Below are 57,671 nucleotides of genomic sequence, written 5' to 3'. Positions count from 1 at the left end.
TGGAAGTCGACGACGAGGAGGAAGTCGAAGAAGAGTATGAGTATTCCGACGAGGAATACGAAGACGACGACGAAGAAGAAGGCGAAGAAGAATACGAGTACGAAGACGAAGAAGATTGATCGCTTCGCCTCTAAAGATAACGCAAGAAACCCCGAGCCCACCCGCTCGGGGTTTTTTGTTGGACCGTGCAACCGCAAACCCGAAGCAGAGCGGCTCTCAGGGTGGCTGGGGACGAGTGCCGCGAGCCCCCAGTTCGGAGGTGCCCGCGAATGACGCAGATGTTCGCGAATAGAAGAAAGAATAAGCGAACAGGAGGGAACGGAGAGAACAAAGTGAGGAAGAAAGACCAGGACAGGGTTTCGGAAGTTTAAGAGAGACAGGAGGGTAACTATTGGGCATCCTATCTTCCTTTGTTCCCTTCGTTCCCCTCTGTTAGTAGTTCTTCCGTCTCTGTTCCCTCCGTTTCCTCCTGTTCAATGGCCTTACTTTTCTCTTCGCTGCGTTTCTTCGTTCTCTTCGTTCCCTTCTGTTCATTTACTTATTCAACTCCCTCGAATTCTTGCGAATCTGACCGCGAGCGTTATCGGTGTTCATCCGTGGCTTAAGCCTTCACTCCACTAGCTAGAAACTATGAGCACCGAGAATCGCTCCGCAACGCCGCTTGGTTTTTATTCGGCTACGGCGCTTGTCGTGGCGAGCATGATCGGGGCGGCGGTGTTCACGAGCGCTGGGTTCTCGCTCGCGGCGCTGCAGTCGCGAGAGTGGGTGCTCGTGGCGTGGGTCGTCGGCGGAGCGATTGCCGTGTGCGGGGCGATCAGCTACGGAGCGCTCGCCAAATCGCTCCGCGAATCGGGCGGCGAGTACGTTTACCTCGCCCGCCGGATCCATCCGCTCGCCGGTTTCCTCGCTGGATGGGTGTCGTTGCTCGCGGGGTTCACCGGACCCTTGGCGTACGCCGCGACGACCTTCGAACTCTACGCGGCGCCCATGTTGCCGTGGAAGTTGCCCTACGGCACCATCGCCATCGCGATCATCGCGCTCTGTTTCGTGCAGCACTCCCTTGGCGTTGCCGGCGGGGCGTGGCTGCAGAACGCCATCGTCGGGGTGAAGATCGTTGGTCTCTCGGCGCTGCTAGTTGCTGGTTGGTACTGGCTCGGCCAGCACGAACCGCTCGCCGCGCTCCCCGCTCCGACGTTCGCGTGGGGTGACTTCGCCCAGCAGCTTACCTACGTTTACCTCGCCTACTCGGGCTTCAACGCCGCGGTGTACGTGACCGAAGAGGTTCGCGACCCGCAAACTACCTTGCCCCGCTCCATGCTCGGTGGCACGCTGTTGGTGCTGGTGCTGTACATGGCCCTCAACGCGGTGTTCGTCTACTCAGGACCGCTCGAGGCACTCGCAGGCCAAGCGGATATCGCCGCGGTCGCGATGAAACTACTGGGCGGACCAACTGCCGAACTCTGCACGCGTCTGCTGATTCTCACGGCCCTCGCCTCGAGCGTGAGCGCGCTCACCATGAGTGGCCCGCGTGTCTACGCGAAGATGGCGGCCGATCGGCTGTTCCCGCTGCCGGTCCCCGCTGCGGGCAAGGCACCGTGGGCAGCGATGCTATTGCAAGCGGTGCTCGCCGTCGCGGTGGTCCTCACTGCGGGGCTGGAAGAACAACTCGGCTACCTTGGCATCGTGCTGATGCTGTGCGCCGCTGGCGCGGTCGCCACACTGTTTTGGGTCCGCACGAGCGATCCTACCAAGCGCCCCGCATGGTGGCAGTTGGTAGCCGCCGCGCTGTTTGTCATTGCGGCGTTGGTGCTCGCAGTACTGACGTTCCTTCGCAACCCGGCCGACAAAGTCATGATCGCTGCGGGCGTTACGCTGGTGTCGGGCGTCGCTGCGTACTACGCGATGCGATGGTGGCACGGGGCGCGAGCGTGAACATCACCTTTTTGTAGGAGGGGTCTCCGAGTCCGATGATCGCTGCGCAAGTCTCTCCACACTCAGAGACTTCTCCCCCAATAGCCGACGAGCTACGCCTCGTCGGATCAACTTCTCCAGTTCGCAACGCGTCGCAAGTAGAGCGACTTCCCCACTCCCTCGGGCTCAGAGATCCCTCCCACAGGTTGTTGAGGGGATGCCGCCATTCTACTTGTGGGAGGGGTCTCCGACCCCGATGATCGACAGCAAAGCTCTCTAATAAATTTGCTTTATGAAACAGAGACATCTGTCCGACGAGGCGTAGCTCGTCGGCTATTCTCCGCGCGCTAGCGGTGTTTTCCCTGAGTTTGCTGCTTGCGAAATCCAGATTGCAGCTCCAACGAACGCGCGGGAGAATACCCTCGCTGGTTCTCCTGCAAACCTTGGATAACGCGTCGTGCGAGTACTCGCCCTCCCCCGCCGAATCTGGAAGTGCCTCCACCCTTTCACGTGGTTGGTGATGCTGGCGGTGTTCGCGGCGCTGGTGATTATTGTGGTGCCGGGGGTTTTCATGGGAAGCTGGCGCGAAAGTACCAGGTTCTACTCGCACGCGTTGACCCTCAGTGACCAGCTACCGCACCCGCCAACTGGCAAGCTGCCCTTTACGTTCGCCCATGGCTGGCCGATGCCGTGGTGCGTTCGGAGCGTTCACGTCCCTGTTCCGACGGTGAGCTGGCCGATCACAACAATCCCCGCACCTCCCCCGCCATCATTCCCTCCTCCGAATTGGAGTAGGTCGCTGTTCTGGCCCTTCTCCGGATCTGCCTGGTGTTTTAATTGGACGAACCTCTTCTTCGATAGTCTCGTCGCTGCGATTTTCCTCTTCACACTTGCTGGAGCTACGGAGTGGTGGCTTCGTCGACGAGGTGGTTCTTTTCGCTTTCGAATCGTCGATATGCTAACACTAGTGACATTAGTTGCCATTACCATAGGCTGGTACCAGTTCCACTCCCGCCTTCAGCAACGGGAGGTGGCGGAATTGGCGCAGCACGTTAACAGCCTCGATGGCGAAACGAGGAGGTTCGGTTGGGATATAGTGGGACCTGGAATGAATTCGCCAGAACTCGAATACTGCGGTCCTGACTGGCTAGTTCGCTTGGTGGGCAACGAACAGTATCTGCCAGGACTGTGGCACTTTCGAAAAGTGAACTTAACAACATTGCTTCCCGACTTAGTGAAAGCAGATGTCGATCAGCTCGTCCGCTGGCCGTATCTAAACCACGTCGTAATTCGGCCTGGATGTCCACTGTACGCTATCGAGAACTTAGCTGAGCTATCCCATCTCCACTCACTCACGATTGAAGGACTCGCCGATGCAGGCAACGACACTCGAGCCGAACAATCTAGAGATCCGAAATCCTTCCTTCGCGTTGACCAGCTCGATCAGCTTGCAGAACTTCCGATAGACCACCTTACCCTGTGGGACTCGAAGATCCTTGCGGAGGATGTCACTCGCTTACTGTCCGCGCAACCGACTATGCGGAAGCTGACGTTACGTGAGACAGCAATCAGCGCGGACGAGCTGGAAGCTCTACGCGCGGAGTTTCCCCAAATATCAATTGCCGCGGAGTGGTTTAGCGTAGAAGAATCAGAATTTCGACCAGTTCCGTCCGAGTGGCATCAACGTCACATTAACCAAGTGAGGCAAGAGCGCGCCGAGCCGGAGCCACCTCGCGTAAAGTTCAAGTACGACGAGCCCTAGCTCGTCAGCTTACCCTCGCGCAGCAAGACAACCCGTCGAAGGCTATTCCAAGCACCCATCGGGCTCGGAGAGCCCTCCTACAGGTTTTCGATTTCGCAGAGCGTTGCCGCTGCTATTCCTGCAGCCAGGCCCAGGCCTTGTCGGTGTCGCCGGCGTCGAAGTACTCGATCTTTGCCATCGTGAAGGGCTTGCAGACCATTGCCATGTACTTTTCCCACGTCGTTTCACCGACCAGGGCGACCTTTTCGATCTTCGTGCAGTGCGTGGTGGCGAACTTCGTGTCGTGCCACACGGCGTGCATGTCCCAGCCGTGGAAGTCGTGGAATTCGGCCAGCATGCGGACCTTGCCTTCCTTGGCGATCGCCTCGTCCACGCGCGGGACGAACGTCTTGTAGTCCTCGTCGTGCAACTTGCCCGACAGGCGGAAGGCTAGGATCTTTTCCGACGGCGAAGGGAGTTCCTCGATCATGGCGACCTCGTCCTGAACTGGGTGGGATGGCGTGCGGTTACGCTACGGGTGCGATTGCCACGGTTGCTGCCCCGCATTGTTACTGCTGAGCATCGATATCCGCGGGAGCATCCAGTCGCACCAGCAGCCAGTAGTCTACCTTATCCGGGCCGAAATGCACCATCACCGGTGCCTCGTCCTGAGTGAGGTTAAACAGGCCCGTCTCCACGACCACGTCGTCGCTTTCACCGATGCGGAAAGCCACGCGCTGCGTGTCCTTGTCCACTTGGCCAAGGATCGTTTGCGCTTCGTTGGTCGCCGTGTTGAACGCGGTACCACTGACAATGCCTTCGCGGTTCACGGCGATTTGCAGCACACGCGTTGGCTCCACTTCCTTCTCGCTGGTCGAGACAGCCCACGTGCCCAGCGGCATCCAGTCCGACTCTTCGGCGGCCTCCTCGTCGGTGGGTGGCGGGACCGTAGCAAGGTTCGCAGCGCTCGCGGCGAAGTCCTCGGCGGTGCCAACCTCTTGGCCATCGACGTACACCATGTTGTCCTGGTAGTAGACGTTACCACCTTGGCCATAGTCGTAGTACACGGGCTGCTGCCACGCGTAGGCGGGAGCTTGCCACGTGAACCAGTTGTTCAGCGTGGCGTAGGTCGGCACCGTCCACCAGTACGAGTACGGGTGGCGGTTAAAGCAATTGCCGTAATGCCAGCCACCGACGTTGTGGTAGTGGACGTTCCACCAATTGGTGGTGAACCAATTGTTGTTGTAGTGTCGCCAGTTGTGGCGAACGTTGTTGCCCCAGTAGTCCCACCGCGCACGGCGATTGGGATGATTGCCATACCAGTTGTTCCAACCCGGCCGATCGGGACGTGGCCAACGATCGTGGATGTCACCCGCTCCGGGTCGATTCGACCAACCAGGACGATTGTGAATGTGGTCGTTGTCCCACCATCCATTGCCAGGACGATCGGGGCGTCCGGGTCGGTTGCCATCGCCAGGGCGATTGGGGCGATTGCCACCCGCTCCAGGATCCCATGGACGGTTGGGACCGATCCAATCGGGGCGCTCGCCGGGTCGTCCGGGTCGGTCACCGCCGCCTGGGCGATCTCCACCACCGGGGCGACCGGGCCTATCTCCGTCCTGCCCACCGCCTCCGGGTCTGCCGGGCCGATCACCGTCTTGCCCACCGCCTCCGGGTCTGCCGGGGCGGTCTCCGTCTTGACCACCGCCCCCGGGGCGACCAGGGCGATCTCCGTCTTGGCCACCGCCGCCGGGTCTGCCAGGTCGATCTCCATCTTGGCCACCACCGCCGGGTCTGCCGGGGCGATTACCACCATCAATCACTCCAGGGAGTGTGGTTGGTCGGTCTGGGCGATTGATGCCCCCTTCGCCGCCGGGTCGTCCGGGCCGGTCACCATTTTGGCCGCCGCCACCGATGTTGCCGGGGCGAGTCGAGGGGCGTTGGATGCCGAGGAAGTCGTTAATGTCGCCGGTACTGGGACGTCCGCCGGGGCGATTTCCGGCTCCTGGACGATTGCCCGCTCCTGGGATGGCACCAGGCTGCCCAGGACGCGTCGAGGGAAGCGTGTTCCCCGCGCCGGGGCGGGTGCCAGGACGATTGCCACCCGCTCCAGGTAGGGAGCCGGGGCCTTGGTTGCCAATGTCCGGCCGCGTGCCACCAGCGCCCGGGCGAGTCGTGGGGCGATTGCCGCCGCCGATGTTGCCCGGAATTGTAGTGGGTCGGTCGGGTCGCGAGATGCCTTCGCCACCCGGACGTGTGCCAGCATCCGGACGCGTGTTACCACCGCCGGGGCGATTAATACTGCCAGGGAGCGTGGTCGGTCGCTGGCCGTAATTGGGACGGCTGCCGAGGTTTGGTGTGCTGCCGGGACGTCCCGTGTTGGGGCGACTCCCCGCTCCCATGTCGGGGCGCGTCGAGGGTCGGTCGATGCTGGGGCGCATGCTGCCACCGGCGTTACCACCGGGACGGCCCATCTCGGGACGCGAGTTTGGCATGCTGGGACGGTTCGCCATTTGTGGGGGGCGACCACCCGTTTGCGGCCGCGACACCTGCGGACGAGATTGAGGCATACCGCCGCGATTGCCACCGCCAAGGTTCGGGGCACTGGAGGGTCGACCTCCACCACCACGATTCATGGACGCGCCACCACCGCCTCCGCCGCCACGGTGCATAGCGGCGCCACCGCCACCTCCTCCACCACGACCACCGCCTCCTCCACCATGTCCACCGCCGCCATGCCCCCCGCCACCACCACGGATGGCTAGGGCATCGCCGACGACGAGGCTCCACGCAACCAGAGCAATGAATAAAGTTGTGCGTTTCATGTTAGCCTTCCTCGCCAGCAGCAGGCTGATCGGCAGTAACGCGAGTCATGCGGACCGGCGGCAGCGACGGCAGCGGTTCGCCCGCCACTTCGCGGCCAACGGTCTCGACTTCGAGTGTGTTGCTGTCAACCATTCGCACCACCTGCGTCGCCGAAGCGGTGCTGCCATCGGCCAGGGTCTGCGACAAACGCCCGGTCCACTCGCCAGCGGAGTGCGACCAAGTTCCTTCGCCAAACGAACCATCGGAGTTGAACGTCCACGAGCGAACGGTGCCCGCGCGGGGATCCCAGCCGATGACCTGCGTGCCTTGGGTCGAACCCTCTTCGTCGTCTACGGTGAACGCGCGGATCAAGAACGATTTGTTCGCGCCCCAGCGGAACGTCGTGTGGACGACGGGCCCTTCGCCCTGGTCTCGCCACTCGCCCACCAGCGGTTCGAGCGATGCGAGTTTCGTGTAAGTGTTCTCAAGCACCGGGGCGGCCGACTCGACGACTTTGCACAGCCGCCACTTTCCGCCATCCGACTTCAGCACGGCGTGGTAGGTCCCAATGATCGGCTCGACTCCGGGAAGCATCAACGTTGTCTGGCCATCGAGACACACGACGCCATCGACCACTTGCTGCATGGAGTCGACGGTGCCGGTGAGTTTCGCTCCGGTGTTCTGAGCAAAGTAGTCGGCGAAGTCGGCGAGAATCGCCTCGCGACCCTCGGCCCGCTCGCCGGTAACGTCGCTTTCCCAAGTAGCGTCTTCGCACCACAGCTCGGCAAGCTGCCCGGAGTCGCCTGAATTGAAGGCGAGCGTGTAGCTCTTGAAGAAGTCTGCGACGCCATCAGCATTAGACCCTCCAGCTTGCGGCGCGGCATCTTGAGCCAACACCAAAACGGGAACTGCTAGCAGAGCGGCGGCCGTAGCCATCACGCAAAGACGACGAGCGAGCATCGTAAGAGTCTCCTTAGATTCGAGCGCGTTCCTGCAAACCTACATGACGCGCGTAGTGCACCTCAGCGGCGCTTGCCCAAGTACGTCCGTGAGAAGCTACGTTCCGGTGAAAAGGTGGGGGCAAGACGCCCACGTGCCGAATTTTAGCACACGTCACCCGCGTGGCGAGAGAATTTCGGGTGAAGGAGGAAAAACCCTAAAAAACAAGGCGTCGCAAGCGGAAGTGCTTGCAACGCCTCGTGTAAGGTTCTTGTCTTGCGACAAATGGCACTCAGCGTCTAGCCGAATGCTATCGAAGAGCTTACTTGCCCTTCTTGCCCTTCGCGGGGGCCTTGGCCGGAGTCTTGCCGGCAGGCTGGGCTTTGGTGCTCTTGGCTGGCTTAGCTTGACCCTTGGTGCTCGATTGAGCCATGGTAGTGATCTCCCACTAACCTTTTTCCCGGCAGTACGGCGACCGACCACGGCCGCTTCTAGTCCTGTCCTGCACGGTTGGGGCGGATGTTAGTGAGGGGGCGATATTGGGGCAAGAGCGATTTCCCAGCGAATGACCAATGACGAATTTCCAATGACCAATGGAGGACGAGCATTGGTCATTGGGTACTTCGTGATTGGTCATTTCCTACCAATCTGACTCAGAATCGTTGGGTCCGTAATCTTCGTGTCCTCGGCGAGCATCATGGCCTTCGACAGGATCACGGCAAGACGCTGGTCGCCCTCGAAGGGGAGGAACACCTTGTCGCCGCCCCCTTCGCCACGGCCGGGGACGATGCATAGGTACTGGTCGTTGGGCTCCATCAAGATGTTCGACGAGCCGAGATGGATTTTGTAAGTGCGACGCTCGCCGCGAACGACCAAGAACTTGTCGTCGAACGCGCAGCGGTCGGCGATCTTGAGCCGAGGCACGAGTCGCTGGAGAATCTCGCGCCGCGTCTGAGCCGTGGCGGTGAGGTCGCCGAAGGATACCTCGTTCCAGTAGTTACGATATCGCCCCTCAGGTCCGCCGTCGTTCCAGTTAGGATCGTTGCCTACGCTAGCAACTCCGACGAACAAATCGACGTCGCGGAGGATTTCGGAGAGGACGAGGGGTGGGATTTGGTCGAGGGGGATGGGATCGTTGACGTTGTTCGTCCCAGGGCCTGCTGCCCTTGAACCATAGCCGCCACCACCCGCGTGAGCTGAGTTAGCCGCCGCGTCGAGTGTGTAGAAACGGACTTGGTCGGTGGATAGATAAAGGTACGTTCCCGACTCGTTGGTATCGGTGCCGAATCCATCGCCCACACCCTCGACCCAGAACTCGGCCCGCAAGTTCCACTCCTGCAGTTCGATACTGGTCGGTGGATAGTCGGCGTCGACCATCAATCGTAGCTGGTTCGACCAGCCCCGCACGCCGCACAGCGCGTTGTACTGGTGCTGCTTGATGACGTGCGACGCGTAGCGGTTCGAGTAGACGCGTGTGTTCCGCTCGGCGTCGGTGAGCAAGTAGATTTCACGGTGGGCTTGTTTAAACGGCTGTTTGATCTGGCGATCTTCAAAGTACCGCCGCCACGCCAATAGGTCAGCTTCGTCGTGTCCGATCGGATGCCAGAGCGAAACGATCGCTGAATCAGGATCAATCTCCACTTCGTTACCCGCGGCGTCCACCAGTTTGCCGTCGAGCCAAGTGGCCGCAACTTTTTGCTTATGTTCGCCTTGATCGAACTGCCAGATGAGCCGCCGTGCGAGCGTACCGACCAGTGGATGGTCGAGGTACCGCTCGCGCCAAGTGTCGTACGCCCAGGTCTTTTGCTTAAGATGCAGCAGGTCGATCCGATCGCGCAGAGCGGGGAGCATCTTCTCGATGTCCTTGGCGGCCGCCTTGAGCTCCTTCAGGTCGTCGGCGAAATGGTCTTTGACCGACTTGGGCACCGACTTTTGCGGCTTGCCATCGGGTTTGAGCCAACGCAGTTCGGTGCTCGAGGTACCCGTCACTACTAGCTCGGCAATGAAGTCGCCTAGTGGCTCGACTCGCTTCCCTACTTCGTCCAGTCCATAAGTGGGGACGGCCATTTCCTCGATTTCGTCGCGAGGTAGGCCGGACTCAGCGGCCGCCTTGTCCAAGGCTTTCTCGATCGCCTTCAGAGTAGTCTTGAAGGTTACCCGTGCTTTGAGGCGTGCCAGTTGGCCAAGGGCGTTAATCCTAATCTCTTCGTCCTTCGACGAAGCCAATTCACCTAACGCCCAAACGCACGCGTTGGCGACTTTCACGGCCCGCGGGCCCACGCCAGGTACCTTTTTGATGCAGGTGGCAAGCAGTTCGGAAACGACGCGTGGTGTATTGGCGTCCGCCACGGCGACCATCGCCCAAACCAAACCGCGTAGCACCGTGGCGTTTCCGTCATTGAACGTGTCAGCGGCGCCGCGCGAATCGCCGACGTAGCCACCCAGTACCTTAAAAGACCTACCTGCCGGTACCTTCGCAAACCAGCTAGCTAGCCGATCTCGCAACTCCTCGGAACCGATTGCGTCGACCAGCGGCTTCAACTCCTTCAGCCATTTACCGGACGGTTTTGAAGCGGTAGCCGAGAAAGCCAATCGATACAACTGGAGCCACAGCGCGCAAGCCGCTTCGTCCATCGTCGACAAGTCGCGGTGAACGCGGTCGGCCCAGTGCTCGCCGGGAACCAACACCAGAGTCGCGTCGCCATCGATCAGTTGGCTGAGTCGCTTGGCAACTTCGGGAAGCGCGCCCACGGGCGGTGTATCGATCGCTTGGCTTCGAAGGCGATGGATAACCCATCGTTCGCCGTCTGATGGCGGCTCGGCACCAACATAAGACTCGGCGCCTTGGGCTACAGAGCTATCGACTCGGCTGCGGTAGCCAACAATTGTGCTTCGGTAGAGCAGCCAATCGAATGCCTGCTCTCGGCTGAACGAAGTCTCTAGCTCGTCCAGATGATCAACGATGTTCTGTAACGGGAGTCGATACGCAAAGTACTCGGCATTCGCGCCATCACCCATCAGGTAGAGATCCACCACCCGCTCGTAGACAGCTAAACGCAAGTTTGCCAAATCCAAGCCTAGAGATACGAGAGCCTCAATCGCCTGTCTCTCTCGGGCTTTGCAAAGCTCTTCAGCACGCTTTCGTGCTTGTGGATCTCGTTCAAGATAGGAAGCCTGACGCTCGGCGAACGCGTGCTGAAACGCGTGTATCGTATTGACCAGCTCGATGTGCTCGGCCGCCAGCGGCGAATCGATATAACGGGCGAAAGGATCGTCTTCGGCTACAACCTTTTCATTGTTTCGCTCTGCCAGTACACCTAGGCGAATCTTGAGGTCGACCAGGATGTCCGGTGATCCGACAAAGGCCGGAGACGGGATTTCACCGAGTATTCGAATACTGCTTTTGCCGGGCTCTTGAAGTAGCGAATCGAGCTTCGCGGCCACGTCTGATGACCGCGCATGCGGATTGCGGCAATACTCGGAAAGTGTTTGAAGCCAGTCACGAAGCTCACCTTCGATCTTGTGGTTCTTCGCGTAGAACTCGACCTGCTTTTGAACGCCAGCGGGTGGTACGCCCATGTAATCCGAACATTCTCGCTCTACGCAGACTCGCGTCAGATAGGTCAAGTCCTCTGCAGTTAGAGGTAACTTCCGTCGCAACAGCGACGACAGTGCTTCTCGGATGCCAACCAGCATCGCTGATGGAGCGATTCTTTCGCCAGTCGCGCTCAAATGGTAATAGCCGCCTTGGTCCCCGTCCGCCTTTCGCAGGGCATCCTCTTCCGACTGCCAGTGCTCGACTTGTTCGGCGAGTGCAAGCACGCAGCGACGATTCCAGGCAGCGTCCTTCTCCAAAAGCCGTGGGCCATCCGCAAGAGTCGGAATCTCGGGTACCGGCCAGCGTCCCCTTCCACGGGCGTACTCGTCCACCACCGAGCAGCAGACTTTTTGGGCTTCTACATCGCTGGCTTTCGAATAGTCGAATGCGACCACTTGATAGGACGTCTCTTTGCTAGCCATGAATCGTCTACCCTCCCACCAACGGCACCAGCTTCAGAAAACTCACCGTCGTCCCCGGCGCTATGGTGACACGCTCTTCCAGCGTCTCGGCTTGCCGGTCGTTCACTAGCACGAGGATGCGGCTTTGTTCGAAGGCCTGGATGGCCATGTCGAACTGCCGTTGCCAGTCAATCGCTCGCGCGGTCTTTAGCTTGTAGCCGTTCAAGGTCTGCTCGGCGTCCGTTGGCTGGACCAGTCCGCGAAACACCGGCTGCTGGGCCATCTTCAGATTGAAGTCCTGCACCTCTTGGTACACCCGCTCGCGAATCAGTTCGCGGATGGTGATCTCCTCGGTCAGAAACTCCAGCACGATCGGCTCGCCCCGATCGCCGGTCGTCGATTCGTCGTACACTTCGAGCGCAACGGGCATGGTGGATACCTCCGTGGAAAAGTGGATGCCCCCGATTATCTCGCCGGTCGAGCGCCGGATCAATCACCGGAAAACCAGGAAGAGAAGAGCCCCGCGAATGACGGGGATGTTCGCGAATAGAAGAGGGAAGAGAGAACAGGAGCAAACGGAGGGAACGGAGGAAGATAGACGGAGAAGAAAAAAGAGATTGGGAACAGAAGGGAACGAAGAGAACGAAGAAAATAAAAGGATAAGGACTTCGGAGATATAAGAGAGGTACGGGATGAAGGAAGGCGTCTATCTGTTCTTTCTTTGTTTCCTTCGTTCCCTTCTGTTCAATGAACCCCCGTCCTATCTCTGTTCTCTCCGTTTCCTCCTGTTCCATCTTTTCTCCAACGGCTCCCGAATTCTTGCGAATCCGGCTACATTCCATCCATTCGCGAACATCGGCGTCATTCACGGGCCGTCCTGCACTGGGGGCTCGCGGGGCTCGTCCCCAGCCACCCGGAGGCTACTCCTTTAGCTGAAACAACCGTCGCAGCGCGTTGATCAAGCTACCATGGTCTTCGGTTTGGGCTTCGTCGCGGAGCGACTGCATCGGTGGGTGGAGAAGTTTATTCACCAGGCGGTCGGCGAAGCGGGTGATCTCGTCTCTCGACTTCGGGTCGACCTCGCCCAGCTTATTCATCAGCCGCGCGAGCTCGGCCTGTTTCACCACTTCCCATTCGTCGCGAAGCTGTGTGATCAATGGCGAACTCGATTGTAGGCGGGAGTCGGTGACGAAACGCAGTGTCTCTTCGCCGATGATACGCTCGGCACGCGGGAGTTCTCGCTGGCGGCTCTTGCGATTCTGCTCGCACGCGGCGGCCAGATCGTCGATCGAGTAAAGGTAGGTGCCGAGTTCGTCGCCGATGGTCGGCTCGAAGTCGCGGGGCATAGCGAGGTCCAGGATAAACAGCGGCCGCTGCGCGCGGTCTTCGGCGATCTGTTGGCGGTAGTAATCGAGGGTGACAATCGGATGGCCTGCCGCGGTGGTCGAGATCACCAGGTCCGCCCGCACCAGTTCGCGATGCAGATCGGCCCACTGCGCGGCAGTGGCTTGCCACTCGGTGGCGAGCTTCTGCGCGCGAAGCGGGTCGCGGTTGAGGATGGTAAACCGGCGCGCCCCCGCGTCGCGGAGGTACCGCAGCGTCTCGTCGGCCATCTCGCCAGCGCCGATTACCAGCACGTGCTTGTCGTCGAATCGCTCGAAGATGCGGCTCGCAAAGTCGGCGATGGCGACGCTCGGAATGCTCACGCGATGGCGATGGAGCGAAGTCTCGCTAGTGACTCGTCGTGCCACTCGCAGCGCGGCTTGGAAGCAGCCATGCATGTGCGGGCCGGCCGAGCCGAGCTTGCAGGCGAGTTCGTAGGCTTGTTTTACTTGCGCGAGAATCTGTGGCTCGCCCACCACCATGCTGTCGAGGCTCGCGGCGACGCGGAACAAGTGTTCGATCACCGCCTGGCCGTCGAGTGACACCAGCCCACCGGCGATTTCGTCGAGCGGGATCGAATGCCACCCGGCTAGGTACTCGGCCAGCGCAAGATCGGTCGGACCGGGGCCTTCGTCGGTCGTCGCTGCGTAGAGTTCCGTGCGGTTGCAGGTCGATAACAGCACCGCCTCGACGCCCGGATGCGACTCACGCCACGCCGCTAGAGCATCAGCCGCCTGGTCGGGCGTGAACGCCAACCGCTCGCGAATCGCGATGCCCGCCTGATGATGCGAACATCCCACCATGCGAAGGTTCATGAAGGTACCTCCGCGTCTTGTCCCCTCTCCCTCGTTTCGTTCGCACCATCGAGTTCCGACTTTTCAGCGGTACTCTCGCGAACGAAATGGGGGAGAGGGTTAGGGTGAGGGGGAAATCCCTCGGAGTGCATTCCGACGAGGCGTAGCTCGTCGGCTATTTGGGTGCTTGCTTGTCGCGGAGCTTCATCTCGGGTCGATGCGTTTCGACCACGCCCATGGTTCTCGGTGATCGTGAACGCGATTAGCGTGATCACCAAAAATCCGAACGACGCGAGCGTGAGGTACGCCACTTTGCGGCCACCCCGCGCCGAGGGATACACCAGGCGAAACATCTCGGCGACCACCAGCCACACCAGCATCACGAGGAGCGTGATCACCACAGGATCGGAATGCAGGCGGTAATCCGAATCGCCCACGTGCTGCATGCGACTCAGCACCACGCCGGTGAAGAAGCCACCAGAGACCAAAAGCGCCGAGAGGCCAAGTGACCTGCTATTCGTGCGCTCAAGCCATTCGAGGCTCGGCAAACGGAATTGGGGCGATGGCGGCAGTTTCTGTTTCAGCCGGTAGCTTTGGATCAAGTACATCAGCCCCGCGATGAAGCCGACGCACACCGTCACCGTGGCGAGCGTCATGAGCGCGCCGTGCAGCCCGCTCCAGAACTGCGACGCGCGGTCGTGCGAGAAACGCTCGTGGCTCGAGAGTTCTGCGAAGCCGATCGTGGAGAGCACCAGGGGCAGCACGAAAAGTCCCATAGCCGTCTGTGGCGCGGAGAACGCGACCCACAAGTAGAACGCCGCGAGCACCCAGGCGACCACGAGGTACCAGCTTTCGGGACTGCTGAGAATCGCGAGGTCGGCCGTCGAGTTCGTGGCGAGAAAGATCGTGTGCGCGACGAGCCCCGCCATCGCCATCACCACCATCGCCACCCGGTGCCACCCAAACCGCACCCACAGCCCCGCGATCTCGAGCACGAGCGCGACGAAGTAAGAGGCGGCGAAGCAGAAGACGGTGATGCCGGACATAGCTGGATGATGAACTCAATTGTGGGAGGCCTCTCCGAGGCCGATTTTCCGAGCGGGGCATCGGGCTCTCCAGAGCCCTCCTACAGGAGTGACTGGTTATTCCCCCAGCCCGTAGTCTTTGATTTTCTTGTGCAGAGTGTTTCGATTAATCCCCAACCGACTCGCCGCTTTGATCTGCACCCCTTGGCATTGATCGAGTACCTGGGCGATCACTTCGCGTTCCACGCGGTCGACGATGCGGCTGTGGAGGTCTTCGGCCGAGTCGTCGGCGTGCGAGAGGCCTTCGAGCACCAAGTGCTGGGCGAGCGATTCGAAGTCGAGCTTGGGCAGCGACGTGGGGCTCGACATCGTTGGGTCGGCCTCGCCACGCACCACGCGGGGCAGTACGTCCGGCGTCAGCTCGTCGCCGGTCGCCATCACCACGGCATGCTCGATGATGTTCTGCAGCTCGCGGACGTTGCCCGGCCAGTCGTAGGCTTGCAGGGCCTCCATCGCGGCGGGGTGGATGTGCGTGACGTAGCGGTCGTTTCCCTCGTTGTAGATGTTGAGGAAGTGACCCACGAGCGCGGGAATATCATCGCGGCGATCCCGCAGCGGCGGCAGATGGATCGGCACCACGTTCAAACGGTAATAAAGGTCCTCGCGGAACGTGCCGTTGGTTGCCATCTCCAGCAGGTTGCGATTGCTGGCCGAGACGATGCGAGTGTCAACGCGAATCGTCGTATCGCCACCCACGCGCTCGAATTCCCGCTCTTGCAACACGCGAAGCAGCTTCACCTGCAACAGCGGCGTCGTGCTGTTGATCTCGTCGAGGAAAATGGTCCCCGTATCCGCGCTTTGAAACCGCCCGGCACGATCCGAAACCGCCCCGGTGAACGAGCCCTTCACGTGACCGAAGAGTTCGCTTTCGAGCAAACTCTCAGACAGCGCGCCACAGTTGACGCGAACGAACGGACGAGCCCGGCGATCAGACAGCGTGTGGACCGCCTTGGCGACAAGTTCCTTACCGGTACCCGTCTCGCCGAGTAGCAACACCGACGCCTTCGACCTCGCGACCTGGCGCGTGATGCGATACACCTCCAACATTGCCGGGCTCGAGCCAATAATGCCCGGCAAAGGAGAGAGTGCGTCGTGTTGTCCGTTGGTGAGCGACATGAGGTAGTTGCAGTTACTCGATAGTCGACGCTTCTAGATGAATGACCAATGACGAATTAACAATGACCAATGAGGGACGCTCGCGAGTGTTTTGGTCATTGGTCATTGGGTACTTGGACATTGTTCACTTTCCCTTTGCCCGCCTCGATCGTATCGAGCAGGCTGCCGAAGACTTGTTGTGATTCGGGGGTGTCCGTTTCGCTGGCGTTGTAGAGGTGGTACTGGCGGACGATTTCGTCGGAGCTCAAAGTCAGTCCGAACTGCTTGACGCTCTCGGCGAACGCCTTGGCTGCGGCTTGACGCGCGGCGAGGTCGAGAGCTGGGGCGCTAGCGTAGCTCAGCAGCGTCACTTGGCTGTCGTGCGTACCGAGCTTGGCGAGCACCTCCCAGTTCGCTTCGCCTACGGCGGCGGGGCGGACGTTTTGTGTCACCAAGTCGCTCACGGCTCGCAGGCGATAGAAGTCGCGATCGCCGGCTAGCAGTGTGTTCATGATCGTCATCGCCGACTCGGCCTGGGCGAGGCGCTCTTCGACAGTGGGCCAGCTCACTGGAAGCTGAGCTAGCGCATCTTCGGCGAGTTGTACGGTATCGGCTGCCGAGTGAGGACGGGGGAACGACATCACGCCCTGGTGCTCGCGGGCAATCGTCTCGGCCGTGTGCCACTGCTCTTCGCGGGCGAACAGCGCGATCGGCACCAATCCACTCCCGGCTTGCCGGCGAAGTTGGAACACGGTGTCGCGGACCGCCGGCTTGCCGATCGCCATGTCGATGAGGACCAGCTCGACGTCGGCGTGTTCGCCGGCCTGCTTGACGGCGTCGCCGCCGGTCGATGCGACGAGTGCGTCAAAGCCCGCGGACGACAGATTGCCACCCCACGTGGTTGCGGCATCAATCCGCGGAGCGGCAACCACGACTTGCCGTTTGCCCGACGCCGTGGCCAAGCCGACAATCGCATCGCGAACTTTGCTGGCTCCAGGGAAAGGTTTCGCCGGGTTGATCGCCGCAATGGCTTCGAGCGCGGCGATGCGAACCGAGGGATGTGGGTGCTCTAGTGCCTTTGCCGTTGGCGAAGGCAAACCATCGCTCGTAAACAATACCGCCGGATCCCGCCGCTCGGCGATCACTTTGAGCGCGAGCGTTGCCGAGGCAACTTGGTTTTCTCGGAGGGCGTCAGTAAGGAGGCGATCAAGCTGATCGGCGGAAAGGTGGCTCAAGTCGGGCCACTGCGTGGCGGCTAAGATGAGTTCCGTGGCTTCAATCGACAGTCGGAGGGCTTTCGACTCGATACTTGGAATGCCTGGCTTCAAGGAAGCAAGTTGCTTCGCCAACTCGGCGGCGTACAAGGTGTTGGCGTCGCCGACTCTCAGCACGTGCGGCACTGGTTTGTACCCTTTCTCACTCCACACCCAGTAGGTTACCGTCCCATCGACATTCGGCTCGAACACCGGCGCCCCTCCTTCGAGCGTCTTCAGCGTTCGCTCCAAAAGCCCCGTCGCCGATTCAACACTCGGAACCTGTCCGGTGAACGATTCGTACGCCCTGCCGACTGAACCACCGCGAAGGGCGGGCACGGCGAGCAGCGGCGCGGCTTCGCCCGTGCCGAGCGCGCGGAGCAACTCAGCGGCTTCGGCGACGAGCTTCGGGTCGCTTGCACCCAGCGTGGCGAGCAGTGGTCGTTCGGCGAGTGGACCCAAACGCACCAGAGCCGCGCGAGCACCTTGTTTCGCGGCGTCGGAGGTGTCGGGCTTCGCGAGCAGTTGAATCAGTGGAACCACCGCCGGCTCCCCTGCCCCGGCGAGCCTCGCGACCGCCTTCTGGCGATCGAGTTCGACGTTGCTCCCAAGTTGCGTCAGCAATTCGGCAATCGCGTCGTCGCTGGTCGAGGCGGCACTCGCTGCGGCGAGCGCCGACTGGACGAACTCCGCCGCTTCGGGGCCGGCGTCAGGGATGCGGCTCAATTGAATGAGTGCCGCCGCGCCGAAGTCGCTCACGAGCTTCGCTTTCGCCGCGTCGTCGAGCCCGAGCGCGACAAGGTCGCGAACGTCGTTCGCGGCGAGTGCTGGCTCACCCAAGTTCAATAGATTCATCGCCCCGCGGACGTAATCGCCCGGCGTGGTGCGTGGCATCGCAAGCGACGCGCGAATCGCAGGGTTCTGCAGCGCCGTCGGACTCGCCACGGCGCGCGGGATTGGCTCTGCGACAAGCGGTTCTTGCGCGAATGCCGAGCTCGCGCAAAGCAGCAGCGCCACCAAGGCGAGCCGGGAGCGTAAGCGACCGGAGCAGGAAGTGCTAAGCGTAACGAACTCCGGGCGCTGACGCTTCCGGCTCGCCGTATTTGAAGATTGAATCATCGAAAGCACGTCGTTGGTGTCAGGTTAATCGCTGCTTCCATGCTTCCACTTGCTCGGCCACCAACGCGGGGTTGGTGGAGCCGAGGCTCTTGAACGCTTCGACCGCCCGGCGGACGCCCAAGACTTCGTACACGTTGTCATCTAGCAGTTCGTGCGCGGCGGTGAACTCCGCCAGATCCAAGTCCGCCAGCCGGCAATTCTTCTTCATGGCCGTGCCGACCAACTTGCCGATCAGCTCGTGGGCGGTCCGCTGTGGGACGCCCGCGGTGATCAAGTATTCCATCAGCGTCGTGGCGTCGAGATACCCGCGGTCGATGCCCGCCGCGATGTTCTCGCGCTGTAGCTCGGCCCCCGCGACCATCGGCGTGGCGAGTTCCAAGCACGCCGCCACGGTGTCGAAGGAGTCGAACACTCGCTCTTTGTCTTCTTGTAGGTCGCGGTTGTAGGCCAACGGCAAACCCTTCACCAGCGTGATCAACGCCTGCAGGTTGCCGACCACTCGGGCCGTCTTGCCGCGGATCAGCTCGACGCCGTCAGGGTTCTTCTTCTGCGGCATGATCGACGAGCCGGTGCAGAACGCGTCGGGCAGCTTGAGGAACCCGAACTCCGTGGTGCACCACAAAATCCATTCCTCGGCCCAGCCCGACAAGTGCAGCGAGATCTGCGTCAGGACGAATCCAAACTCCAGCGCGAAGTCGCGGTCGCTCGACGAGTCGAGGCTGTTGGCCACGACGCCTTCGAACTCCAGCTCGTCCGCCACCATCTGGCGATTGATCGGTATCGTGGTCCCCGCGAGCGCGGCGGTGCCGAGCGGCAGTTGATTCACCCGGCGGCGGCAGTCGGCCAGCCGCTGGCGGTCGCGTTCCAGTTTCTCGACGTACGCCAGCCAGTAGTGGGCCGCCAGCACCGGTTGGGCCCGCTGCATGTGCGTGTAGCCCGGCAAGATCACCCCTTCGTCGAGCGTCGCGCGATGCACGAACGCCCGCTGGAGGTTCTTGGCCAGGTGGTCGAGATGGTCGATGGCGTCGCGAATCCAGAGCCGGAAGTCGGTCGACACCTGATCGTTGCGGCTGCGACCCGTGTGGAGCTTGCGGCCGACGTCGCCGATTCGCTCGGTCAGCACCCGCTCGATGTTCATGTGGACGTCTTCGAGCGACGTGCGGAACGCGAACTGCCCGGCGGCGATCTCCTCGCCAATCGTCGCTAGACCCTCAACGATTTGGTCGCGCTCTTCGCCGGTCAGCACCCCGACGGCAGCCAGCATGCGGGCGTGGGCGATCGAGCCACGGATGTCCTGCGCGTACAGCCGGTGATCGAAGCTGACGCTTTCGCTGAACTTTTCAAGCAACTGGTCGGTCGGCTGCTCGAAAGCACCGCCCCAGGGTTTGTCCGACATGGCACCGAGGCAAATCGTGAGGCAGGAATGGATGGAGGGGGCCACGTGGGCCAACTCCTTTATACTAAACGGGTTACGCGCGAAGGTCAACGCACCGCGGTCGCAGGCCGCCTAGTTTTTAGGCATGGATTCACGCCAAAAACGCCGAGAATCGCAGCTCCGGCAGCCCCATCCCGCACCTCCCGCACAATCGGACTCCGCGCCGCCGGACTCGCCAGTGTTCGAGGTGACTTCGGGAAGACTTGGCCCGCGAATGGCGCGAATGGTCGCGAATAAGAAAGGAGGCAAGAAGAGTAACAGGAGGAAACGGAGGGAACGGAGGAAGATGAACGGAGAAGAAGAGAATTGGAACAGAAGGGAACGAAGAGAACGAGATGAGCAGAGAACTTGGAGATTTAAGAAAGGGAGATTTAAGAAAGATAGGAGACGAATGATAGCGTCCATCTTTTCTTTCTTTGTTTCCTTCGTTCTCTTCTGTTAATAGTCCTTCCGTCTCTGTTCTCTCCGTTTCCTCCTGTTCTCCACTCTTCCCATTCGCGCCGATTCGCGCAATTCGCGGGCCTCCGAGAGTTGTTCGTTTCCGCGACGAATCTTAGACTGATCTTTTGCCTCGGGATGCAGGCAAGTGCCGGATGTCGTCGGGAGATTGCAGGGATGCCACTGGCAACGCGATTGGAGCACGTGTTTTCTTCGGCCGTACGGCAGAAGGGCGAGAGCTACGCCCGGAATCGCGTGTCGCTGATCCCGATCAAACGCTCGCAGCCTCACGTGATCGAGGCCAAGGTCAACGGAAGCTATGGGTCTAAGTACCACGTGTCGGTGAGGTGGGAGCCTCGGACTGGTGCGATTGCTGGCCAATGTACCTGCCCCTATTTCGAAGAGGGAAGCTTCTGCAAGCACCTGTGGGCAACCATCCTCAGGGCCGACCAGCATGACCTCACGCCCAATTTGCCCGGCACCGGTCGGTTGGAACTGGCCTACGTCGAACCCGTTGGCGAGGAGTACGAAGAAGCGTATTACGACGAGTACTCCGACGACTTTGAAGAAGAGCTCGACACGTCGCGCGTAACAACTTCTTTTAAACAGACATCTGCGAAGAAGGCTACGGCGAGCTGGGAAGCCGAACTGCACGCCATCGGCAAACCGCCCGACCCGCCGAAGTTCGACGACGTGCTCTCCGGGCGGCAGCACCGCGTGTTCTACATCGTCGACATGGTTCGTAGCGCCGACTCGGGCGAGCTAGCCGTCGAGCTCTTCGAGCAAGTGACGCTCAAAAGTGGTGAGTGGGGTAAGCTCAAGTCGCTCACCGCCAATCGACACTCCCTCGACCTTTTCGGGCCCGACGACCGCGAAGTACTCGGCCTGGTACTCGGCAATCGCCTCAACTCCGGCGGCGGTTACTACGGCCACACGAGTTACGACTCAATGTTCTGTTCCGAGGTACGGATCAGCGAGGCGATGGCCGGCCTGATCCTGCCAAAGATGGCGGCGACGGGCCGGCTAGGTTGGGAGATGGGGCACCCACAGGGCGGCGACGCCACGCAGGCGCTCGTGTGGGACTCTGGTCCACGGTGGCAGCCTCGCATTCGCATCGAAGCCGACGACAAGAAGCAGCAGTGGACACTCGCCGGCGAACTCACGCGAACCACCGCGGCCGGCGAGTTCGAAGTCCTCCCCCTGCCGGCACCCGTGCTGGTGCTCGCGAGTGGCGTCGTGATGCAGCAAGATCGCATTGGGCTCGTCGATGCGTCGTGCGACTTCCGTTGGCTGACACTACTAAGAAAACATGAATCGATCGTGGTGCCCTACGCCGAGCGGGCAAAGCTGCTTGCCGCCCTTAGCCATAGCCCACAGCCGATCGACGTGCTCTGGCCAGCAGGTTACGAGCCGAAGGTCATTTCCACAAAGCCGATTGGCTGCCTACGAGTCCACCCCGCACCCGACGCGTCGAAAGTGCCTGATTGGCAGCGCCGCGGCCTGAACGACTTATTCGCCGACGCCCACTTCAAGTACGGCGACACCCTGGTGCCGATCGACTCGATGGCCGCACGCATTGTGGACCCAGGAGGCGAGCAGCTCATTGAGCGCGATCGTGAAGCCGAAGCCAAGCTGCTCAACCATCTTCGCGAGCTCAAGCTCTCGAAGCGCGACCACTACGGCTACCAGGACACCCGCCCCGGCACCCTGCAATTCGTGGCGAAGAAGCTACCGACAGTGGTGAGCGAGCTGGTCGCACGCGGCTGGGAGGTTGAAGCCGAGGGGCATCGCGTGCGGTCGGCGAGTGCGTTTCGCATGAACGTTTCGAGTGGCGTGGATTGGTTCGACCTCGACACACAAATCGACTTCGGCGACACCCAGGCGTCGCTCCCCGCACTGCTCGCGGCGATCAAAGCCGGCGAGAACTACGTGACGCTCGGCGATGGCAGCCGCGGCATGCTCCCCCAAGAGTGGCTCGCCCGTTACGCACCGCTCGCCGAGATGGGGAAGGTCGAAGGAGATCGGCTGCGGTTCAAGCTATCGCAGGCCATGCTGCTCGACGCGATGCTCGCGGCTCGCGAAGGAGACGCGGCGATCCAGCTCGATCGGCAGTTCGCGACGTTCCGCAATCGCCTGCGAAACTTCGAGGGCATCACACCGGCCAAACCACCTCGCGGCTTCCGCGGCGAACTGCGCCCTTACCAAGAGCAAGGGCTCGGCTGGCTCAAGTTTCTACAGAGCCTGTCGCTCGGCGGTTGTTTGGCGGACGACATGGGGCTCGGCAAAACCGTGCAGGTGCTCGCGCTGTTGCTCGGCAGAAGGCAACGCCGCGCGAAGGGCGAAGAGCATCGCCCCTCGCTGGTCGTCGCCCCCAAGAGCCTGGTGTTCAACTGGCAGGCCGAGGCCGAGCGATTCGCGCCCACGCTGAACGTCCTCAACCACACCGGCCTCGCCCGCGATGTCGAGCAGCTCGGCGACTTCGACCTCGTCCTCACCACCTACGGCACGTTGCGGCGTGACATCGAACAACTCAGCAAGCAGCCGTTCGACTACGCGATCCTCGACGAAGCCCAGGCGATCAAGAACCACACGTCTCTCTCGGCCAAGGCATGTCGGCTGCTCGACGCCCGGCATCGACTCACCCTCACCGGCACGCCCATCGAGAATCGCCTCGACGAGTTGTGGTCGCAGTTCGAGTTCCTCAACCCCGGCATGCTGGGCCGTTCCACCACGCTCACCAACCTATCGAAGCAAGCGAGTTCGTCCGAATCGAACGAACAACACCAAGCTTTGAACTCGCTGCGAAAAGGTCTCGCACCCTTCATGCTCCGCCGCACGAAGAAGCAAGTGCTCAAGGACCTGCCCGACAAGAGCGAGCAAACGCTGTACTGCGAGCTACTGCCCAAGGACCGTAAGAAGTACGACGAACTGCGAGCCTATTACCGCGACTCGCTGCTCCAGCGGATCGATCAGTCGGGCATGGACAAATCGCGGATGCACGTGCTCGAGGCGCTGCTGCGTCTCCGCCAAGCCGCGTGTCATCCCGGTTTGATCGACAGCAAGCTCGCGAGCCGGCCGAGCGCGAAGGTCGACCTCTTGGTCGAGCAACTCACCGAAGTCGTGTCCGAAGGGCACAAGGCGCTGGTGTTCTCGCAGTTCACGTCGCTGCTGGCGATCGTCCGCGACCGGCTCGACACCGCCGGCATTCGCTACGAGTACCTCGATGGCCGGACGCGCAAGCGGCAAGACCGTGTCGAGCGATTCCAGAATGACGCGCGCTGCTCGGCGTTTCTCATCAGCCTCAAAGCGGGTGGCACGGGGCTCAACCTCACCGCGGCCGACTACGTGTTCCTGCTCGACCCCTGGTGGAACCCCGCGGTGGAAGCCCAGGCCATCGACCGCGCCCACCGCATTGGCCAAACCCGCTCGGTATTCGCCTACCGCCTGATCGCCCGCGACACGGTGGAAGAAAAAGTGCTGGAGCTGCAACAACGCAAACGCCACCTCGCCGACGCAATCCTCGAACAAAACTCCGCGAGCCTCGCAGGACTAACGACCGAAGACCTGCAACTGCTCCTGAGCTGAAACGTCGTAGCCGGAGTCGCCAGAATTCGTGCCCCGAGACTAAGACGTGAACAGAAGGGAACGAAGAGAACGAAGGAGGATTTTGACCCGCGAATGGCGCTAATGTTCGCGAATAGAGAAGGAAGAGAACAGGAGGAAACGGAGGGAACAGAGAGAAGAAATGAATCAGGAGCATTCCACGAAGTGGAATCACGTCAGAGCGAAGCGCACCCTGGAAGCGTTTTGAACAGAAGGTAACGAAGACAACGAAGGAAGAGCACCGAGAGCAACAAAAGTACTACTTTCTTCCCTTCTTCGTTTCATTCGTTCCCTTCTGTTAATCCTTCTTCCCATCTCTGTTCCCTCCGTTTCCTCCTGTTCTTCTTCTCTTATCTATTTGCGGGCAACAGAATTCCTTAAAGCGTCGCCATCTCGACGTTCCGCAGCGTTCCGCCGTAGTACTCCTTGTACTTCACCTTGCGCTCTAAATCGCGAATCACCGCTTCGGTGAAGTCGACGCCCGTGTGGTTCTTGGCGCTACCGAGCCCGCCGGGGGTGAAGACGTTGATCTCCATCAGTTTGTCGTCCACGATGTCGAGGCCCACCAGGAACATGCCGTCGCGGACCAGCTTCGGACGGACCATCTCGACCAGCTCCAGCATCTTCGGCGTCACCTCGGCTTCGACGCTCTTGCCACCCGAGTGCATGTTGCTGCGCGCGTCGCCCGTCTCGTTCACGCGGCGGAACGCAGCGTACTGGCCATTGTGCCACAGCGGCCGGCCATTCATCACGAACAACCGCACGTCGCCATCCACCGCAGCGGGCAGGTACTCCTGCGCGATGCAGTAACCGTCCCGCGTTACGGCCTCGATCATCTGGTTGAGGTTCGCCTTCTCGTCCTCCCCCACCAAGAACACACTCTGCCCTCCCGATCCTTGCAGCGGCTTGATCACTGTCTTATCGCCTTGCTCGGTGATGAACTTCTTGATCTCCTCCGCGTCGCGGCTGATGCAGGTTTTCGGCCGCACTTGCTCGGGGAAGTGCTGGAAGTACGTTTTGTTGAGCGCGTTGGCGAGGTTCACCGGGTCGTTGAGCACCAGCACGCCCCGCGACGCCGCGAGCTGCCCAAACAGAATGCCCGACGTCTGGGCCCATGGCCGTTCGACCGCGTCATCCGACGGGTCGTTCCGCAGCAACAGAACATCCAGGTCGTCAACTTTAATGCGCACCGATTCCGCCTCGCTCGATTGCATCTCGTCGAGAAACGCCTCGAGCGACTCGTAGCTATTCCCGTGCACTTCTCGCGCGTGCGCGTGGATCGAACCATCGGGCTCGTAGATAAAGTCGCCGACCCCCAACAGATAGATCTTGTGACCCATGTTGGTGGCGGTCATGGCGAGTCGCGTCGTGGTGAACGCCGCTTGCTCGCTCTTCACGCTGTTCACAACAAATCCGAGTTTCATGACGAATGCTCAACCAGTTCGAGAATTGTTAGCCGGCGAGTCGCTTCGAGGCGCTCGCGGAGTTGTGGTTCTTCTAAATAACGCGGCATCGTTCGCGGTGCTTTGACGATGTCGCGGCTTCGTAAGTCTTGGATCCAGCGAACATGCCCCAAAGCAATCTTGCCGACGTACAGCGGCGCGATATCGTGCCCCTCGGCCAAGTACGCCAGCAACCGATCGAGCCCGCGGAGGTACATCGCGTCCTTCGTGAGGCCGCCGCCGCGATACGCCCGCAGCGTCGTAACGAACGACTGCCTAGCATCGAAACCGCACGTTTGATGCAGGTGCTCGAACGTCTCGACAAACGCCCGCCCCTCGACCCGCATCGCCACGGCAATCACACGCCCGGCGAGATTGCGCAGCCGATTCGAGTTCAGTCCCCTCGACAAATGCTCGGCGAGCACCGCCAGGCCTTCCTGCAGTTCTTCGTAACCCGCCAGTCCCGCGTAAAGCTGACGAAACGGTTGCGAACGGCCGTTGTAATAGGTCACCAGGTGCGTGCCGACCTCGTGATTGAGCAGCGGTTCGACGCGCGACTCGCGAAGCGACAGCGTCGGCGACACCAGCAGCTTGCCCCGCGACACCATCAAGCCCGCCGCGATCTGGTCGCACATCTCGACCCTCGCCTTGAACTCGGGCATCTGCTGGTGGTAGTAGTCGATGTGCTCGCGAGCCCGCTCGGCGATCTTTTCCGCCGGAACCAGTTCCTCTTCGTCCTCCATCGGCTCGACTTCCGGGAATCGCTCGAGGATGCTCCGTGCCAAACTCACCAGCGCAACGTCGGGTGGCGCGTAAAGATGGCGGCTCGACGACAGGAAGCCCCGCGTATTCAGCTCGCGGAGCGCCGACAGTTGCCAATCGAGTTCCACTTGCTTCTGGCGGAATAACTGCGCGAGCACGGTGTCTTCAATGCGCTCGACTTCAATCGCGAACAGTTGCCGCTTGAGTTGATGCGGGTCGTACGGCAACGGTCGGTAGTAGAACATCGGCTCAGAGCGATAGCCACTCTCGGCAAAATCGCTCCACGCTTGCTCGGTATTGATCGGAGTGACTTGCAGCACAAAGTCGAACGCGTCCGACACTTCACACAACTGCTGATCCACCAACCGCGCAGCCCGCACCATCGAGGTCGGCCCGTACGATTGATACGCCACGGTCGGTCGTTCGCCTTCGCCACCCCCCACGCCACCAAACTGCGCCACCGTCTTTCGAACCGCCTGGGCGAACTGCGAGCGAAGCCGCTGAAGCACCCGCGGATACAGCGTGCCGGTTGCCCGGTCGCTGTAGACCGGCTGCACCGCGATGCCAAGCGTCACCCACTGTCCGTCGTGATCGTCGCCCGTATCGAACATGGCGGGCAGATCGCTCGGCGTCGGTGCGCGGGGCTCTGTAATCTTCACTTCCGCCGCGAGTCCCTCGAGCTTCACCTCGCGCAGCGCCTCGGCCAGCACTTCGGCCATCGCCGAAGCCGCACTTCCTGGCGGCGCCACTACTTCGAACCCCGGCTTGAGCGCCGGTCCGCCGTACGGCCACGCCTCGTGCGCCCAGATCTCGATCACCAGGAACTTTCCGAAGTGCTCGGTGAGCATCTCGCGAACCATCGTCACTAGCCGCGTGATGCCAGCTTCGTGCAGCGGATCGCCCGATGCCATCAGGTACGACGCCTCGCTGGTCACTAGCTCTCGCGTCCCGGGATCCTTCCGCTCCACCGGCTCGCGATGAACACACAGGAATGGCAACTGCCGATCAATCCGCACCCGCCCACCGTCGGGCAAGTTCCGCCGCACGCGCAAGTTCTTCCCCACCCGCTCCGCGACCACCTGCGTGACCGTGCGGTAAATCTTCTCAATCGCGTTGGCTTTCGTGTTGCTCATGATTTAGTTGTAGCCGGAATCGCAAAAGTTCGGGCCATGCTCGTAAGGAGTGAACAGGAGGAAACGGAGAGAACAGAGGAAGGAAGAGTTATTAACAGAAGGAAACGAAGGAAACGAAGAAAAAGTCACAAGCTCCCACTTCCAATTCAATAGCCGGGCCGCCACGCGGACCGCGAACCTAACAACTCTCCATTCCGATTCCCAGCGTGCGCTTCGGCTCGTTTATCTCCGTAGCCGGACTCGCAAGAGTTCGGGCCGCCATCGAGTGACTCCCGAATTCTGGCGAATCCGGCTACCTTCATTCTCTCTGTTCTCTCCGTTCCCTCCTGTTAATCTTCTTTCCTTCTTATTCGCGCCGATTCGCGTCATTCGCGGGCAAATCTTCCTTCGTTCCCTTCGTTACCTTCTGTTCAAATCCATTGTCCTTAGCTCCCGCTCCACCCCCGGCACCGTCGCTTCGAGCGCCCGGTAGATCGCTGCCACGTGTTCGAGGTCGGTCTCGCCGGTTCGCTCGTCCATGAACACCTTCTTGAACTCAATCGCAATCGCGCACACTTGCCCCGGGAACGTTCGGTGGACCCACTGCGGAAAGTTGCCGCCAAAGAACTTGATGTTTTCGCGGACATCCATTGTTTTTCCCAAGACGTCCTGAGTGCCGAGATCGCCGATGAACCGGTCGACCACAGGCCCCCAGTACTCGCGGTCCATCGAGCCGGTACCAATGTTGACTTCGGGGTTCTCCGCTTCGCTGGCGGGCGTACCGTCGCGAAGGTGGTTGTAGGTATGCAGGTCGTACACCACGAGGTGCGTGTGCTTCGTGAGTAGCTCGCGTAGCACTCGTTCGACGTCGGCGTAGAACTGATCGTAAACCGCGAGCGACTGCTCCACGGCTTCAGTGGCAATCGTCTCGCGCCACACTTCTAGTTGCCACGCGTCTTCCGGTGTTTGGTACACCGCTTTTTCCCGTGGGCGATTCAAGTCGACTTCGAACCGCGACCTGAGCGCGACGAACTGCGTATCGGCGACCTGCGTCCAGACGCTGGTCGAAGGATCTTCTTCACGAAGCCGCGCGGCACTATCAATGCCGAACAGTGCATCGAGATCGTCACGCGTGTCGTGACCATCATGCAGCGACGCGGCCACGATCGGGCCGTACCCGCGGCGCAGGATTCGATAGGGAGACAGACTCATGGCCACCAAGCCCCATGAGACGACAGGAAAGTTGTAAACGGACAACGGCGTTAGAACGCAAAGCCCGTGCCAATGCACCGAGCCGCACTCAGCAGGTAGTCCGAGCCCGCGATAGCCCCGAGAATTCCTGCAAATCGCCAAGCCGATCCCTCCTCTGCACGACGAACGATCAGCATCGCGAGAACCTGAGCGCCCGACGCTCAGCGGTTCCGGAAAGTTTGGCCCGCGAATCACCCTAATGGGCGCACCCTGGGAACGATTCGAACAGAAGGTAACGAAGAGAACGAAGGAAGAGTCCGGCCCGCGAATGACGCGAATTGACGCGAATGCAAAGAAAGAGAACAGGAGGAAACAGAGAGAACAGAGAGAATGAAGGTAGCCGGATTCGCAAGAATTCGGGAGTCCCTCGAATGCTGCCCGAACTCTTGCGAGTCCGGCTACGGAGATAAACGAGCCGAAGCGCACCCTGGTAGATCGATTACCCATCTTCGTTTCCTTCGTTCCCTTCTGTTCCGAATCTCTTTTCCTTCTCCGTTTATCTTCCGCCGTTCTCTCCGTTTCCTCCTGTTCTTTCCTTTCTTCCGATTCGCGAGCATCCGCGTGATTCGCGGGCCCAAACCTTTGCGTCGCCTCCTTCACCCGGCGTAAACGCCGGGCCTAACATCCGCCGCAGAACCTCCAGCCAAGAAAACCTCCCACCCACCTCCAAGATTCACTTCCTCCGAGCGAATGGACCTCGGTATCCTGTCTAATAGATACCGCCCGCCCCCGCCTCACGCGCCCCTCGATGAAAAACCTCTTCCGCTTCACTATTCGCGAACTACTCATTGCCACGGTGGCCGTCGCTGCGCTGGTGGCGCTGTTCGTCCAGCGCCGCCCCTTCGACGATCACACGATGCTGCAATCGTTCGAGCCGCACCAGATGCTGACCAAGGTGTGCAACGACCTCGGCATCCCCTATGCCATGGCCTCCAGCGGCCACTCGTCGGGCGTCGTGTTCGACGGAGGCTATCGCATCGAAGCCGAGATCGACCTGAGCAAGCCGACCTACGACGACGTGCGAACGAAGTTGATGCCCGAGCTAATGAAGCGGTTCAAACGCGCCATCGAAGAAGACGGAGCCACCATCGTCGGCGAAGGCAAAAACGGCTCGCCCAAGTTCGACGAGATCAGCCACTTCTCGTTCGAATACCGTCGCGGCCCCGTGCGCGGCATCACCCGCGCCTACACCTTCGAAAACCCCGACGGCACGCCGAAGGTATTCATCCTGATGGACGAGTTTTGAATCGTGGGGTAAGCATCCTGCTTGCCATCTTCTCGCGCCTCTAGTAACAGTTCCGGGTGGCTGGGGACGAGTTCCACGAGCCCCCAGAATCGGCGATGGAACACTGGGGGCTCGCAAGACTCGTCCCCAGCCACCCCACGTACCTTCTAGGGGCGAGATCCTTCGGTCGCTAGGCTCCTTCAGGATGACACAGGGTACGAGAATCTCCATTTTCTCCCCGGATCTCTGAACCCTTTTGGAAATTTCGAGAAAATGTACAGATGTTCCAAAAAGGGGCTAGAAAGTACTCGCGCCCATGGTAGGTTGAGTTCACGTAGGCCGGATCAAGCGGAGCGCCGACCCGGCAAATGACGCTAAGAAGAAAGGAGAAACTGAGCCACTTACAGACCTCCCCAAGCATGTCATTTCGACAGGCCCTTTTCTTGATAAACGACGCGACCGAGAAATCTCGCCTATAGTAGAACACGGCCTGCCAATTCGAAGAGCATGTACCAGCGACCTCCGAAAAGTGATAACGCGACCTCCCTCGGCAGCGCATATTCCTCCGTCGTTTGCCTCCATTCGGAATGCCACGCGCTATGACTGTGCATTAGGAAAACCTCTTCGCGTCTCTGCGTGAGAAATAAAAACGCTCTGCCCATCAATCAACCATTGGAGAGGTAGGCCTGCAACCCAACACGCCAAGCGCCGGATCGGCGCTCCGCTTGATCCGGCCTACGCAACTTCCCCCTTAGTAAAGTCGCACCTGCGGGACACCCCTGCGACATTACTCTTTTCGCCCAAACCATCTCACCATGATTTCACCCGAGAAAACACGTCGCTTTATAACGCCCGCGAGTTGGGCCCAAAAGAATAAAGTCGCAGTCACTGAAATAGTCACGAAAGCGGGACTTTATTCGTGCGAGAAGGGGGAGCGAAATCGAGGGTTAAAATCACCACGGCCCTAACGGGCCCCGCTCGCCTTGGGAGCTGCTAGCTCCCCCGCTAAAAATCTTTCAAGAAACTTCGGTCCCTCCTCTCGTGGCGACGCTCTAATACCGTAGAGGCACGATTTGCCGCTCGACGTTTGCACTGAAACGCCCTTGTCTACTCTCCAAACTTCACCCGACTCGCCCAGTTTCGCCCCTTCGCCGGTGGCGGCTGGTTTCGTCTATTCGATCCCGCCGACCGATGGCGAGCTGCTGGTGCGATTCACGCGTCGGGGCGACACTGAGGCGTTTGCCGAGCTCGTGGAGCTGCATGCCCCGCTCGTGCTTTCGGTCTGTCGCCAGGTGCTCCGCCGCCCCGCGGACGTGGACGACGCGTTTCAAGCGACGTTCATGATCCTTGCCAAGCGTGCCGGCGACATTCGTGCGAGCGATTCGGCGGCTGGTTGGTTGTATCGCGTCGCGTATCGCACGTCGGTCGCCCTCGCGCGGCGGAACAAATCCCGCCCTGAAGAACCGCTGAATGGTCACGACTTCGCATCGCCCGAGTGCGACCCGCTCGATCGAATCTACGAGCAGCACTCGGTCGCCGTGATGATCGAAGAGCTCCGCGCATTACCCGCTCGTTACCAGGAGCCACTCGTGCTCTGTTATCTCGAAGGCCATTCGCGAAGCCGTGCCGCCGAGATGCTCGACTCCACCACCGCGACGATTAAAGGTCGCCTCGCACGCGGCAAGCAGCTCTTGCGTCATCGTCTTGCACGGCGTGGCGTGGCGCTGTCGATTGCCGCGGGCATCGCGTCGTCGATGGTCGAATCGGCCCACGCCGCCGCGAGCTCCACGACGCTCGCCACCCAAACCGCTCACGCAGCCAGTCAGTTTGTTAGTTCCACCGCCGCGGCTACGACGAGTAGCTCAGCCGTTGCTTGTTCGCTCGCCCAAAATGGAGTCTCGGCCATGCTGTACGCTTCGCTCGCCAAACCCGCCCTCGCGGCTATTGCCGTCCTCGCCATCGGCGCGGGCACCGTGCTCGCGACGGACGCCGCCAAGGATTCGCCAACGGTCGCGATCGGTGGCGTAACGCTCCAAGCCTCTGCTGCGAGCGACGCGAACGACGAAGGCGAAGCAGCTTCGGTGGCCATCGAAGCCCACCGCCCCCCTGCCCCGCCCGTCGACGTGACCACCAGGGTCGATGTCGCCTCGCCGATCCCGCCCAACGCGATCACGATCCAAGCCGACGCGTCCGGCATGACCGACACAACCCTCGCACAGCCAAGCCCCACGCCGCCGACCATCACGGTCTCGGGCACGGCACGGGGCGCAATAATGGGGGCACCCTCGCAGCCAGCGGTGCCTCAGTGGAACTCTGCCCCCAGCCAGTTCGGCGGGTTCGTGGATGTGACGACGTCGCGAACCGCAGAGAGCGATCAGCCGGGGATCGAGGAGTTGCAACTCGAGATGCGCTACTGGGAAACCCGCGCTGAGGGTTTGGAGCAGAAGTCGAAGGCAATCCAGAAGAAGTACGAAGTCATCAATGCGCAATTCGCCGATGGCACCGCTTCGCCACAGGAACTGGCGGAGGCTTCGGTCGAGCTGGGTGAAGCAACCCTCATGCGGGCCGAGGTGTTCCAAGCCAAGGCCAAAGTCCTGGAAATGAAACGCAAGATCGCCGCCCGGGAAAAGCAGGCGAGTGCTCCGGTGCAGCGGGATGTGATGATTGCGCAGCGAAGGGGACTCGCGGTGCCCGCTGGCGAGATCGGCAACTGGTCGGATACGCGGCCGGCGAGGTTGAGTAGTACCCTTTCAAGCGGCCCAACGGCGACGTTGAATGGCGTTCCCGCTCATCCACCCACGCCACCGACTCCGCCCGTAAGTTCCACCATCGACATCCTCGGCGAACTCGGCCCGCCGCAACCCGTGATGCCACCGAACGCCGCGTTCGGAGTCGCCGCCCCCGCTCAACCCGCCGAGCTCCGCGTGTTCTGGCAATCGGACCTCGACGCGGCACTCGATATCGCGAAGCGTGATGGCCGGAAGGTGATAGTGCACTTTGTCGGCCCGTTCGGTGGTGGTGATCGATTCATCGAGACGGTCGAGAACACGCCCGAAGTGAAGAGGTTTCTGGCGCTTCGATCCGTGCCGGTGAAGATCGCTGTAGATGCTCAACCTGCACTCGCGGAGCGACTCGCGATCAAACGAGTTCCCACGGTTTGTATTTTCACTGCGGAGGGCGAGTTGATCGATAAGTTCACGGCTCCCGAGAAGCCGAGGGATTATTTGATCAAGCTGCAGAAGCTCGAATCGCCCGTGATGCAGATTCAGGTGCAGGGCTTGGCGGCTCCGCAGCCGTACAATCCAGAACCGGTACGTAGTCAAGATCGTCTGGGTCAACCTCTACCTGGCCTCGATCCAGTCCAGCCCGTGGTCCCAGTCCAGCCAGTAGCTCCGCAACCTCCCGTGGTTGGCGCCGCACCAGCACCCACTCAACCCCATCACCCTCCGATCGACCCCAACGAACTCGCCAAGCTCAAGCAAGAACTCGACGCGCTGCGTCAGCAGTGCGATCAACTGCAACGAGAGTTGGAAGCAAGGAACAAGTCGGTCGGGGAGCTACTGAACCCAAGGGTCGATCCGCAGGAGCGGTCGCAGTCGGAGGAAGAGGAAACGGAGACGGATGAGTAGACCGTTGTTGTTTCACGCACGCACGCGCGTGGCGGTCCGGCTATTGACTACAGCGAAATACTAACTCGCACCTCACTCCGATTCGAACAGCATCGTCGCGTCGTAGGTCTCGCTGTGCGTCTTCTGCCCCGTGCTCGGCGGGGTGACGCCGCGTTCGTGGGCGCTCCACCATGCGTCGGCTTGGTCGAGCGTCCACTCGTCGGCCGCCGGGCACGCGTCGAGCAGCTTCGCCAGGTCACGGGCAGTCTGCGGGCGGCGGGCGCGGGACTTCTCGAGGCAGCTCAAAATCGCGTGCTCCAGTTCCGCGGGCACGGGCTGCCCGAGACGCTGGCTGGGGGGGACTGGTGGCTCGCTGGTGTGCATCTGGCACAGATCGACCAGCGTGTCGGCCGCGAACACCGGCTTGCCCGTGATCAGGAAGTAACCCACCGCGCCGACCGCGTAGATGTCGCTGCAAGCGTCCACCGAGTTCGGCAGTTGAATCGCCTCGGGCGACATGTAGAGCGGAGTGCCGGCCATCGACTCGCCCTCGCCGCGATCCTCTTTCGCTTTCACCAACCCAAAGTCGAGCACCTTCACCACGTCCCCTTCGCCACCACGCCGATTGAGCATGATGTTCGCCGGTTTGATATCACGATGCACGAGCCCCGCACAATGCGCTTCGTACAACGACCCACACACCTGCTTGAGAATGTAAATCACCCGACCCGCAGGCTGCGGGCCGTAGCGATCGACGAGCGTTTGCAGGTCGATGCCATCGAGGAACTCCATCGCGTAGTAAAAAATGTCCTCGGGCGTGCGGCCGAAGTCGTAGATGGCGATTGTGTTGGGGTGGTTCAGGTTGCTGGTGATCTGCACCTCGCGCTCGAAGCGTCCGATCGACAGGTCGGTCACGCGATCGGCGTTCAGCAGCTTGATGGCCGTGGGCCGGCGGAGCATGGCGTGCTGTCCGCGATACACAACGCCCATCGCCCCCTCGCCCAGCTTCTCTTCGAGTTTGTACTGTCCGAGTTGCTTCGCTTCGATCGCCGCCTCGCGAGCCTGAACCTGCAGGCGAGCCATCATCAGCGTGAAGATGAAGATGGCGATCGAACTAATCGCAAGCAGCGTCATCAGCACCCAGTGCGTCCGCTTCAGGATCACCAGGGGTCGAAACGCTTCGCTGTAATCGATCTCGGTGCCGACGCCGAATCCGTACTCGGGAAGCCAAGTCCACGCCCCTACGACTTCCTCGCCTCGGTAGTCGCGATAGCCGGCAACATCGAAGTCGGTGTTCCCCGCCGAGGCGCTGGCCACCATCTTGGTCAGCGGCAGCTCGCTCCGCAGTTTCTTTGGGCGGTAACCTTTGCTGATATTCCCTCCCGGATCTCGCACCAAAAGATTCAGGATCGACGGCCCCTCTTCGGGCAGCATTCCGTCGAGCTTCAGGGCGTGATCGAAGCGGCTGTTCGACAGCATCAAGCCATTCGCATCAAACGCGTACGTCTCGCCGGTTTTGCCGATTTGACCGAGCTGCAGAAGTTGGGTGAACTCGCGCTCGGGACGAATCTGCAGACCAAGCACCGCGACGGTCTGCAGGTGTTCGTCCACAACGGGGGCGAGCACGTACATCATCGGCACGCCCGCGCGGAGCTGCCCCGTGTCGTCGACGTTGCTCAGCAAACTCTTGTAAGGTCGAGCGACCATCGCTTTGCCTTCAAATGCCTTGGCCACCAGAGGCTTCAGAGTTGCAGGAATCGCCAAGCCGCGTGCATCCGCCCGCGAAGTCGCAATAACTTGTGTGCGGTCGAGCAGCATGAAGTGGTCGTAGTCGTGCGAGTTCATGGCGGGCCGAAGCAGCTTACCCAGGGAGGCGTTCGCGTTGTTGATTGCTTCGAGATCGCTACCGTCATGGTCCGCGGCCCCAAGGTTCAAGATTTCGAGTGCCAAGCGGCGAACATCGACGTCGTCGGCGACACTGCGGGCGATGTTCTCCTGCGAGATCATCCACTTCTTGAGCATCGCCACTTCCACATCGCGAATCGTCTCGAGCTCGCTGACGAGGTTGTCCTCCATGGTCCGCTCGATGCTTCCATTCACCCACCACCCGAGTGTCGAAAGCAACAGCACCGCGATAATCGGCCAGAGCCAAATCTGTCGCGTGAGGAATCGCCGTGTGCGAGCCACGGTCCCCGCCACCGTCTTCGAAGCCCACGTCATGTGCGCGGCTGCCGGGCTGATGGAATTCGCGAGCGAGAAGAAATTGCGCTTGGCCATGGGTGCAGAAGCCAGGAAGTCGTAGCGACTAGTAATTGTGGGAGGGCTCTCCGAGCCCGATAGGAACTACACGGGATAAGACAGTATAGTTCAGCCCCGCGGCGCCGTCGCAGTTGTGCGGAATTTGACTGCATTGCGGGCGAGTCGCACAGCAGACCACGGTAAATCGTAGCCGGATTCGCAAGAATTCGGGGGACACCAGTAGGCGGCCCGAACTCTTGCGAGTCCGGCTACTGGGATCACTGAGGAAGCAACCGCGTTCGCGGCCCGCGTGGCAGCCCGGCTATGGAAGGAGTTGAATGGCGGAACGCGAATGGAGATACGCAAATCCCTTATCAACGAATTGGGTGCGAGTTGCTGGACAAGCTCGTGGCTGCGGCGTGAGAATGACGGAGATGCTCCTCCTCTTACGGCCCGCCGCTCCGGTGGCGTGGCAGAATGGTTGTGAACCATGACTTCGGGAACACCGCTCGATTCGCGGTTGGCGGAACTGGATGCGCGATTAATTGAGGTCGCCAAGCCAATCGTGGTGCTCAAGCATCTGAATTGGCCCGATGCGTTGGAGGAGTCGTTCCTCCAAAACTGGCGAGCTGGTCGGCCGGAGCTGCCGCGGGTGGAACTACAGATTCCCGATTGGCGAGATGAGATTGCGGCGCTCGATGCGTACGTGGTTCGCTGCGAGGGGGACGACCCGCTGCTCCAGTTCCTGCGACGGACCGCGGCGAGCTACGCCGAAGCCGCGCGGATGTTGATGAGCGCGGGGACGCCTGAGTTCACCGAGCGATCGATTCGTTTGTATGGCCGACCGAACGACGTGTATCGCACGCAATCGTTCACGGGGGTCGACGCGGCCGCGTTCTTGTTGGAGAAGACCGATCGCCTGCAGAGCGGAACCTTCATCGCCCGTACCACTCCGAGCCAAGCCGCCGAACCCTTCGCGGCGCGGCTTCGGCAAGCGGTGACGGCGTACTTCGCGGACGACGAGGTGGAAGTGATTGTTGATGACGACCTGTCGTCCAAAGCAATCGCAGGGACGACCAGGCTACGTGTTCGCGGATCGGCCATGTTCTCCGATCTCGATTTCGATCAGCTTTACAACCACGAAGCGCTGGTGCATATGGCGACCGCCATCAATGGAAAACGCCAGCCACACCTGAAGAGCCTCGGCCTCGGAGCACCTCGCACCACGCGGACGCAAGAGGGAATCGCCGTCTTCGCCGAGGTGGTGACTGGTTCGATCGACATCAATCGCTTGCGTCGGCTGGCGCTTCGCATCTTGGCACTAAAGGAGGCACTCGATGGGGCGGACTTCATCGACTGTTTTCGACTATTCCTTGAGGCGGGGCAGGACGAGCGCGAGTCGTACAAATCGGCGCAGCGCCTCTTCCGTGGCGGGGACGTGCGGGGTGGAGTCGTGTTTACGAAGGATAGCGCGTACCTCAAGGGGCTGATGGAAACCCACGTGCTAATGAACCTGGCCATTCGCGACAACCGCCCGGAGATCATCGAGCGCCTGTTCGCCGGCCGACTAACCATGAGCGACACGCTGACGCTTGCCCCCTACTTCGAATCAGGCCTACTCGCGCGGCCGCATTACGTTCCCCCCTGGGCCCGCGACACCCGGCGCCTCGCCGCCACGCTGGCCTACTCGTCGTTCATGATGACCGTCGAACTCGAAGCGGTGTCGCTCGATCGGTTTGTGGACGCGGCTAGTCGGTTGGAGTGCGCGTGAGGGGGGAATGACCTTCGAGTTATGGAACAGTTGAACCCGCGGCCCGCGTGGCGGCCCGGCTATTGAAGGAGTGGGACACTGGCGCGTTTCGCCAGTCGGATTGGCGTGGCGTTCTGAGCTGACTTGTGGCCGTGTTCCAAGCGCCGGGTCGGCGCGGAGCTTGATCCGGCCTACGCCTAGTACTGGATCGCGTGCTCTTCCAGCTCTTCGAGCGTCGCGAACTCGAGCGACGAGATGTGGCAGGCGGCCAGCAGTACTTTGGGGGCCATGCCGGCGTCGTAGGCTTCTTTCCATCTCGCGGCGCATAGGCACCAGCGGTCGCCGGGGACGAGGCCCGGGAAGTGGTACTGGGGCATTGGCGTGGAGAGGTCGTTGCCCTGGCGACGGCTGAACTCGAGGAACTCCTCGGTCATCTCGGCGCACACGACGTGCACGCCGACGTCGCTGCCGCCGGTGTGGCAGTAGCCATCGCGATAGAAGCCCGTCATCGGGTCGGTGCAGCAGGCTTGGAGAGGCTCGCCGAGGACGTTCTTGGCGTTGGTGTAGGACATCGAGGTACCACGGGGCGGAGAGAGTTTTGAGCTTCTCCGCAGCATACCAGATTCGTGGTGGCCGCGGACCTTTTTGCCCGATCACAGCGAAGTTGATTGGGAACCGGGGGCTAGCGCCCTGCGGCTGATGGATCCATTGCGGCCTGAAGGCTACTTACTCAGGCCACGGGCGGCGGCCGCTAGTTCCGAGGCGTCGAGAATGCGGAGTCGGTGCACGAATTCGCGATCCTGCTGGGCGAGTCGTTCGAGTTCGGTCTTCTCGACGGTGAACGACAGCGCCACGCGAGGCAGGTCTTCGCGGCCTTCGGGCGGGGCGACTTGGTACGAGTGCCATTCGAGCTCCACGCCATCTACCTGGCCAACCGTGACGATTTCCATCACCCGGCAACCCTCGGCGTTGAGCCACTGCCCTTCCGACTTCAGGCTCACCGAATTGTTCGAGAGCGAAGTGACGACATCGTGACGGAACTCGGCGAGCGACGTTTCGGCGTCGAGCGGCTTAGGATCAAGGCGGACGATGTTGCCGTGCGAAACGAGGCCTTCGCTCGCAATGCGGCGGAGCGTCTGGCGATTGGCGAGCGAGCCGGTGACCACCCAGTTGCCATCGACGATGGTCGAATAGCCGAGACGGGGATTGGTGAGTTCGAGCTGCTGGGTTTCGGTCGGTGCGACGGCGTGAGCCAGGCCGATCCGTTCGCGATCGAGTGGCGAGTCGACGGCGGGCTCGCGCTTGACGCGAACCTTGGTAACGCCGGTGAGTCCTGGAGTGGCGGGACCGATGCCACGGTTCTCGCGAATAGCGAGGTTGGCCTGGGTGACTTCGCCCGTTGCGCGACGCACCAAGTAGACGCCATCGATTTCCATTTCCACGGTTGCCCCGTCCGCTACGCCATGCACCACGCCCGCAATCTGGCAACGGGCGAAGTGTTCGTTGGACTCGGACAGCACGCTACTGGCTTCGCAAACACCCACGGAGTCGATTCCCAGCAGGCTCTTCATCACTTCGGCGTCGTGCGACCAGGTTTCACCCGCAGGCACTTCGCGGTTCGGAAGTAGCGCGGCGAGGGCGAGTGGATCGGCGAACGTCTTGAGGACGTCGAGTTCGGAACGGTTGAGCAATCCTTCGACTGGCGCGAACTGACGACCGGCGTCCGTGGTCCTAACGGCAAGCAGTCGGCGGGAGTCGCGAACCGCGAGTGGTTTCGATTTACCAGCGGGGCCGGCTTCGCCTTCGATGGTGCGGTAGTAACGAACGCTCTCGGTACGGCTGGGCTGCTGCAGTTCGTCGAACACAAGCTTCGCCTTGGCGACGACGGGCTGCGTGCCGGCGGTGGTTTGGCCGGGGACTGCGGGAAGCTGAAGCTCGCCGCCGAGTTCAACCTCGACCGTGATGGTCTCGATTTCCGGCCGATCGCCCGACGGGGCCAGGCGGACGGGTGCCTCGGCAAAGGCGGATCCTGCCAGCACCAGGAGAAGGGAGAACGGCCAGCTAGCTGATCGAAGACGAGTCATGATGAATCCGTGAAGGTCGACGGAACTACCGGTTGGAGCGGAGGCCTGTCGGGTTCATCGACGTTTCCGGCAAAGAAAGTTCAATTTCACCCGCTGGCGGGGGTGGATGGGTGTTAGGGTTGAATGGGCGAACTGGGTCGTTCGATTTTGGAACGGCCGGTCAAAAATACCCAGCTTGTCGTAACTTCTTATTTGGTAGGTGTTTATGGTATCCGGAAGGTTTTTCCTCACGGAAACCCGGGAAGAAAAGCCGCGGGCGGCGCGAACTTTCTCTCGACCCTTTCTCGTCTTAATACGTACAACAGGTACGGAGTCGGATCGCTAGCAACCCTTGACCACTGCGGCTGACCGGCATACGAGGGGGTGTCCTGGCCAAGAAACGGCTAGCACCTACGAATAAACAAGTGCCCACAGATGGGCGAATGACGTTTCTCTACTAGCATTCACAAGGAACTGAGACCAGCAACGGAACCACGTACGGACGCTTGGCACACAGTGTGCAAGCAGCGATATCGCAAGGAGTGTACGGAATACGGACCGACGCGGCGACAGCGAACGAAGAGGTGCCCTTATGCATCGCCACTATGAATCCGACGCAATTCGACGCCTGCGAGACCAGCAGGTGCGGTACGCTCCGCGGGCCCAGCGGCTCCACCAGGTGGAAGCTGCCGAGGGGCTTATTGCGGATGTCGACCCCGATAAAACCTACACGTACGAGTTCGTCTGCTTCCGCGTGACTGGCTACCGGCCCGATGCCGACTCGGACGACGCCAAGACGAAGATGGTGGGCGAAGCCCTGCTGCACGATCTGCGACTGTTGGTGGAGGACCTGTCGGACTCCATCGACATCGACGCCGATGCTGCCGGTGAGCAAGTGTTGACCGTCGAGCAACTCGCGCGGCAGTTCAACGTCTCGACCAAGACGATTTCGCGTTGGCGCGAACTCGGCTTAGTGAGCCGGCGGTTTGTGTTCGATGGACGCAAACGGGTGGGCTTCCTGCGGAGCAGCGTCGACCGATTCGTGAAGAACAATGGGCAGCGCGTCTCGCGTGGTGCCCGCTTTAGCCAACTGACCGACGAACAACGCAACGACATCATCAGCAACGCCCGTAACTTGGCGAGCGGTGGTGCGTGCCAGAGCGAGATCTCGCGCCGCTTGGCCGAGCGTTCGGGCCGCAGCGTCGAAACGATTCGTTCGACGATTCGCCAGTTCGACAAAGAGCATCCGCAGTTGGCGATCTTCCCGGACGCCAAGGCCCCGCTCACGTCGGGCCAAAAGAAGAGACTGTATCAACAGTATCGCCGCGGCATGCCGATCGAGAAGCTGATGCGTCAGTACGGTCGCACCAAGACCACCGTGTACCGCGTGGTGAACGAGGTGCGTGCGGCTGAGATCATGGAGCTGCCGCTGGACTTCATTCCGAATCCGCGGTTCGCTCGTAAGGGTGCCGACGCGGCTTGCCTGGGCGAAATGCCGGCTGCCGAGACGGTGACTCGCAAGGCGAAGGTGCCGAGCGGCTTGCCTCCCTACTTGGCGAGCCTGTACGAGATGCCTTTGCTGACGCGTGAGCAGGAAGGTCACTTGTTCCGCAAGTACAACTTCCTGAAGTACAAGGCGGCCAAGCTGCGTGAAACGCTCGACCCGCTGAATCCCAAGGCGACGACGCTCGACGAGATCGAAGCCCTGCACGATCAAGCGGTCAGCACGAAGAACGACATTGCCCGGGCTAACCTGCGTTTGGTGGTTTCGATCGCCAAGCGGCACGTAACGCCCGATCAGAACTTCTTCGAGCTGGTGAGCGATGGCAACATGTCGCTGCTGCGGGCCATTGAGAAGTTCGACTTCTCGCGTGGCAATAAGTTCAGCACGTACGCCACGTGGGCGATCATGAAGAACTTTGCCCGGACCATTCCTGGCGAGTTCAAGCATCGCGATCGCTTCCGCACGAGCCACGACGAGCTGTTCGCGGCCACCGAGGAGCAACGTGCCAACCCGATGATCGAAGAGTCGGCTCAGGACACACGCGAGCGGCAGATCGAACGGATCCTCCGCAAGCTGGACGAGCGCGAGCAGAAGATCATCATCGGCCGGTTCGGCCTCGACCATCGCCAAGAGCCGCAGACGTTGAAGGAAGTCGGTGCGGAGCTGGGCGTGACCAAGGAACGCATCCGCCAGATCGAAATGCGAGCCCTCACCAAGCTGCGTCAAGCGGCGAAGGAAGAGAAGATCGCCCTGGAGTTCTAAGCGGCGCGTTTGAAGTCTGAAAACACGAATAGCCCCGAGCAACGTTTGCTCGGGGCTATTTTGTTGCGCCTACCTTGTACTTTGCTCAGTCCTTCTTCGTCTCCACCTTCACGCCCAGCTCGTCGAACATGAACGCCAGGCAGTCGACTTCTTGTTCGATGCGTTCGCTCAAGGGAGTGCCGGCGCCGTGGCCGGAGTCGCTGCTGGTGCGGAGCAGGATGGGCGAGTCGCCGGCGGCTTGGAGGCGGGCGGTCATTTTGCGGGACTGCATCGGATCGACGCGGGGGTCGTTCGCACCGGTGAGGAACAGCACGGGTGGGTACTTGGTGCCATCTTTCACTTGGTGGATCGGCGAGTAATTGTAGAGGGCCTCGAACTGCTCAGGGTTCTCGACGGTGCCGAACTCGGTGATGTTGAACGCTCCGTTGGGCGAAAGCTCGACGCGAAGCATGTCGTAGATGCCGACGTGCGAGATGACGCACTTCATCAGGTTGGGGTGCTGAGTAAGCGTTGCACCCATCAGCAATCCGCCGTTGCTGCCGCCCTCGATCGCCAGGCGATCGCTGCTGGTGTAGCCACGCTCGATGACGTGCTCGAGCACCGCGGCGAAGTCGTCGAACACGTTTTGCTTCTTGGTGAGGTTGCCTTCGAGGTGCCAGCTCTCGCCATATTCGCCGCCGCCGCGGATGTTCGCCACGCCGACGACGAAGCCATGATCAAGCAGAATGCGATTGAGCGAGCTAGCGCCGGGTTCGAGGCTGACGCCGTAGCCACCGTAGGCGGTGATGAGGCAAGGGTTCTTGCCATCGAGTTTGGTTCCCTTGGGGAAGATCAGGTTCACGGGGACCTTCGTGCCATCTTTGCTGGTGGCGAACTCGCGGCGGACTTCGGCATCGGCGAGCGAGACGGGGAGTTCGTAGCGGAAGTCGGTGGCGGTGGTGACACCACTCTTTGGGTGGAACAGATAAGTGGCCGAGGGCTGAATGTAGGAGCCAGCCGTGAAGAGGATCGTCCCGTCGGGGCCGTTCGCGAGCTCGCCGGCCGAGGCGACTTCGGGCTGCGCGGGGGCTTCGAGCGGTTTGCCCTGGAGGTCAAACACGCGAATCTCCGTGGGGCCGCCAAGTTGGTAGACCACGAAAATGCGGTCGGCCGTCGCGAGCAGCGAGCCACCTTCCCAGAAGGTGGTGACCAGCGTGTCGTCGCTCTCGGGCAGGATGGTGTTGAACTTACCCGCCTTGAGGTCGGAGATCTTCACGTGCAGCAGCTTGCCGCGCGGGGCGTCCGCGCGCGAGATGATGTAGAGATCGTCGTGCTGTCCGAACTCGGCTTGGATGACGCGATCTTCGAACTTGCTGAACTCGTGCCAGGTGCCATCGGTGTCGCGGAGGAAGTGCGAGAACTGCCCACCATCGCCGTACTGCACGGTGGCGAGCACGCGGCCGGTGGCTTTATCGCAGTCGATGCGCGTCTCGGCGATGCGAGGAAAGTCCTTACCAATCTCGTAGCGATCGTCTTCGGTCGCCGTGCCGAGCTGGTGGTAGTAGACCTGTTGATAGAAATTCATGTCCTCGTCGGCACGCTCGCCGGCGCGAGGGTGCCGCGTGTAGTAGAATCCCTCGCCCTTGGGGTCCCACGACAAATCGCCACCGGCGGTGCCGGTGTTCACGCGGGGCACCTCGTCGGCGAGCTGCTTACCCGTGGCGGTCTCGTAAACGCGAACGTCTCCCACTTCGTGACCACCCATCGACATGCAGACGGCGACGAGCTTGCCATCGGGCGAAGGGCGGAACCATTCGATGGTCGTCGCCCCGGTTTTGTCGATCTCATTGGGGTCGACCAGCACGCGAATCTTGTCGGCGTGCGTCGGCGAGTCGGCGACCACCAGGAACGACTGCTGAAGCGGCGGCTGATTCTTCATGGCAAACCAGTTGCCGCCCGCGTACTTCACGCCGCCATAACGAGCGGTTTGGGCGCTCATGATCGCGGTGACTTGTTCGCGAAGCTCCTCGGTGCCGGGGAGTTTGTCGAGGATCGAGCGGGCGTATTCGTTCTGGGCTTCGCTCCACGCCTTCACTTCACCGCTCTCCCAGTCCTCGAGCCAGCGATAGTCCTCGGTGACTTTGGTGCCGTGGTAGGTGTCGGAGACAGGCCGCTTGGGAGTTTCAGGAGGTTCGGCGGCCATGGCTGCGGTCGATAGGAACAGGGAGAGGATGGTAAGCAGAGTGGGTAGCTTCAGAGTGGGCATGCGAGTTCCTAATTAACCACGGAGGGCACGGAGAGCTTTGGCGGTGAGCGGTGCGTTGGTAAGCTTTAAAGGTAACCATTCACAGATGATTAACAGGAGGAAACGGAGGTAACAGAGAAGATGAAAACACTAATTTCTGCTAAACGCTAGTGGTATTGGCAAAGATTCGCGTTCCGCCATCGCTCTATTCACTCTCTTTGTTTCCTTTGTTCTCTTCTGTTCAAAAAAGTGTTAACAGAAGGAAACGAAGGGAACGAAGGAGTTAATTAGCACGGATCGACACGAAGGTAACTAGTAAAGATTCGTGTTCCACCATCCCAACTCGGTTTACTCTCTCTGTTCTCTCTGTTTCCTCCTGTTAGAAGAAGTGCTTGTCGAAAGGCGGCGAACAGTTGCCTTAAGAGTGGGAGCTTACTCAGTCTTGATACCAAACCGGAACAGTTTGTTACGCGTGCGGACTAGCAGCGTTCCGTCGACGGGCACGGGGCTCGAGACGCTGGTGTCGCCCAGGTCGTTCTCGGCGAGGATCTCAAACTCCTCGCCCGGCGCGACGACGAACATGGTGCCATCCTCGCGGAGGCAGTAGAGATTGCCGCCGGCCATGAGCGGCGAGCTGAAGTAGCGATCGCGGTGCCGGCGAAGTTGGCCTTCGGCGACGACTTCGCCTGTCGCCACGTCGAGGCAGGTGAGGTCTCCCTTGTCACTGAGGAGGTAGACTTTCCCTTCGGCGATGACCGGCGAAGGAACGTCGCCACCGGTGACTTCTATGTCCCAAATGCGCTCGGGCTTCTCGCCCTTCGTGAGGTCGACCGCCGCGGCGAACGAACCGCGTCCGTAGGGCACCACCGCCACGCCATTGGCGATGGTGGGCGAGCAGATCACCCGCCACATCCCCTGCTCTTGCGGGTTGAAACCATCGAGCTCCCACACCTGCTCGCCCGACTTGGCGTCGTGCGCGGTCAAGTGGTCGGCGCCGAACGTGACAATGATCTCGCGGCCATCTAGGTCGATTACGGCGGGAGTGGTGTAAGCTTGATCCGATTCGCGAGGGCGCTGGTACTGCCGTTTGGTCTTCCAAACTTCCTTGCCCGTCTCGGCGTCGAGCGTCACCAAGTACGAATCGCCTTCCTGCATCACGGCGATGCAGACTCCCGCGCTGGTGAGGATGGGCGAGGTGCCGAGGTCCCACCACAGGGTGTCCGCGCCGTACTTGTCTTGCAGATTGACGCGCCACTTTTCGTTGCCCTCGGTGTCGAGGCAGGCGACGAGGCCGCTCTTGAAGTAGACCACCACGACTTTGCCATCGGTCACAGGCGAAGGATTGCTGCCGGTGGCGCTACGATGCTTGCCGGCGCGGGCGGGACTGAGAACCTTACGCCACCGCTCGTTGCCATCGAGATCGTAACTGGCGACGACGTCTTGATCGCCGGCGGTGAGCGTGAGGAACAGCATGTTGTCCCACACCGCGGGGGTCGAAGCCCCTTCGCCACCCAGGTCGATCTGCCACAGGCAGTTCTTGTCGGGGCCGAACTCGATGGGATAGTCGCCGGGCGGGGCAACCAAGTTGCTGTCGGGGCCGCGCCACTCGGGCCAGTTGGCGAGCGCGGGGGAAGTCAGTGTGAGTAGCGCTATCGCCGTAGCGGCGAGTTGAGTGCGTGAGAGCTGTCGCATGAGAATGGAGACCTCGCGGTTGAGCCGACTATTCGTTGGCTTTGGAATCGGAAGTAGGTGTGTGGGAAGAGTTGCCGCTCGCTAGGCGGACGATGTAGAAGCGTTTGCGGTCGACCTTGCCGACGGGGTTCGTCGGATCGGCGGCGTCGCTGAAGTACTCGATGCGATCGCCAATGCCATCGGTCGACTTTTGGGAGCTGCGGTACTTGAACCCGATGGTCATCCCCTCGTCGACGACCCAGTCGAGGAACACGACGCTATGCCCCGAGCCATTGGTGCGCCAGTACTGCACGAAGTCGCCGGGCTGGGCGTCGTCGTGCTCGACGGCGTGGCCGAGTTTCTGTTCGACGAGTGCGTACTGCACCAAAGTCTCTTTGCTGTCGTCTGTGTTGCCGTACCAATGCTTATGAAGCGTGCGAACATCGTCGGGCGACTTGCCGTCGAGCAAGCCACGCTGCTGGGCGGCCTTGAACACCACCGCGAGCGTGTAGCCACAGCAGAAGGTGCCATCGCCCTTGGGCAAGATCTGCTCGCCGGCGAAGGTGAGCTCTTCGGGGACGCCCGAGCCCTGCCACTTATACTCGCCGCCGTCTTCGTAGGAATAGGCGATCTTCAGCACGTCGGCGTTGGGGCCCGTAGGTTCGCCCGCGAGTGTGGTCGAGCAGAAGAGCAGGCAGACAACCGAGAGACGCCACATGTTGTTGACCTGCAAGTTGTGAGGCTAGTTGTCGAGTACGGCCTTCACGCGCTCGAGCGTTTCGGGCTGATGGTACTCCAGTTTACCAAATCCGCGGACCGCGCCAGCCGCCACCGCCGCTTCCTGGTGCTCCGGGTAATTGGTGATGAGCATGACGGGCACCTCGGCAATCTCGGGCGTGCTCTTGATCTGGCGAATGACATCGATGCCATCGGTGTAGTCGATGTCGAGCTTGCGATTGACCACCACGAGATCGAACTCCTGGCTCTGGAGCTTCGCCAGGGCGTCGCCAGCGTGGTCGGCCTGGTCGACTTCGCACTCGAAGTGTTTCTTGAAGAACCGAGTGATCCCGGCGTGATCGGGACCACAGTTGCCGACGTCGAGGATGCGTTTCATGGGATATGTTTTCGACTGACTTTGACTTGTCATCCTAAAGGAGCCCTGCCCTTGGAGTCACACTGACGGAGCCCTGACACTCTGTCATCCTGAAGGAGCCTAAGCGACTGAAGGATCTCGTTTGCCAGTTTTGAAAGCTTTGGGTGGCTGGGCACGAGTTCTGCGAGCCCCCAGTGGTCGACTTACTAGGCGTTTGTAGGACTGGTCCCCGGGCACCCCAGATTTTACTCAGGGGCGAGATTCTTCAGTCGCTTAGGCTCCCTCAGAATGACATACATAAGGCGGGTTTGAAGTTTATCATTGGGCGCCGCGGGAAGCGCCGGATTGGCGCTTCGCTTGATCCGGCCTACCTAATACTACTCCTTCGGCTTGGCGTCCTGCTCGATCGCGAACAGATGAGTGCGGTTGGAGATGTAGAGGATGTTGTCCGCCACGATGGGGGTGGAGTAGACGCTGTTACCCATATCGACCTCGCCGAAGTAAGGGAGCATCTCGCCGTCTTCGTCCTTCATGGCCACCGCAGGGTCGGCCGAGTGGCGGAAGATGGCGACTTGGCCGTCTTCGTCGCCGATGTAGACCTTGCCTTCGACGATCAATGGCGAGCCCCACGATTGGGCGAGCATGTCGTAGGTCCAGTGCTTCTTACCGGTCTTGGCGTCCATGCAGTGCACCAGACCGCTGAGGTCGGCGATGTACAGGATGTCGTCCTTGATGGCGACGGTGCCCACGGTGCGGTGCATGGTCTCTTCGTACGCCACTTCGCCATCACCATCGGAGTCTTCTTCGCTGTAGTGCCACACCACGCCCGAGTTGGGGTTGGGTCGCACGAAATCTCCTTCGTCCTTCAGGATGGCCTTAATGCGCTTGTGAGGAATCTCTTTGGTGGGGTCGGCCGAGTTGAAGGTGAGCTCGGGGCTGATGTTGCCTCGCTTCTTAGGGTCGATGCACCACAGGTGGCCGATGCCCTCGCCATGCTCGGGATCTTGTCCCACGGCGAAGTACACCAGGTCGTTGTAGACAACGGGAGTGGCGATGATGTTGTTGCGTGTGCCGCGACCGCCGAGGATCCACTCCGATTCCTTGGGGTTGGCGTCGAACTTCCACAGCAACTTCGAGTTCCCCTTGCCATCGCCGGCGGGGTCGAAGCTATACATCCAGCCGTCGCCACCAGCGAACAGCACCTGGGGCTGGCCATCGATCACCGCGTACGTCGGGCTCGACCACTGGCCGTGCAGGATGTTGCTGCCGGGCGACTTGTCGGTCCAGAGGACCTCGCCCGTGTTCTTGTCGACGGCCATGAAACTAGGGGCATCCGGCGAGGGCAGGTTGATATGCGACTCGTCGAGGCCGTTCGAGGTGTGCAGGAACAGCACGTCGCCGATGGCGAACACCGAGCAGTTGCACATGTTGTGCTGGCTGACGAAGTACGGGGCCTCCATGAAGTTCAGCACCCACAGGACGTCGGCTTCCTTCTCATCGACTACCGGCTCGTCCTGGTAAGGTCCGTCGTTCTTACCGTCGCGGAAGCCCTTGGTGTCGAGGCAGCGGAGTTCGCCGCGGCTGGTGACAAACCACAGGCGGTCGCCTTCGACGTACGAAGCGCTGCAGATACCCTGCTCGGGCCAGTCGTGGACGCGGCCAGTGGTGAGCTTCTCGCTGGAATGCTGCCAGCGGAACTCGCCCGTCTCGCGATCAAACGCCAGTAGGACGCCGAGGTCGGTGTCGAACGGATAGCGCTCGATCCACCCGGCACCGTTGTTCGTGCCGACGTAAACCCCATCGCCCGCGACTACCACGTTGCCATAGGTCTGCGAGCCAAGCCGCGCGACCCACTTGATGTTCTTAGCCGAGGACGAGTCCCATTCGCCGGTCTCGGGATCGAACTCTCCGACTTCCCACTCGGTGGGAATGTTCTCGCCGACTGGCGTGTTGTTGCGCTTGGGGTCGCCACCCCACATGGTCCACTCTTTGGTGATCTCTTCAGCGGTGGCAAGACCACTGGCGCCGGCGATGAATACGAGCGTTAGAACGTGAAGCAGCGACCGTCTCATTGGATAAATGCCTTAAACTGACTTGGCGAATGGAATGCGAGGTGCGTGTCGAGGTAATGAACCACCGGCGTGCACCGCGGGCTCAAGCACGGCCCATCTTAGTTTTCGGTGACTTCCAGATTGTCGACAAAGATCTCGGCGACTTTCGAATCGCCGAACAACCCGGGGGCGCCATGGAGAATGGGAGATTCGTCGTTGAACTCCAGGCTCCATTCGGCAGGTTCTTCCGTGCCGCGCTCCCAGACCTTGCCCATGACGTGGGCGTGATCCCCTTCGGGGACGACCTTGAGCTTCAAGGAATACCACTTGCCGGGCTCGACCTTCATCGACTCTGCAAGCTGAGTTCGTTTGTCGTGCGAGCACCAGCTATAGAGGCGAACCTCCTGGTTGGGGCCGAACAAAGCGAGCGTATAACCGCTGTTGACGATGCCAATCGTCGGAAGTGTGCCGGTGGCCCCGCCTGATAATTCGGCCGGGTACTCGGGCTCGTCTTCCGAAGGCCCATCGGTGTCGGCCAAACCGCTGGTGAGATGCACGTCGGCCTGGATGGTGTAGTCGGCCATTTCGGGCGACCCCATCCACATCTGGCTGCGGGTACCGAGCTTGGTGGTCGGCGCTCCGGGTCGCGTGGGGAGTTCGGTCGGCTTGGCGATGTAGTGCCCACCTTCGCCGTCCTCGCGGACCACATAACGAATGCGGCCCTGCACCCAGCTCAGCGGTACGTCCTCCACGCCTTCGAAGTCGAACTTCCATGGCAGAGGGGGAACGATGCGTGCGCGTCCGCCGCTACCAACTAAGTCGCCCATCTTGCAAGTGACCAGGGCGCATTCGTGCGCGGCGCTAGTGGGGGCGCTGTACTCGCCATCGGGGCTAACGGTGCCGGGGCCAACGACGGCGAAGGTGACTTCGCCCGCTTCGGCGTCGCGAAGGTATTCGCCCTTCGCGTTGTAAAGACGAGCGCGGAAGTTGTGGCTCTCGCCGGGGGCGAGCAGCGTCTCGTACGGAACCACTTGCACGTGAGCCGGCTCGCCGGTGGCGGGCTTCTCTTCGGGAGCGGGTGGGTACTTGTGATCGGCAGCCTTCGCGGCGGCGATGCTTTCTTCGGTGCCAATGCAATAGAGCGCCTCGCCCAGGGGAACATACATCCGGCCTTGGGCCACGATGGGCGAGCCATCGCTTGCGTCGTTTTTGAACCGCATGCGATGCAAGAACTCGACGCCATCGTCGGTGGGCTTCAGCGTAACCCAGCGGCCATCGTTCGTGGCGACGAACACCTTGCCATCGGCGTACAGCGGTGTGCTTCGCTGCGCGGAGCCCAAGGCCTTCTTGGTGATCAACTCACCCGTCGCCGAATCGAATACATGCAGCTTGGCGCGATCGTCGATCACGTAGAGTTTGTCTTCGACCATGATCGGCGAGCTTTTGCCGGCCATCACTTGGAACTCTTTCCAAACCTCTTGGCTGGCCGACTTGTCGGGGGCGTTGCCATCAAGCGACACGACGGCACCCATGGTGTTGCCCACAGTGTTCTCTTCGCTGTGCCCTGTGTAGACGCGTCCCTCGGGCGTGACGATCGGCGAGACATGCATGCCTTGGCGAGAAAGCGGGTAGCTCCAGATGGGCAGGCCGGTACCCGCTTGCAGTGCCCAGACCGAACCGTCGCCCGAGCCGAATACTATCGCGTCGACACCATTCAGCGTGGTGAGCGCGGGGGTGCTGTACGTCGTGTCGTGCGGGGCGATACCGGTGCCCTTGAGCCAGCGGAGCTCGCCCGTCGCCTTGTCGAACGCCATGAAGCGATGGGCCGGCTTGGCCATCATGTCCCACTGTGGCGTGTCGCCCCAGCCAATGACCACGGCGCTAATAAGCACGGTGTCGTCGTAGATCAAAGGAAAATTGGTGCGGCCGCCATAGGTCGATAGCAGACCGTACTCTTCGTGCAGCGCGCGATCCCACACCACTTCGCCGGTCTTGCCATCGAGGCAGCAGAAGTAGCCACACACACCCAGGGCATAAACCAAACCTGTTTCGGGATCGCCCACGACCGACGACCAACCGAGGCGCGTATCGGGAACATCGGAGTTGTAAACGTTGAAAGCGTGCTCCCACAGCTTCTTACCGGTGGCTGCATCGACGCACACCACCTTCTCGCCTTCGAGCTTGGTACCGGGGCGATTGCGGACCAGCGTGTAGAGTCGACCGTCCATAACAATGGGGGTCGACCGTCCGCCGAGCTCTTCGCTCTTCCATAGGACGTTGCTTCCTTCGCCCCCGTCGGGATCCCATTTGGCGGGGAGGTTCGTTGCAGGCGACGTATTGTTGCCGTTGGGACCACGCCACATGGTCCAGTCTTGGGGGTCGCCTTTGGGATGAATGTCGGCGACAGCGGAAGCACCAAGTGCAATGAGAGAGAGTAGCGCGATTGAGGTCGCGTCGAATCGAAGCCAGCGCATGAAAGTCTCCTGCCGGGGCACCAGAGCGGTGTAAGGAAGGCAACGCACGCGAGCTAGCACCGAGGCCGCCCTTTGTGCTTGGTGGGGTGAGGACATGGAAACGAACCGGACGCGTTTCCGTCTCACGTCTTAAAGATACCAGAATTCGCGGGTCGCGGCCATTGTTCCGCCGGGCGGGTGGCGGTGTATTTTACGCAATCGTTACTCCCTTCGGAGACGGCAATCTTTGCGCGACAGTCGACGTAAACCATTTGGACAAAAACAGTTGCGACGGTTCAAGCGTTGGCGGTAGGTGGCCCGATACTTGTGGGTGTCGTGAGGAACGTACCGCAAGGGCACTCCTGACGACTTCCCGCAAATGCGTCACCCAACCGGCCCGGACTAAAATCGAGCCATGGATTGGCTCGACTGGTTGTGACGCGTCCCTGTGTAGATCCCCCCACGCAACCCCGCCCAAAGTTGACTCCCCGGTAACGAGCGGAACCAGCCACCAAGGCACTCCGCGACCCACCCTTACCGAACACCGGGGGAACGGCCGTCGGAATCAGTAGCGGACCTTGGTCCTGCCTGGTTCCCGCCCTCGGCCGAGGAATCAACCCGAAGCTAGGCCACGGGAGGTCTCGCACAAAAAGGAGATTGATTCTATGAAATGGAACCTGTTCGGAGCGCTGCTCGCCGGTGCCCTGCTTGCGAGCCCCAGCTTTGCTGGCTCGTGCGGCAATGGCTGCGAGCCTTCGTGCGGTTGTGAGCCCAGCTGTTGTGCTGAGCCCAGCTGCTGTGCCGACGATTGCTGCACCCCGTGCTGCAAGAAGCCGTGCCTGTTGGAGAAACTGTTTGGTGGTCTGTGCAACCGTGGTTGCTGCGACGCTTGTGAGCCTTCGTGCTGTGCTGAGCCGAGCTGCTGTGCTGCTGATTCGTGCTGCGATCCTTGCGGATCGAAGGGTTGTGGTCTGCTAGACCGCGTGTGTGGCAAGCTCCGCGGCAATGGTTGCTGCGACAGCTGCGAACCTTCGTGCTGTGCTGATCCCAGCTGCTGTGCTTCGGACGCTTGTGGTTGCGAGCCCAGCTGCTGTGCTGCTGACTCGTGCTGCGAACCTTGCTGCTCGAAGAAGTGCTGCCTGCTCGACCGTCTCTGTGGCAAGCTCCGCAATCGCGGTTGCTGCGACAGCTGCGAACCGAGCTGCTGTGCTGACCCCAGCTGCTGTGCTGCTGATGCATGTGGTTGCGAGCCTAGCTGTGGTTGCGACACCGGTTGCAGCGACTGTGCCAGCTCTTGCTGCTCGAAGAAGTGCTGCCTGCTCGACCGTCTGTTCGGCCGCATGAAGCACAACGGCTGCTGCGATAGCTGCTGCGAACCTTCGTGCTGTGCTGACCCTAGCTGTGGTTGCGACACCGGTTGCACCAGCGGCTGCTGCGGCGATTCGGCCGCTCCTGCTCCTGCCGAGATGGACAATGCTCCTGCTCCGGTTGAAGCCAAGGACGCTCGCTTCCGCCCAGTTCCTCCCCGCCCGATGGCCGATCCCAATGCTGCTGTCGGTCGTCAACGTGACGTGGTCCGCACGAGCTTCACTCGCTAAGACCAACTGAGAAGTTGTTGAAGTAAAGAGGTCGATTCCCCCCTTCCAGGACCTGCTCGGAGCCTTCACCGGTTCCGAGCAGGTTCTTTTCGTTGGTAGATGGCGAAAGGCTGTTAGCCATAAGCTGTAAGCCAGAAGGTTCCAGGGGGGACAGCAATCAGGTGCTAGCAAACTCAACATTTACCCCGCTCGGGCGAATAACGTACAAACCGGTAACGTGCCACTTGCGTACGTTGGTTGCGGGGTCTCCTTCCAGTTGAGTCAGTGATGCGAACATCGATATTAGCCACCACGCTGCTCTGCTCGCTTGCCGCGAAGGCTTCGCTCGCACAGCAAGCACCGCTGGTGCCGTTGCCCCCGCCCCCCACGGTTTCGGCGGCCGATCAAATGCTGGCCGGCACGCTGGCGTCCATCGTTCGCGAGGCGATTCCGCTGGAGTACTCGCGGAAGAAAGAGTGGGGAACGACCAAACGGATTACCGTCGGCATCACGACCGACGATCCCATCTACGAACTCAAGCTGCATCGCCGCAAGAAGCACGTCCCGCACGGCACCTGGAAACAGTACCGCGTGACGATGATCGAGCCCGAGAAGCGGCTCAACGTGGCGGTGACGAACTTGCACGCCCTCGCCGGCGGAGGCATCGGCATGCGTCTCATGGTCGATGCCGATATCGCGGGTTGGGCTCAGATGCGGAACTACAATCGTGGCGTCCATTTACTGACGCTCACCGCCGAAGGAACTTCCCAGCTTCGGCTGGCCGTCGACTGCGAAGTGCGCGTGGCGATGACCGCCAAGGGAATGGCGCTCGATCCCAAAGTGACTGCCGCCCACCTGGACCTGCGCGATTTCGAACTCCAGCGCTTCGGGGAGATCGAGGGGTCGCTTGCCGAGGAACTCGGTGACGGGCTCAAGATGGTGATGCAGGACCAACTCGATGGCCCCGCGCTCGCCGAAAAGCTGAACCGGGCGATCGACAAGAAACGAGATCGACTGGTCGTGTCCGCGGCGGATCTTATGCCGAGCTGGGGATTGAGTTTACCCGTGCGAGCAGCGCCGACTCCTAAAACTCCGTAGCCGGACTCGCAAGAGTTGGGGTCGCCACAGTACCTCCATACTCCGTATGGAGAGGGCTTTCGAGTCAACTCTGCCCACTTCCGAATGAGTGATTTCTAGCACTGCTAACCATACGGAGTATGGTTGTACTCTGAACTCTACCCGCTCTTCCGCACTGGCCAGAAGTGTTCTTCAGGCATCGTCATCTCTTCGATCTCAAGCCCGAATCGCTCGCCGACCTTCACCGCGGCGCCCCGCGCGACTATCTGGTTGCCAACGATCAGTTCCAGCGAATCGTCGCACGATTTTTCGAAGCTGATCATAGCACCGGGTGCTAGCTCCAGCACTTCCTGCACCGACAGTTTCTTGGACACTAGCTGCACGGCGACTGGAACGGAGATCTTCAGCAGGTGCCGCGCGTAGGGTGGCAACTCCTGCATGCTCTTTGGTTTGGGTTTTGGCGGCGGGGGTGGCGGAGCGGCAGCTTGCTGCTTCACCTGCTCGACCTTTATTTCCGGTGCCTTGGGTTTCGGCGGCGGCAGTAGTTTGCCGGGCGCGTTGCAGGGCCACACCATCGTGAGGTGCGACGCCTTTGATCCATCGGTAAGCACCAACGGGACGAGCGACGCCCCGTCGGCCACTTCGCCGGCTTTCATCGCCTGCGACAAATCGGTCACCCACGCTGCCCCGAACTTGCCCGCCATCATGCTGTCAGGCACTACGAGCATTGATAGCTCTTGGGCCAACGTGTTCAGCATGCCGATGCCGGTGATGTCGGGCTCGCGCATCCAGTTCCGCGTGAGCCCCGATGGCTCGGGCAGGCCGATGGCGAGCGCCACGTCGCCGAACTGCATCATCACCGCCAATCCGGGGCCGTCGAAGCCTTCGGGTAGTGCCGCCGCATCGTAGGTGGTCGGTTTGCCCACCGTCACGGTGACCTCGGCGTCGATGCCGCGCGCCAGCGCGTCGGCGATGTCCGCGGCGTTCTGCTCGCAGACTCGCAGTATCTCGGCAACCAGTTCGGGCGTAAGTTGACTCATGCTAGTTAGGCGAAGGCTCCGTGGGCGGCAGGACTCCGAACATCGAAGTTGATGGCGCATCCACGCACAATTGGACTATCGACCCGATTTGCCGGCAAACTTTGCGCATTCCTCCCGGCTCGCGCGGGCGGGTGCTAGCGACTGGGTAGTAGCTACGGGGGTGCGTATAATGGGCTGCCAAGTTCACCACGTCCGACACCCCTCCGATTCTCGACTTTTCATGCAAGCCACTTCCCTCGCCCACGAACTGAAGCCTTACAAGTCGCTGTCGAACGACGAGCTCCGCCAGCGGATTCTCGCCATCAAGCAAGAGATGGGCGAGCAATTGCTGATCCTGGGGCACCACTACCAGCAGGACGAAGTGATCGAGATGGCGGACCTCCGCGGCGATAGCTACCTGCTGTCGAAGATGGCGGCCGACAGCGAAGGGTGCCGGGTGATCGCCTTCTGCGGCGTCCACTTCATGGCCGAGACGGCGGACATCCTCGCCAATCGGCCGGAGAAACTCACCGAGCGCCGTGGTGAGCGCGTGTCGGTGATCCTGCCCGACATGGCGGCCGGTTGCAGCATGGCCGACATGGCGGCTATCGAGCAGATCGAGAGCGCGTGGGACGAGCTCGGCGAAGTGATCGACACCAACGACATCACGCCGGTCACCTACATCAACTCTGCCGCCAGTCTCAAGGCGTTCGTTGGTCGCCACGGCGGCATCGTCTGCACCAGCAGCAACGCCCGCGCGGCGATCGAGTGGTCGTTCGCTAAACGATCGCGTGTCATGTTTTTCCCCGATCAGCATCTGGGTCGCAATACGGCCTTCCGGATGGGCATTTCGAACGACCAGATGCCAGTGTGGGATCCCTACGCCAGCGAACTCGGGGGCAACACCGAACAATCGCTCAAAGATTCAAAGGTCATTCTCTGGAAGGGACATTGCAGCGTCCACCAGATGTTCCGGCCCGAGCACGTCGCCGGGCTTCGCGAGAAGCATCCCGGCATCCGCGTGCTAGTCCACCCCGAGTGCCCGCAGGACGTCTTCGAGCTCGCCGACGAGTACGGCTCGACTGGCAAGATCATCAAACAAGTAGAGCAAGCACCCGCCGGCACGAAGTGGGCCATTGGTACTGAGCTCCATTTGGTGAACCGCCTGAAGCAGGAACACCCCGAGCAGGAGATTCACTTCCTGTCGCCCGTCATTTGCATGTGCGCGACGATGTACCGGATTGATCTTGCGCATCTGGCGTGGAGCCTCGAGAACTTCCGCGACGGCACGCCCACCAATATCATCGAAGTCGACGACGAGACTTCGAAGTGGAGTCTCGTGGCGCTGGAGAGGATGTTGGAGGTTTCTTAGGACGTGCGAACTTGTGAGTTCTACGTAGGTCGGCTTACCACCGGCCCTGACGCTCACCCGCTCGCTGGAAGAGTATCATTGCTCCAGAGAGTGCTAGGACGATCACGCTCGAAGGTTCGGGGACGACGTTCGTGTGGATCGCTTGCTCGAGAAACAGCGCGTGGTGATGCAGTTGTCCCTCGGGCGATAGCAGGATGTAGAGCGGGTCGCTTGGCAAGAGCGGTGGTAGACCCGCCTGGGTGGGCGTCGCCTTCATCTGAAACGTCAGCACGTGGATCTCTCGCCCCGGCAGGTGGTTGAGCGCGTAGACGAAGCTTAGGTCCACTACCCCACCCGTCGGCACCGACGGGTGGAGTGTGAGCTCGCCGAACGTGCTCGAAGTGACCGTGTGAAAATCGTCGACGATCGAGATCACTTCACCAGGCGCGAGTGGCTCCAGCACGATCGGCATCGTGGGATCGGGCATCATCGGCGGATCAACCCATTTGCGGGCATCGATCCAGTCGAGCGTCACCTCGTAGCCAACGAGCTGACCCACCGCTTGGCGGATGTCGAACTCGGGCGCCACGGTGGTTGCGATGCCAAGGCTCGGCACGTTGCGCCAGTGATCGTGGATCGAGTTCACGTAGGGGCGTAGCGAGGGAAGCCCGTCGTCGGGCCCCGTGTTGCGACCTTGGGCGACGAGCTGGTTCGCGACCACCTGCACATCAAATCGTCGGCCATCGTGCGCGTGCGCGATATGCGCCGACGCGATTAGCGTCAGCACAGCGGCAACGCGGCCGGCTTGCTGGAAAAATAGGGTGTGGTTCATAGGGTGTTCCACTCCACTTCCAGCAGCGATTCTCCCAGGGTGCTAGATTCGTAGGCATTCGCGACCTCGCCGGCGAGATCGTCGAGCCAGCCGCCAAATTCGTCGGCATCTTCCGCAGAGTCCGCCGCGAAGTAGTCGTCGACGTGCCCGTGAGAGTTCAGTGAAACCTCGCGCGCGAGCGTCGCGCTGGATGTTTCGTCACCGGCCGAATCGGACCCGACGTGAAGCGTATCGATCGGGCCATCGGGCCAACCTACGTCACTCGTGGAGTTCGGCGAAGCGTCCTTCAGTAACGAGTCCGAAGTCGTGCTGGTAGTCGACGAGCCAGAGTCGATCGTCGACGCGACCGCAGCGGGAGTGCCCGTCATGGTTCCGACAATCGGCGGCGCGAGCGTGGCACCCAGGTTGTCGCGCCAGACGGTGTAGTCCGCCAGATTCACGACGCCGTCCTTGTTGCCATCGGCCGCAAGCAGCAGATTCGATCCAAAGCTCGACTTCCACACCGCGTAGTCGGCTTGGTCGACCACGCCATCGATGTTGTAATCGCCCGTGAGCGGATTGATGTAACGGATGCGGAAGAGCTCGGCCCCTGCCGCCGTCGGGCCGGCCGCGCCCGAGTCCTCGTACAGCGTCGAGAAGTACAAGCCATCGGGGCCCGCGGCGATGGCGACCACCGAGAACTTGCCGGTGCCGACGTACTGGACGAACGACTCAGGTCCGCTGACGAGTGCGCCATTTTCGTCGAGGACGAACTCGGTGATCCGCTTCCCCTGCCCTTGCGGACCGGTGGCGTACGTCGCGCCCGACTGACTGACGAACAGATGGTCCATCATGTCGGCTGGGAACATGCTGCCGGCAAACGTCTCGGGCTCGATGAAGGCGAGGTTCACCGGAGCGGTCGACGGGTTCCAGTTGTAGATGGCGTTGGTAGCCATGCTCGCGTCAGAGCCGTTCCAGCCGTAGCTTACGCCGGCGTTCACTTGGGCGAGGCGATCAACGCTGGGGC

36 protein-coding genes (2 of these 36 cut by a window edge) are annotated in these 57,671 nt (G+C 61.1%); 11 read left to right on the top strand and 25 right to left on the bottom strand.

The annotated features are described in order from the left end of the window. The 3 genes from SH292x_RS23705 to SH292x_RS23695 form a co-directional block, all read left to right on the top strand. On the top strand, positions 1-119 hold the end of the coding sequence (locus SH292x_RS23705; RefSeq protein ID WP_442483505.1) for a hypothetical protein. It extends 289 nt beyond the left edge of the window; only the last 119 of its 408 coding nucleotides appear in the window; its start codon lies off the left edge, out of view; its stop codon occupies positions 117-119. 511 nt (positions 120-630) lie between these two features. Beyond that, complete coding sequence (locus tag SH292x_RS23700; RefSeq protein WP_442483504.1) at positions 631-1,932, top strand: APC family permease; 1,302 nt, start codon at positions 631-633, stop codon at positions 1,930-1,932. Between the two features lie 1,087 nt (positions 1,933-3,019). After that, a complete protein-coding gene (locus SH292x_RS23695; protein ID WP_442483503.1) occupies positions 3,020-3,673 on the top strand; it encodes a hypothetical protein in 654 nt (217 codons plus the stop codon). 112 nt (positions 3,674-3,785) lie between these two features. Here the strand turns inward: SH292x_RS23695 and SH292x_RS23690 are convergent, their stop codons facing one another. From SH292x_RS23690 to argH, 10 genes are all read right to left on the bottom strand, one after another. Beyond that, positions 3,786-4,142: an STAS/SEC14 domain-containing protein gene (locus SH292x_RS23690; RefSeq protein ID WP_442483502.1), complete on the bottom strand. Its 357-nt coding sequence runs from the start codon at positions 4,140-4,142 to the stop codon at positions 3,786-3,788. Positions 4,143-4,221: 79 nt separating this feature from the next. After that, on the bottom strand, positions 4,222-6,477 hold the full coding sequence (locus tag SH292x_RS23685; protein WP_442483501.1) for a mu-protocadherin- cell-suface protein: 2,256 nt from the start codon (positions 6,475-6,477) through the stop codon (positions 4,222-4,224). A gap of 1 nt (position 6,478) precedes the next feature. Then, positions 6,479-7,417, bottom strand: a complete 939-nt coding sequence (locus SH292x_RS23680; RefSeq protein WP_442483500.1) for a YybH family protein — start codon at positions 7,415-7,417, stop codon at positions 6,479-6,481. A gap of 612 nt (positions 7,418-8,029) precedes the next feature. Continuing rightward, a complete protein-coding gene (locus SH292x_RS23675; protein ID WP_442483499.1) occupies positions 8,030-11,416 on the bottom strand; it encodes a DUF4132 domain-containing protein in 3,387 nt (1,128 codons plus the stop codon). A gap of 7 nt (positions 11,417-11,423) precedes the next feature. Next, the gene (locus SH292x_RS23670; RefSeq protein ID WP_442483498.1) at positions 11,424-11,825 is read right to left on the bottom strand and encodes a hypothetical protein; all 402 of its coding nucleotides are present in this window, start codon (positions 11,823-11,825) and stop codon (positions 11,424-11,426) included. Positions 11,826-12,315: 490 nt separating this feature from the next. Next, the gene (gene hemA / locus SH292x_RS23665) at positions 12,316-13,593 is read right to left on the bottom strand and encodes a glutamyl-tRNA reductase (RefSeq protein WP_442483497.1); all 1,278 of its coding nucleotides are present in this window, start codon (positions 13,591-13,593) and stop codon (positions 12,316-12,318) included. Then, positions 13,590-14,618 (bottom strand): hypothetical protein, encoded by a 1,029-nt coding sequence (locus tag SH292x_RS23660; protein ID WP_442483496.1) that lies wholly within the window; start codon positions 14,616-14,618, stop codon positions 13,590-13,592. Before SH292x_RS23660 ends, hemA begins: the two co-directional genes overlap by 4 nt. A gap of 96 nt (positions 14,619-14,714) precedes the next feature. Then, on the bottom strand, positions 14,715-15,773 hold the full coding sequence (locus SH292x_RS23655) for a sigma-54 interaction domain-containing protein (RefSeq protein WP_442483495.1): 1,059 nt from the start codon (positions 15,771-15,773) through the stop codon (positions 14,715-14,717). A 95-nt stretch (positions 15,774-15,868) separates the two neighbouring features. Continuing rightward, a complete protein-coding gene (locus SH292x_RS23650; protein ID WP_442483494.1) occupies positions 15,869-18,124 on the bottom strand; it encodes a HEAT repeat domain-containing protein in 2,256 nt (751 codons plus the stop codon). 19 nt (positions 18,125-18,143) lie between these two features. Further along, positions 18,144-19,520, bottom strand: coding sequence for an argininosuccinate lyase (argH, locus tag SH292x_RS23645; protein ID WP_442485883.1), 1,377 nt, complete (start codon positions 19,518-19,520; stop codon positions 18,144-18,146). Positions 19,521-20,174: 654 nt separating this feature from the next. Here argH and SH292x_RS23640 point away from each other — a divergent pair. Continuing rightward, positions 20,175-23,582 (top strand): DEAD/DEAH box helicase, encoded by a 3,408-nt coding sequence (locus tag SH292x_RS23640; RefSeq protein WP_442483493.1) that lies wholly within the window; start codon positions 20,175-20,177, stop codon positions 23,580-23,582. Positions 23,583-23,977: 395 nt separating this feature from the next. On the opposite strand, the gene SH292x_RS23635 is transcribed toward SH292x_RS23640, so the two are convergent. From SH292x_RS23635 to SH292x_RS23625, 3 genes are all read right to left on the bottom strand, one after another. Continuing rightward, on the bottom strand, positions 23,978-25,024 hold the full coding sequence (locus SH292x_RS23635; RefSeq protein ID WP_442483492.1) for a glutathione synthetase: 1,047 nt from the start codon (positions 25,022-25,024) through the stop codon (positions 23,978-23,980). After that, the gene (locus SH292x_RS23630) at positions 25,021-26,937 is read right to left on the bottom strand and encodes a flavohemoglobin expression-modulating QEGLA motif protein (RefSeq protein ID WP_442483491.1); all 1,917 of its coding nucleotides are present in this window, start codon (positions 26,935-26,937) and stop codon (positions 25,021-25,023) included. The genes SH292x_RS23635 and SH292x_RS23630 overlap by 4 nt, the downstream gene beginning before the upstream one ends. Before the next feature lie 399 nt (positions 26,938-27,336). Further along, a complete protein-coding gene (locus tag SH292x_RS23625; protein ID WP_442483490.1) occupies positions 27,337-28,128 on the bottom strand; it encodes an N-formylglutamate amidohydrolase in 792 nt (263 codons plus the stop codon). 787 nt (positions 28,129-28,915) lie between these two features. On the opposite strand from SH292x_RS23625, the gene SH292x_RS23620 reads away from it, so the two are divergent. Together SH292x_RS23620 and SH292x_RS23615 are read left to right on the top strand one after the other, a co-directional pair. Further along, positions 28,916-29,413 carry a hypothetical protein gene (locus tag SH292x_RS23620; RefSeq protein WP_442483489.1) on the top strand — a complete coding sequence of 166 codons (498 nt, stop codon included), beginning with the start codon at positions 28,916-28,918 and terminating at the stop codon, positions 29,411-29,413. 1,082 nt (positions 29,414-30,495) lie between these two features. Beyond that, entirely contained in the window at positions 30,496-33,021 is a 2,526-nt protein-coding gene (locus SH292x_RS23615) for a sigma-70 family RNA polymerase sigma factor (RefSeq protein ID WP_442483488.1), read from the top strand. A 72-nt stretch (positions 33,022-33,093) separates the two neighbouring features. Here the strand turns inward: SH292x_RS23615 and SH292x_RS23610 are convergent, their stop codons facing one another. Continuing rightward, entirely contained in the window at positions 33,094-35,277 is a 2,184-nt protein-coding gene (locus SH292x_RS23610; RefSeq protein ID WP_442483487.1) for a serine/threonine protein kinase, read from the bottom strand. A gap of 451 nt (positions 35,278-35,728) precedes the next feature. Between SH292x_RS23610 and SH292x_RS23605 the strand changes: the two genes are divergently transcribed. Then, positions 35,729-37,009: a tyrosine/phenylalanine carboxypeptidase domain-containing protein gene (locus SH292x_RS23605; protein ID WP_442483486.1), complete on the top strand. Its 1,281-nt coding sequence runs from the start codon at positions 35,729-35,731 to the stop codon at positions 37,007-37,009. Between the two features lie 176 nt (positions 37,010-37,185). Here the strand turns inward: SH292x_RS23605 and SH292x_RS23600 are convergent, their stop codons facing one another. Then, a complete protein-coding gene (locus SH292x_RS23600) occupies positions 37,186-37,560 on the bottom strand; it encodes a DUF2237 family protein (RefSeq protein WP_442483485.1) in 375 nt (124 codons plus the stop codon). A gap of 150 nt (positions 37,561-37,710) precedes the next feature. Continuing rightward, positions 37,711-39,072, bottom strand: coding sequence for a hypothetical protein (locus SH292x_RS23595; protein ID WP_442483484.1), 1,362 nt, complete (start codon positions 39,070-39,072; stop codon positions 37,711-37,713). A gap of 571 nt (positions 39,073-39,643) precedes the next feature. Between SH292x_RS23595 and SH292x_RS23590 the strand changes: the two genes are divergently transcribed. Next, positions 39,644-41,317 (top strand): sigma-70 family RNA polymerase sigma factor, encoded by a 1,674-nt coding sequence (locus SH292x_RS23590; RefSeq protein WP_442483483.1) that lies wholly within the window; start codon positions 39,644-39,646, stop codon positions 41,315-41,317. Between the two features lie 85 nt (positions 41,318-41,402). On the opposite strand, the gene SH292x_RS23585 is transcribed toward SH292x_RS23590, so the two are convergent. The 6 genes from SH292x_RS23585 to SH292x_RS23560 all read right to left on the bottom strand — a co-directional run bounded on the left by SH292x_RS23585 (position 41,403) and on the right by SH292x_RS23560 (position 50,830). Next, the gene (locus tag SH292x_RS23585; RefSeq protein WP_442483482.1) at positions 41,403-43,562 is read right to left on the bottom strand and encodes a prolyl oligopeptidase family serine peptidase; all 2,160 of its coding nucleotides are present in this window, start codon (positions 43,560-43,562) and stop codon (positions 41,403-41,405) included. A gap of 411 nt (positions 43,563-43,973) precedes the next feature. Next, positions 43,974-45,233 (bottom strand): outer membrane protein assembly factor BamB family protein, encoded by a 1,260-nt coding sequence (locus SH292x_RS23580; protein ID WP_442483481.1) that lies wholly within the window; start codon positions 45,231-45,233, stop codon positions 43,974-43,976. A gap of 28 nt (positions 45,234-45,261) precedes the next feature. Then, positions 45,262-45,930 carry a hypothetical protein gene (locus tag SH292x_RS23575; RefSeq protein WP_442483480.1) on the bottom strand — a complete coding sequence of 223 codons (669 nt, stop codon included), beginning with the start codon at positions 45,928-45,930 and terminating at the stop codon, positions 45,262-45,264. 24 nt (positions 45,931-45,954) lie between these two features. Beyond that, the gene (locus SH292x_RS23570; protein ID WP_442483479.1) at positions 45,955-46,326 is read right to left on the bottom strand and encodes a response regulator; all 372 of its coding nucleotides are present in this window, start codon (positions 46,324-46,326) and stop codon (positions 45,955-45,957) included. A gap of 356 nt (positions 46,327-46,682) precedes the next feature. Then, complete coding sequence (locus tag SH292x_RS23565; protein WP_442483478.1) at positions 46,683-48,377, bottom strand: outer membrane protein assembly factor BamB family protein; 1,695 nt, start codon at positions 48,375-48,377, stop codon at positions 46,683-46,685. Positions 48,378-48,475: 98 nt separating this feature from the next. Continuing rightward, positions 48,476-50,830: an outer membrane protein assembly factor BamB family protein gene (locus tag SH292x_RS23560; protein WP_442483477.1), complete on the bottom strand. Its 2,355-nt coding sequence runs from the start codon at positions 50,828-50,830 to the stop codon at positions 48,476-48,478. A gap of 644 nt (positions 50,831-51,474) precedes the next feature. Between SH292x_RS23560 and SH292x_RS23555 the strand changes: the two genes are divergently transcribed. Both SH292x_RS23555 and SH292x_RS23550 read left to right on the top strand, forming a co-directional pair. Next, a complete protein-coding gene (locus SH292x_RS23555; protein ID WP_442483476.1) occupies positions 51,475-52,407 on the top strand; it encodes a hypothetical protein in 933 nt (310 codons plus the stop codon). Positions 52,408-52,674: 267 nt separating this feature from the next. Beyond that, a complete protein-coding gene (locus SH292x_RS23550) occupies positions 52,675-53,484 on the top strand; it encodes a hypothetical protein (protein ID WP_442483475.1) in 810 nt (269 codons plus the stop codon). Between the two features lie 137 nt (positions 53,485-53,621). On the opposite strand, the gene SH292x_RS23545 is transcribed toward SH292x_RS23550, so the two are convergent. Beyond that, positions 53,622-54,503: a FliM/FliN family flagellar motor switch protein gene (locus tag SH292x_RS23545; RefSeq protein WP_442483474.1), complete on the bottom strand. Its 882-nt coding sequence runs from the start codon at positions 54,501-54,503 to the stop codon at positions 53,622-53,624. Positions 54,504-54,723: 220 nt separating this feature from the next. Here SH292x_RS23545 and nadA point away from each other — a divergent pair, with 220 nt between their 5' ends. Continuing rightward, positions 54,724-55,854, top strand: coding sequence for a quinolinate synthase NadA (nadA, locus tag SH292x_RS23540; RefSeq protein ID WP_442483473.1), 1,131 nt, complete (start codon positions 54,724-54,726; stop codon positions 55,852-55,854). Between the two features lie 34 nt (positions 55,855-55,888). Here nadA and SH292x_RS23535 read toward each other — a convergent pair whose 3' ends face one another. Together SH292x_RS23535 and SH292x_RS23530 are read right to left on the bottom strand one after the other, a co-directional pair. After that, the gene (locus tag SH292x_RS23535; RefSeq protein ID WP_442483472.1) at positions 55,889-56,665 is read right to left on the bottom strand and encodes a hypothetical protein; all 777 of its coding nucleotides are present in this window, start codon (positions 56,663-56,665) and stop codon (positions 55,889-55,891) included. Then, a protein-coding gene (locus tag SH292x_RS23530) for a PQQ-dependent sugar dehydrogenase (RefSeq protein WP_442483471.1) crosses the window boundary here: on the bottom strand, positions 56,662-57,671 show its end. 3,043 nt of this gene lie beyond the right edge of the window; 1,010 of the gene's 4,053 nt are visible here — the last part of the coding sequence; the start codon falls outside the window, past its right edge — the gene reads right to left on this strand; it ends in the stop codon at positions 56,662-56,664. The genes SH292x_RS23535 and SH292x_RS23530 overlap by 4 nt, the downstream gene beginning before the upstream one ends.

This window comes from Aeoliella fuhlenseeensis, from assembly GCF_052161615.1.
GTDB lineage: Bacteria > Planctomycetota > Planctomycetia > Pirellulales > Lacipirellulaceae > Aeoliella.
Note: the sequence above shows the minus strand (reverse complement) of the source record. Positions and strands in the feature narration are given on the sequence as shown.

Coding starts and splice junctions, on each gene's coding strand:
- SH292x_RS23700 (WP_442483504.1), top strand. CDS start 631: ATGAGCACCGAGAATCGCTCCGCAACGCCGCTTGGTTTTTATTCGGCT.
- SH292x_RS23695 (WP_442483503.1), top strand. CDS start 3,020: ATGAATTCGCCAGAACTCGAATACTGCGGTCCTGACTGGCTAGTTCGC.
- SH292x_RS23690 (WP_442483502.1), bottom strand. CDS start 4,142: ATGATCGAGGAACTCCCTTCGCCGTCGGAAAAGATCCTAGCCTTCCGC.
- SH292x_RS23685 (WP_442483501.1), bottom strand. CDS start 6,477: ATGAAACGCACAACTTTATTCATTGCTCTGGTTGCGTGGAGCCTCGTC.
- SH292x_RS23680 (WP_442483500.1), bottom strand. CDS start 7,417: ATGCTCGCTCGTCGTCTTTGCGTGATGGCTACGGCCGCCGCTCTGCTA.
- SH292x_RS23675 (WP_442483499.1), bottom strand. CDS start 11,416: ATGGCTAGCAAAGAGACGTCCTATCAAGTGGTCGCATTCGACTATTCG.
- SH292x_RS23670 (WP_442483498.1), bottom strand. CDS start 11,825: ATGCCCGTTGCGCTCGAAGTGTACGACGAATCGACGACCGGCGATCGG.
- hemA (WP_442483497.1), bottom strand. CDS start 13,593: ATGAACCTTCGCATGGTGGGATGTTCGCATCATCAGGCGGGCATCGCG.
- SH292x_RS23660 (WP_442483496.1), bottom strand. CDS start 14,618: ATGTCCGGCATCACCGTCTTCTGCTTCGCCGCCTCTTACTTCGTCGCG.
- SH292x_RS23655 (WP_442483495.1), bottom strand. CDS start 15,773: ATGTCGCTCACCAACGGACAACACGACGCACTCTCTCCTTTGCCGGGC.
- SH292x_RS23650 (WP_442483494.1), bottom strand. CDS start 18,124: ATGATTCAATCTTCAAATACGGCGAGCCGGAAGCGTCAGCGCCCGGAG.
- argH (WP_442485883.1), bottom strand. CDS start 19,520: ATGTCGGACAAACCCTGGGGCGGTGCTTTCGAGCAGCCGACCGACCAG.
- SH292x_RS23640 (WP_442483493.1), top strand. CDS start 20,175: ATGCCACTGGCAACGCGATTGGAGCACGTGTTTTCTTCGGCCGTACGG.
- SH292x_RS23635 (WP_442483492.1), bottom strand. CDS start 25,024: ATGAAACTCGGATTTGTTGTGAACAGCGTGAAGAGCGAGCAAGCGGCG.
- SH292x_RS23630 (WP_442483491.1), bottom strand. CDS start 26,937: ATGAGCAACACGAAAGCCAACGCGATTGAGAAGATTTACCGCACGGTC.
- SH292x_RS23625 (WP_442483490.1), bottom strand. CDS start 28,128: ATGAGTCTGTCTCCCTATCGAATCCTGCGCCGCGGGTACGGCCCGATC.
- SH292x_RS23620 (WP_442483489.1), top strand. CDS start 28,916: ATGAAAAACCTCTTCCGCTTCACTATTCGCGAACTACTCATTGCCACG.
- SH292x_RS23610 (WP_442483487.1), bottom strand. CDS start 35,277: ATGGCCAAGCGCAATTTCTTCTCGCTCGCGAATTCCATCAGCCCGGCA.
- SH292x_RS23605 (WP_442483486.1), top strand. CDS start 35,729: ATGACTTCGGGAACACCGCTCGATTCGCGGTTGGCGGAACTGGATGCG.
- SH292x_RS23600 (WP_442483485.1), bottom strand. CDS start 37,560: ATGTCCTACACCAACGCCAAGAACGTCCTCGGCGAGCCTCTCCAAGCC.
- SH292x_RS23595 (WP_442483484.1), bottom strand. CDS start 39,072: ATGACTCGTCTTCGATCAGCTAGCTGGCCGTTCTCCCTTCTCCTGGTG.
- SH292x_RS23590 (WP_442483483.1), top strand. CDS start 39,644: ATGCATCGCCACTATGAATCCGACGCAATTCGACGCCTGCGAGACCAG.
- SH292x_RS23585 (WP_442483482.1), bottom strand. CDS start 43,562: ATGCCCACTCTGAAGCTACCCACTCTGCTTACCATCCTCTCCCTGTTC.
- SH292x_RS23580 (WP_442483481.1), bottom strand. CDS start 45,233: ATGCGACAGCTCTCACGCACTCAACTCGCCGCTACGGCGATAGCGCTA.
- SH292x_RS23575 (WP_442483480.1), bottom strand. CDS start 45,930: ATGTGGCGTCTCTCGGTTGTCTGCCTGCTCTTCTGCTCGACCACACTC.
- SH292x_RS23570 (WP_442483479.1), bottom strand. CDS start 46,326: ATGAAACGCATCCTCGACGTCGGCAACTGTGGTCCCGATCACGCCGGG.
- SH292x_RS23565 (WP_442483478.1), bottom strand. CDS start 48,377: ATGAGACGGTCGCTGCTTCACGTTCTAACGCTCGTATTCATCGCCGGC.
- SH292x_RS23560 (WP_442483477.1), bottom strand. CDS start 50,830: ATGCGCTGGCTTCGATTCGACGCGACCTCAATCGCGCTACTCTCTCTC.
- SH292x_RS23555 (WP_442483476.1), top strand. CDS start 51,475: ATGAAATGGAACCTGTTCGGAGCGCTGCTCGCCGGTGCCCTGCTTGCG.
- SH292x_RS23550 (WP_442483475.1), top strand. CDS start 52,675: ATGCGAACATCGATATTAGCCACCACGCTGCTCTGCTCGCTTGCCGCG.
- SH292x_RS23545 (WP_442483474.1), bottom strand. CDS start 54,503: ATGAGTCAACTTACGCCCGAACTGGTTGCCGAGATACTGCGAGTCTGC.
- nadA (WP_442483473.1), top strand. CDS start 54,724: ATGCAAGCCACTTCCCTCGCCCACGAACTGAAGCCTTACAAGTCGCTG.
- SH292x_RS23535 (WP_442483472.1), bottom strand. CDS start 56,665: ATGAACCACACCCTATTTTTCCAGCAAGCCGGCCGCGTTGCCGCTGTG.